Origin of the sequence: Flavobacterium macacae (genome assembly GCF_003865365.1) — a bacterium.
In the GTDB taxonomy this organism is placed as follows: Bacteria; Bacteroidota; Bacteroidia; order Flavobacteriales; family Flavobacteriaceae; genus Flavobacterium; species Flavobacterium macacae.
This window is the reverse complement of record NZ_RQVR01000001.1, coordinates 289,475-347,145: the sequence shown is the minus strand read 5'-3', so window position 1 is coordinate 347,145 and position 57,671 is coordinate 289,475. Positions and strand designations below refer to the sequence as shown.

Annotated in this window: 54 protein-coding genes and 1 tRNA gene (2 of these 55 running past the window's edge); 27 read left to right on the top strand and 28 right to left on the bottom strand. The window is 36.1% G+C overall.

The features are described from left to right. The 6 genes from EG849_RS01640 to EG849_RS01615 all read right to left on the bottom strand — a co-directional run. Nucleotides 1-913 carry the beginning of a TonB-dependent receptor plug domain-containing protein gene (locus EG849_RS01640; RefSeq protein ID WP_125011342.1) on the bottom strand. It extends 1,208 nt beyond the left edge of the window, so 913 of the gene's 2,121 nt are visible here — the first part of the coding sequence; the start codon lies at nucleotides 911-913; its stop codon lies beyond the left edge, outside the window. Nucleotides 914-1,164: 251 nt separating this feature from the next. Next, nucleotides 1,165-2,481: a Fe-S cluster assembly protein SufD gene (gene sufD, locus EG849_RS01635; RefSeq protein WP_125011341.1), complete on the bottom strand. Its 1,317-nt coding sequence runs from the start codon at nucleotides 2,479-2,481 to the stop codon at nucleotides 1,165-1,167. Between the two features lie 67 nt (nucleotides 2,482-2,548). Then, complete coding sequence (sufC, locus tag EG849_RS01630; protein WP_125011340.1) at nucleotides 2,549-3,295, bottom strand: Fe-S cluster assembly ATPase SufC; 747 nt, start codon at nucleotides 3,293-3,295, stop codon at nucleotides 2,549-2,551. 33 nt (nucleotides 3,296-3,328) lie between these two features. Beyond that, complete coding sequence (gene sufB / locus EG849_RS01625; RefSeq protein WP_125011339.1) at nucleotides 3,329-4,777, bottom strand: Fe-S cluster assembly protein SufB; 1,449 nt, start codon at nucleotides 4,775-4,777, stop codon at nucleotides 3,329-3,331. A 60-nt stretch (nucleotides 4,778-4,837) separates the two neighbouring features. After that, a complete protein-coding gene (locus EG849_RS01620) occupies nucleotides 4,838-5,167 on the bottom strand; it encodes a HesB/IscA family protein (protein WP_125011338.1) in 330 nt (109 codons plus the stop codon). A 167-nt stretch (nucleotides 5,168-5,334) separates the two neighbouring features. Continuing rightward, nucleotides 5,335-6,126 (bottom strand): glucose 1-dehydrogenase, encoded by a 792-nt coding sequence (locus EG849_RS01615; RefSeq protein WP_125011337.1) that lies wholly within the window; start codon nucleotides 6,124-6,126, stop codon nucleotides 5,335-5,337. A 188-nt stretch (nucleotides 6,127-6,314) separates the two neighbouring features. Here EG849_RS01615 and EG849_RS01610 point away from each other — a divergent pair, with 188 nt between their 5' ends. The 7 genes from EG849_RS01610 (at nucleotide 6,315) to EG849_RS01580 (ending at nucleotide 13,620) form a co-directional block, all read left to right on the top strand. After that, nucleotides 6,315-7,172 carry an MBL fold metallo-hydrolase gene (locus EG849_RS01610; RefSeq protein ID WP_125011336.1) on the top strand — a complete coding sequence of 286 codons (858 nt, stop codon included), beginning with the start codon at nucleotides 6,315-6,317 and terminating at the stop codon, nucleotides 7,170-7,172. 131 nt (nucleotides 7,173-7,303) lie between these two features. After that, the gene (locus EG849_RS01605) at nucleotides 7,304-8,902 is read left to right on the top strand and encodes a S8 family peptidase (RefSeq protein ID WP_125011335.1); all 1,599 of its coding nucleotides are present in this window, start codon (nucleotides 7,304-7,306) and stop codon (nucleotides 8,900-8,902) included. A gap of 64 nt (nucleotides 8,903-8,966) precedes the next feature. Then, nucleotides 8,967-10,868, top strand: a complete 1,902-nt coding sequence (locus tag EG849_RS01600; protein WP_125011334.1) for a M1 family metallopeptidase — start codon at nucleotides 8,967-8,969, stop codon at nucleotides 10,866-10,868. A gap of 383 nt (nucleotides 10,869-11,251) precedes the next feature. Next, a complete protein-coding gene (locus tag EG849_RS01595) occupies nucleotides 11,252-11,758 on the top strand; it encodes a M15 family metallopeptidase (RefSeq protein WP_125011333.1) in 507 nt (168 codons plus the stop codon). After that, on the top strand, nucleotides 11,739-12,206 hold the full coding sequence (locus tag EG849_RS01590; protein WP_125011332.1) for a hypothetical protein: 468 nt from the start codon (nucleotides 11,739-11,741) through the stop codon (nucleotides 12,204-12,206). Before EG849_RS01595 ends, EG849_RS01590 begins: the two co-directional genes overlap by 20 nt. Nucleotides 12,207-12,209: 3 nt before the next feature. Beyond that, nucleotides 12,210-12,530: a hypothetical protein gene (locus EG849_RS01585; protein WP_125011331.1), complete on the top strand. Its 321-nt coding sequence runs from the start codon at nucleotides 12,210-12,212 to the stop codon at nucleotides 12,528-12,530. A 52-nt stretch (nucleotides 12,531-12,582) separates the two neighbouring features. After that, nucleotides 12,583-13,620: a patatin-like phospholipase family protein gene (locus EG849_RS01580; RefSeq protein WP_125011330.1), complete on the top strand. Its 1,038-nt coding sequence runs from the start codon at nucleotides 12,583-12,585 to the stop codon at nucleotides 13,618-13,620. Nucleotides 13,621-13,684: 64 nt separating this feature from the next. Here the strand turns inward: EG849_RS01580 and EG849_RS01575 are convergent, their stop codons facing one another. Then, the gene (locus EG849_RS01575; RefSeq protein WP_125011329.1) at nucleotides 13,685-13,975 is read right to left on the bottom strand and encodes a hypothetical protein; all 291 of its coding nucleotides are present in this window, start codon (nucleotides 13,973-13,975) and stop codon (nucleotides 13,685-13,687) included. A gap of 376 nt (nucleotides 13,976-14,351) precedes the next feature. Between EG849_RS01575 and EG849_RS01570 the strand changes: the two genes are divergently transcribed. The 5 genes from EG849_RS01570 (at nucleotide 14,352) to EG849_RS01550 (ending at nucleotide 18,551) form a co-directional block, all read left to right on the top strand. Beyond that, nucleotides 14,352-14,759: a hypothetical protein gene (locus tag EG849_RS01570; protein WP_125011328.1), complete on the top strand. Its 408-nt coding sequence runs from the start codon at nucleotides 14,352-14,354 to the stop codon at nucleotides 14,757-14,759. A gap of 5 nt (nucleotides 14,760-14,764) precedes the next feature. Further along, nucleotides 14,765-15,163, top strand: a complete 399-nt coding sequence (gene rnpA / locus EG849_RS01565; RefSeq protein WP_262679031.1) for a ribonuclease P protein component — start codon at nucleotides 14,765-14,767, stop codon at nucleotides 15,161-15,163. A 66-nt stretch (nucleotides 15,164-15,229) separates the two neighbouring features. Continuing rightward, nucleotides 15,230-15,946, top strand: a complete 717-nt coding sequence (locus EG849_RS01560; RefSeq protein ID WP_158611907.1) for a DUF4349 domain-containing protein — start codon at nucleotides 15,230-15,232, stop codon at nucleotides 15,944-15,946. A 149-nt stretch (nucleotides 15,947-16,095) separates the two neighbouring features. Beyond that, nucleotides 16,096-17,733, top strand: a complete 1,638-nt coding sequence (locus EG849_RS01555; RefSeq protein ID WP_125011326.1) for a S41 family peptidase — start codon at nucleotides 16,096-16,098, stop codon at nucleotides 17,731-17,733. After that, nucleotides 17,733-18,551, top strand: a complete 819-nt coding sequence (locus EG849_RS01550) for an OmpA family protein (protein WP_125011325.1) — start codon at nucleotides 17,733-17,735, stop codon at nucleotides 18,549-18,551. The genes EG849_RS01555 and EG849_RS01550 overlap by 1 nt, the downstream gene beginning before the upstream one ends. Nucleotides 18,552-18,595: 44 nt before the next feature. Here the strand turns inward: EG849_RS01550 and EG849_RS01545 are convergent, their stop codons facing one another. The 4 genes from EG849_RS01545 to EG849_RS01530 all read right to left on the bottom strand — a co-directional run bounded on the left by EG849_RS01545 (nucleotide 18,596) and on the right by EG849_RS01530 (nucleotide 23,208). After that, nucleotides 18,596-19,039: a GNAT family N-acetyltransferase gene (locus EG849_RS01545; protein WP_125011324.1), complete on the bottom strand. Its 444-nt coding sequence runs from the start codon at nucleotides 19,037-19,039 to the stop codon at nucleotides 18,596-18,598. A 4-nt stretch (nucleotides 19,040-19,043) separates the two neighbouring features. Next, the gene (locus EG849_RS01540) at nucleotides 19,044-20,015 is read right to left on the bottom strand and encodes a DUF4837 family protein (protein WP_125011323.1); all 972 of its coding nucleotides are present in this window, start codon (nucleotides 20,013-20,015) and stop codon (nucleotides 19,044-19,046) included. Nucleotides 20,016-20,056: 41 nt separating this feature from the next. After that, nucleotides 20,057-21,916: a LysM peptidoglycan-binding domain-containing protein gene (locus EG849_RS01535; RefSeq protein WP_125011322.1), complete on the bottom strand. Its 1,860-nt coding sequence runs from the start codon at nucleotides 21,914-21,916 to the stop codon at nucleotides 20,057-20,059. 104 nt (nucleotides 21,917-22,020) lie between these two features. Next, on the bottom strand, nucleotides 22,021-23,208 hold the full coding sequence (locus tag EG849_RS01530) for a phosphoglycerate kinase (protein ID WP_125011321.1): 1,188 nt from the start codon (nucleotides 23,206-23,208) through the stop codon (nucleotides 22,021-22,023). 257 nt (nucleotides 23,209-23,465) lie between these two features. Here EG849_RS01530 and EG849_RS01525 point away from each other — a divergent pair, with 257 nt between their 5' ends. Continuing rightward, complete coding sequence (locus EG849_RS01525; protein WP_125011320.1) at nucleotides 23,466-24,614, top strand: DNA polymerase III subunit; 1,149 nt, start codon at nucleotides 23,466-23,468, stop codon at nucleotides 24,612-24,614. Between the two features lie 4 nt (nucleotides 24,615-24,618). Continuing rightward, nucleotides 24,619-25,002 (top strand): DoxX family membrane protein, encoded by a 384-nt coding sequence (locus EG849_RS01520; protein WP_125011319.1) that lies wholly within the window; start codon nucleotides 24,619-24,621, stop codon nucleotides 25,000-25,002. A 72-nt stretch (nucleotides 25,003-25,074) separates the two neighbouring features. On the opposite strand, the gene EG849_RS01515 is transcribed toward EG849_RS01520, so the two are convergent. From EG849_RS01515 to EG849_RS01480, 8 genes are all read right to left on the bottom strand, one after another. Next, nucleotides 25,075-27,351 (bottom strand): helix-turn-helix domain-containing protein, encoded by a 2,277-nt coding sequence (locus EG849_RS01515; RefSeq protein WP_125011318.1) that lies wholly within the window; start codon nucleotides 27,349-27,351, stop codon nucleotides 25,075-25,077. Nucleotides 27,352-27,707: 356 nt separating this feature from the next. Continuing rightward, nucleotides 27,708-28,292 carry an OmpH family outer membrane protein gene (locus tag EG849_RS01510; RefSeq protein WP_125011317.1) on the bottom strand — a complete coding sequence of 195 codons (585 nt, stop codon included), beginning with the start codon at nucleotides 28,290-28,292 and terminating at the stop codon, nucleotides 27,708-27,710. A gap of 234 nt (nucleotides 28,293-28,526) precedes the next feature. Further along, on the bottom strand, nucleotides 28,527-29,381 hold the full coding sequence (locus EG849_RS01505) for a class I SAM-dependent methyltransferase (protein ID WP_125011316.1): 855 nt from the start codon (nucleotides 29,379-29,381) through the stop codon (nucleotides 28,527-28,529). Continuing rightward, nucleotides 29,381-29,902, bottom strand: coding sequence for a hypothetical protein (locus EG849_RS01500; protein ID WP_125011315.1), 522 nt, complete (start codon nucleotides 29,900-29,902; stop codon nucleotides 29,381-29,383). The genes EG849_RS01505 and EG849_RS01500 overlap by 1 nt, the downstream gene beginning before the upstream one ends. Nucleotides 29,903-29,908: 6 nt before the next feature. Further along, complete coding sequence (locus tag EG849_RS01495) at nucleotides 29,909-30,184, bottom strand: hypothetical protein (protein ID WP_125011314.1); 276 nt, start codon at nucleotides 30,182-30,184, stop codon at nucleotides 29,909-29,911. A 239-nt stretch (nucleotides 30,185-30,423) separates the two neighbouring features. Further along, nucleotides 30,424-32,295, bottom strand: coding sequence for a tRNA uridine-5-carboxymethylaminomethyl(34) synthesis enzyme MnmG (gene mnmG, locus EG849_RS01490; protein ID WP_125011313.1), 1,872 nt, complete (start codon nucleotides 32,293-32,295; stop codon nucleotides 30,424-30,426). Nucleotides 32,296-32,390: 95 nt separating this feature from the next. Further along, nucleotides 32,391-32,810 (bottom strand): rRNA maturation RNase YbeY, encoded by a 420-nt coding sequence (gene ybeY, locus EG849_RS01485; protein WP_125011312.1) that lies wholly within the window; start codon nucleotides 32,808-32,810, stop codon nucleotides 32,391-32,393. Beyond that, entirely contained in the window at nucleotides 32,803-36,135 is a 3,333-nt protein-coding gene (locus EG849_RS01480) for a DUF4175 family protein (RefSeq protein ID WP_125011311.1), read from the bottom strand. The genes ybeY and EG849_RS01480 overlap by 8 nt, the downstream gene beginning before the upstream one ends. Nucleotides 36,136-36,309: 174 nt before the next feature. On the opposite strand from EG849_RS01480, the gene gltX reads away from it, so the two are divergent. Further along, nucleotides 36,310-37,818 (top strand): glutamate--tRNA ligase, encoded by a 1,509-nt coding sequence (gltX, locus tag EG849_RS01475; RefSeq protein ID WP_125011310.1) that lies wholly within the window; start codon nucleotides 36,310-36,312, stop codon nucleotides 37,816-37,818. 180 nt (nucleotides 37,819-37,998) lie between these two features. Then, nucleotides 37,999-39,006, top strand: a complete 1,008-nt coding sequence (locus tag EG849_RS01470; protein ID WP_125011366.1) for an SPFH domain-containing protein — start codon at nucleotides 37,999-38,001, stop codon at nucleotides 39,004-39,006. A 45-nt stretch (nucleotides 39,007-39,051) separates the two neighbouring features. Here EG849_RS01470 and EG849_RS01465 read toward each other — a convergent pair whose 3' ends face one another. From EG849_RS01465 to EG849_RS01450, 4 genes are all read right to left on the bottom strand, one after another. Then, complete coding sequence (locus EG849_RS01465) at nucleotides 39,052-39,297, bottom strand: DUF6327 family protein (RefSeq protein WP_125011309.1); 246 nt, start codon at nucleotides 39,295-39,297, stop codon at nucleotides 39,052-39,054. A gap of 11 nt (nucleotides 39,298-39,308) precedes the next feature. Then, a complete protein-coding gene (locus EG849_RS01460; protein ID WP_125011308.1) occupies nucleotides 39,309-39,662 on the bottom strand; it encodes a competence protein in 354 nt (117 codons plus the stop codon). An 11-nt stretch (nucleotides 39,663-39,673) separates the two neighbouring features. Next, nucleotides 39,674-40,003 carry a YtxH domain-containing protein gene (locus EG849_RS01455; RefSeq protein WP_125011307.1) on the bottom strand — a complete coding sequence of 110 codons (330 nt, stop codon included), beginning with the start codon at nucleotides 40,001-40,003 and terminating at the stop codon, nucleotides 39,674-39,676. Between the two features lie 495 nt (nucleotides 40,004-40,498). Further along, nucleotides 40,499-42,592, bottom strand: a complete 2,094-nt coding sequence (locus EG849_RS01450; RefSeq protein WP_125011306.1) for a glutamine--tRNA ligase/YqeY domain fusion protein — start codon at nucleotides 42,590-42,592, stop codon at nucleotides 40,499-40,501. A 107-nt stretch (nucleotides 42,593-42,699) separates the two neighbouring features. On the opposite strand from EG849_RS01450, the gene folB reads away from it, so the two are divergent. Continuing rightward, on the top strand, nucleotides 42,700-43,059 hold the full coding sequence (folB, locus tag EG849_RS01445; RefSeq protein WP_125011305.1) for a dihydroneopterin aldolase: 360 nt from the start codon (nucleotides 42,700-42,702) through the stop codon (nucleotides 43,057-43,059). An 83-nt stretch (nucleotides 43,060-43,142) separates the two neighbouring features. Beyond that, nucleotides 43,143-43,213 (top strand) — tRNA-Cys (locus tag EG849_RS15550). A 542-nt stretch (nucleotides 43,214-43,755) separates the two neighbouring features. Here the strand turns inward: EG849_RS15550 and EG849_RS01440 are convergent. From EG849_RS01440 to rnr, 3 genes are all read right to left on the bottom strand, one after another. Beyond that, nucleotides 43,756-44,439 carry a LysE family translocator gene (locus EG849_RS01440; RefSeq protein WP_125011304.1) on the bottom strand — a complete coding sequence of 228 codons (684 nt, stop codon included), beginning with the start codon at nucleotides 44,437-44,439 and terminating at the stop codon, nucleotides 43,756-43,758. 120 nt (nucleotides 44,440-44,559) lie between these two features. After that, the gene (locus tag EG849_RS01435; protein ID WP_125011303.1) at nucleotides 44,560-45,231 is read right to left on the bottom strand and encodes a head GIN domain-containing protein; all 672 of its coding nucleotides are present in this window, start codon (nucleotides 45,229-45,231) and stop codon (nucleotides 44,560-44,562) included. Between the two features lie 27 nt (nucleotides 45,232-45,258). Further along, nucleotides 45,259-47,445: a ribonuclease R gene (gene rnr / locus EG849_RS01430; RefSeq protein ID WP_125011302.1), complete on the bottom strand. Its 2,187-nt coding sequence runs from the start codon at nucleotides 47,443-47,445 to the stop codon at nucleotides 45,259-45,261. A gap of 142 nt (nucleotides 47,446-47,587) precedes the next feature. Between rnr and EG849_RS01425 the strand changes: the two genes are divergently transcribed. Both EG849_RS01425 and rpiB read left to right on the top strand, forming a co-directional pair. Further along, on the top strand, nucleotides 47,588-47,827 hold the full coding sequence (locus tag EG849_RS01425) for a putative signal transducing protein (RefSeq protein WP_125011301.1): 240 nt from the start codon (nucleotides 47,588-47,590) through the stop codon (nucleotides 47,825-47,827). A 639-nt stretch (nucleotides 47,828-48,466) separates the two neighbouring features. After that, complete coding sequence (gene rpiB, locus EG849_RS01420) at nucleotides 48,467-48,898, top strand: ribose 5-phosphate isomerase B (protein ID WP_125011300.1); 432 nt, start codon at nucleotides 48,467-48,469, stop codon at nucleotides 48,896-48,898. Nucleotides 48,899-49,011: 113 nt separating this feature from the next. Here rpiB and EG849_RS01415 read toward each other — a convergent pair whose 3' ends face one another. Next, the gene (locus EG849_RS01415) at nucleotides 49,012-49,275 is read right to left on the bottom strand and encodes a DUF1294 domain-containing protein (RefSeq protein ID WP_125011299.1); all 264 of its coding nucleotides are present in this window, start codon (nucleotides 49,273-49,275) and stop codon (nucleotides 49,012-49,014) included. A 57-nt stretch (nucleotides 49,276-49,332) separates the two neighbouring features. Here EG849_RS01415 and EG849_RS01410 point away from each other — a divergent pair, with 57 nt between their 5' ends. Next, the gene (locus EG849_RS01410) at nucleotides 49,333-51,456 is read left to right on the top strand and encodes a Tex family protein (protein ID WP_125011298.1); all 2,124 of its coding nucleotides are present in this window, start codon (nucleotides 49,333-49,335) and stop codon (nucleotides 51,454-51,456) included. A 10-nt stretch (nucleotides 51,457-51,466) separates the two neighbouring features. Beyond that, nucleotides 51,467-51,892: a DUF4348 domain-containing protein gene (locus EG849_RS01405; RefSeq protein WP_125011297.1), complete on the top strand. Its 426-nt coding sequence runs from the start codon at nucleotides 51,467-51,469 to the stop codon at nucleotides 51,890-51,892. A gap of 66 nt (nucleotides 51,893-51,958) precedes the next feature. Here the strand turns inward: EG849_RS01405 and EG849_RS01400 are convergent, their stop codons facing one another. Beyond that, on the bottom strand, nucleotides 51,959-52,138 hold the full coding sequence (locus EG849_RS01400) for a Sec-independent protein translocase subunit TatA/TatB (protein ID WP_125011296.1): 180 nt from the start codon (nucleotides 52,136-52,138) through the stop codon (nucleotides 51,959-51,961). A gap of 234 nt (nucleotides 52,139-52,372) precedes the next feature. On the opposite strand from EG849_RS01400, the gene EG849_RS01395 reads away from it, so the two are divergent. From EG849_RS01395 to EG849_RS01375, 5 genes are all read left to right on the top strand, one after another. Next, entirely contained in the window at nucleotides 52,373-53,242 is an 870-nt protein-coding gene (locus EG849_RS01395; RefSeq protein ID WP_125011295.1) for a M23 family metallopeptidase, read from the top strand. Between the two features lie 34 nt (nucleotides 53,243-53,276). Then, entirely contained in the window at nucleotides 53,277-54,758 is a 1,482-nt protein-coding gene (locus EG849_RS01390; protein ID WP_125011294.1) for a GH3 family domain-containing protein, read from the top strand. 6 nt (nucleotides 54,759-54,764) lie between these two features. Continuing rightward, nucleotides 54,765-55,670, top strand: coding sequence for a carboxypeptidase-like regulatory domain-containing protein (locus EG849_RS01385; RefSeq protein ID WP_125011293.1), 906 nt, complete (start codon nucleotides 54,765-54,767; stop codon nucleotides 55,668-55,670). Between the two features lie 77 nt (nucleotides 55,671-55,747). Then, on the top strand, nucleotides 55,748-57,442 hold the full coding sequence (locus EG849_RS01380; RefSeq protein ID WP_125011292.1) for a DUF6909 family protein: 1,695 nt from the start codon (nucleotides 55,748-55,750) through the stop codon (nucleotides 57,440-57,442). Between the two features lie 9 nt (nucleotides 57,443-57,451). Continuing rightward, nucleotides 57,452-57,671 carry the 5' portion of a hypothetical protein gene (locus EG849_RS01375; protein ID WP_125011291.1) on the top strand. Its footprint extends 764 nt past the window's final position, so only the first 220 of its 984 coding nucleotides appear in the window; the start codon lies at nucleotides 57,452-57,454; the stop codon falls past the right edge of the window.

Sequence of the window (57,671 nt, the reverse complement as noted above, 5' to 3'; positions counted from 1 at the left end):
TGTGGTAGAAACGGTTTGTCAAATATCTTTTATCGTCTGAAAATTTAAAAGCCCCTAAAGCAGTTGAGAATCCAGATTGAACTGTAGAATTGTAAAAATCAATGTTTTCGTCAAGGTATTCAAATTTGTAGTACGCTCGAAAATTGTGTTTCTTATAAGCAATGCTTGCTGTTGAATTTATTTGCTCTTTTGGCAACCAGCTATAACCTCTGCTGAAATCATTAACCGAATACTCTTTCCCTTTTTGATTGTTTAAAAACCCTTGAAAGTCATTTCTGTTTACACCAATCGATGCGTACCAATTGTCATTTATAGAGTGCGAAACGCGCCAACCTTGAATGTGTTTTCCTTCGTCAAAAGCAGCATATTCTTTTCCAACAGTTTCTTCTTGCGCAAAAGCGTTAATTTCCCACTTAAATTCAGAAGATTTTTTCGTAATAATATTTAAAATTCCACTAACTGCATTGGCACCGTGTGTAACCCCCATTGAACCTTCGATGATTTCGATTTGCTCAACTTCGTTTAAATTAATTTGCGATAAATCAACGTTATTTCCCATACCGCCTTCGTTTACTAAAGGTACGTTGTCGATTAGAATTTTAAAATATTGCGCATCTAAACCAAACATTGAAATTGTAGACCTACCCGTGTTTGAACTGGGGCGAACCGTGATATTTAAATATTGATTTAAAACATCACCAAGATTATTTGCCGCTAAATTTTGGATATCTAATCTGGAAATTACCCTAATATTATGGACTGATTTTCTTAAAGACTGTGGCTCAAATTGCCCAGTAATGACGACTTCTTGAATAGTAGTCGCTTTTGTAGTATCTATAACTTTTTCTTGTGAAAAAGCAGTAATTGAACAATGAAACGAAAAGAATATAACTGCCTTTGTGTGAATTCGCATTACCTATTTAAATTTAGATTAATTCTAAATTACAAAAGTAAGATGTGTTTTTGTTATACGCAAGTTATTTTTATTAATTCTAAATAAACTTAATAAATAGTATTATTAGGTAAATAGTTAAGTCTTGAAAAAAGGTTTTTAAAACGCGTTTAGATTTGGCTCAAGTCGCTTATATCTCTAGCATTCCATTTTAATTCAAATGAAAAAGGCTGCCAAAAATGGCAGCCTTTGTTTTATAAAACTGTAATTGTTTACAAATCAAACCCGATATTCACTCCGAGTTTCTGTGCGATAATTTTTGTAATTCTCGCTTTTAATGCAGGGATTTTTACGCTTTCAATAACTTCATTGGTAAAAGCATACATCAACAATGCTTTTGCTTCTTTTGCAGGAATACCGCGGGATTGCATATAAAACATAGCCTTTTCGTCCAATTGTCCGATGGTGCAGCCGTGCGAACATTTTACATCATCAGCAAAAATTTCCAATTGCGGTTTTGCATTTACGGCAGCTTTGTCGCTCAACAAAATATTGTTGTTCTGCTGGAAAGCATTCGTTTTTTGGGCTTCTTTTTCTACGTAAATCTTTCCGTTGAAAACACCTGTCGCCTTATCATCCAAAATCGTTTTATAATTCTGGTGGCTTTCGCAATTTGGCGTCGCGTGCTGTACCAAAGTATAATGGTCAACGTGCTGTTTTCCTTCGATAATTGTGATTCCTTTTAACGTAGAATCAATATGTTCGCCTTGGTGGTAAAAATTCAAGTTGTTGCGCGTCAGATTTCCTCCGAATGAGAACGTATGTACCGAAACGTTGCTTTGTTCTTTTTGGGCGATATACGTATTATCAATCAGTGAAGCTTCAAGATTGTCGTTTTGGATTTTATAAAAATCGATAATCGCTCTTTTTTGAGCAAAAATCTCGGTTACCGAATTCGTCAAAACGGGATTTTCATTCAACGATTGATGTCTTTCTATGATTTGAACGTGAGCATTTTCTCCAACGATAATCAAGTTTCTTGGTTGTACCAAAAGTGCCGATTCTGTTCCGGTAGAAAAATTGATGATCTCGATTGGCTTTTCAACAACTTTGCTTCTCGGGATATTGATATAAGCTCCTTCGAATGCAAAAGCGGTATTTAAAGAAGTCAACGTCTCTTCTTTATTGGCAATCTTATTGAAATATTCATCAATAACCATTTTGTATTTTGGCTTCGTCAATGCCGATGACATCAAGCAAACATCCAAACCGTCGTGTGTTGTTGACGACAAAAAGGAACTGAAAACACCATCCACAAAAACGACTTTATAGGTATCAACTTCGTGTAAATAATACTTTTTTACATCTGAATATTGAACCGTATTTTCGTTTTTAGGGAAAACACTGAAATCATTTTTCAAGATCGCGTTCAACGATGTATATTTCCAAGCTTCATCCTTTTTTGTCGGGAAGCCTTTGTTTTCAAAATTCTTAAATGCTTCTGTACGAACATCGTGCAAGTCGGAATCGACATCCACGCGTTCTTCAAAAGCCATAAAAGACGATATAAGTTTTTCTTTTAATTCCATTGTGTTTAGTTATGAGTTATAAGTTATGAGTTATGAGTTTTCGCAAACTACTAACTGTAACTGCTAACTAATTTTCGGCTTTAATCCAGTCGTAACCTTTTTCTTCCAGTTCGTAAGCCAATTCTTTTCCGCCTGATTTCACGATTTTTCCGTTATATAAAACGTGGACGAAATCAGGAACAATATAATCCAAAAGTCTTTGATAGTGCGTGATTACGATGATGGCGTTGTTTTCACTTTTCAACTTATTCACACCGTTTGCCACAATTCTCAAAGCATCGATATCCAAACCAGAATCGGTTTCATCAAGAATTGCCAATTTTGGTTCCAGCATCGCCAATTGAAAAATCTCGTTTCTCTTTTTCTCTCCCCCCGAAAAACCTTCGTTTAAGGAACGAGACAAGAATTTACGGTCGATTTCCAATAACTCAGATTTCTCACGGATTAATTTCAGCATTTCGTTGGCTGGCATTTCTTCCAGACCTTTTGCTTTTCTGCTTTCATTGATGGCCGTTTTCATAAAGTTCGTAACCGAAACTCCAGGAATTTCAACAGGATATTGAAACGAAAGAAAAACGCCTTTGTGCGCTCTTTCTTCCGGAGCCAAATCCGCTAAATCTTCGCCATCCAATTCCACAGAACCGTTTGTAACTTCATAATGTTCGTTTCCTGCGATTACTGCAGAAAGTGTACTTTTTCCAGAACCATTCGGTCCCATAATTGCGTGAACTTCGCCCGCTTTTACTTCAAGATTGATTCCTTTTAAGATATCCTTATCTTCAATTCCAGCGTGTAAATTTTTTATACTTAACATTGTAATTTTTGTGTTTTATAAAGTCTTTAAAGATTAACCTACCGAACCTTCAAGAGAAATTTCTAATAATTTTTGTGCTTCAACAGCAAATTCCATAGGAAGTTTATTCAAAACCTCTTTACTGAAACCGTTTACAATCAATGCAATCGCTTTTTCAGTTGGAATTCCTCTTTGGTTGCAATAGAAAACTTGGTCTTCGCCAATTTTACTGGTTGTTGCTTCGTGTTCTATTTTTGCCGAAGGATTTTTTGATTCGATATATGGAAAAGTATGTGCTCCGCAAATATTTCCCATCAACAACGAATCACACTGTGAAAAGTTTCTCGCGTTGTCGGCTCTTGAACTAATTTGAACCAATCCACGGTAGCTATTTTGCGATTTTCCAGCAGAAATTCCTTTCGAAATAATCGTTGATTTTGTATTTTTCCCCAAGTGAATCATCTTGGTTCCGGTATCGGCTTGTTGGAAATTGTTGGTTACCGCAATCGAATAAAATTCTCCAACCGAATTGTCTCCTTTTAAAATACAAGAAGGATATTTCCAAGTTACGGCAGAACCTGTTTCAACCTGTGTCCAAGAAATTTTTGCGTTTTTCTCACACAAACCTCGCTTTGTCACAAAGTTATAAACTCCGCCTTTTCCTTCTTTGTTTCCTGGGAACCAGTTTTGAACCGTTGAATATTTAATTTCAGCATCGTCCATTGCAATCAATTCCACAACCGCTGCGTGCAATTGGTTTTCATCACGCGATGGCGCCGTACAGCCTTCCAAATACGAAACATAACTTCCTTCGTCAGCAATAACAAGGGTTCTTTCAAACTGTCCTGTTCCTGCTTGGTTGATTCGGAAATACGTTGATAATTCCATCGGACAACGAACGCCTTTTGGAATATAACAGAAACTTCCGTCAGAGAAAACAGCTGAATTCAACGCTGCGTAGAAATTATCTTTCTGTGGCACGACTGTACCCAAATATTTTTTCACCAATTCTGGATGTTCTTTTATCGCTTCAGAAATCGGACAGAAAATAATTCCTTTTTCGGCCAAAGTCTTTTTGAAAGTCGTGGCAACTGAAACCGAATCGACCACAATATCCATTGCGACATTGTTCATCATTTTCTGCTCGTCGATAGAGATCCCAAGTTTTTTGTACATTTCCAAAAGATCTGGATCCACATCATCTAACGTTTTGTTTGGGTCCACTGATTTTGGTGCTGAATAATAAGCAATGGCTTGAAAATCAGGTTTTTTATAATGAACGTTGGCCCATTCTGGCTCGATCATTTCTTGCCAAGCGCGAAAGGCTTCGATTCTCCAATCTGTCATCCATTGTGGCTCGTCTTTCTTTTTTGAAATCGCGCGAACAATATCTTCGTTTAAGCCGATAGGAAACGTCTCCGATTCAATATCGGTATAAAATCCGTATTCGTATTCTTTATTTTCAAGCTCGATTTTTAAATCGTCTTCTGTGTATTTTGACATTTTTATTTTTTTAATTAACTTTTTCAGAGCTTAAAACTCTGAAAGAGTTAAATTGGAATTTTACAATGAAAATGATTCTCCACATCCGCAAGTTCTGCTTGCGTTTGGATTATTGAAAACAAAACCTTTTCCGTTCAAACCTCCTGAATATTCAAGAATGGTTCCGGCCAAGTACAAAAACGATTTCTTTTCTACGGCAATTTTCACATTATTGTCTTCAAAAACTTTATCGCTTTCGCCTAATTCTTTATCGAATTTAAGTTCATAAGACAATCCAGAACAACCGCCACTTTTTACGCCTACTCGAACGTAATCTATGGAAGCATCAAAACCGTCTTCTTCCATCATATTGACGATTTTTTTACTTGCTGAATCAGATACCTTTATCATAGTGTATTTAAATTTAGTCTAATTAATTTGCAAAGATACGCCTTATTTAGTTTTTTACATAATCGCTAACATTATTATAACGGATAAGTGCATAGAATTTGTTTATAACCAAAAACGGATGACAGTTTTTACTATCATCCGTTTCAAAATCAACTGCTTAAACTATTTTATGAATTCCCATAAAGGTTGGATTCCCCGCCATCGATGGCAATCGTTTGGCCGTTTACATATTGGCATTCTTCGCTTAATAAAAAGGCAACCAAATTTCCAACATTTTCTGGATCACCCAATTTTCTCGTAGGATTTCTTTGTGCATATTCTTTTTCAGCTGCTTTTGGATCAGCTGGATTTACTTGTTTAAAAGCTTCGGCAACCATTGGCGTTAAAATAGCTCCGGGAGCAATAGCGTTGGTATAAATTCCGTCTCTTCCATATTCAATTGCTGCGTTTTTTGTCATTCCTGAAACCGCATGTTTGCTGGCAACATAAGGCATTTGATTGACAACGCCTCGAATTCCTCCAACCGAAGCTACGTTTACGATTTTTCCGCCACCGTTTTTCTGCATCACCGGAATCACATGTTTTAAACCGTAATAAACTCCCATTAAATTGATGTCGATTACTTTTTTAAATACGTTTACATCATAATCCACCAAAGGTGCCTGTTTTCCTTCGATACCAGCATTGTTGTAAAATCCGTCGATAGTTCCAAATTCTGAAACTGTTTTTGCAACATAATTTTTTACCGCTTCTTCATCTGAAACATCCGCAACTATCGTTAAAATTTTTGCTTCTGGAGCAATCGCTTGGATTTCTTTTTTAGCTTTTTCTAAAGCCTCTTCGTTATAATCTACTATTGAAAGATTGGCTCCTTTTTGTGCCAGAACTTTACTCGTTGCAAGCCCCAAGCCCATTCCAGCTCCTGTAATAACTATTGTTTTTCCTTTGAAAGTACTCATTTTTTGTGATTTTTATTTTCTTAAAATTACGAAGAAATAAAACTTTCTCTTTTAACTAATCGTTAATTAACAACACTTTATACTCAATATGAGGCAATAATTTTTTGGTACTTTCAGGATAAATTTTGGCTCGATTTTCGGCTGAAATTCTAATGTACTATATTTACGCTAATTTAAAAATTCAAAAAATGAAATTATATCCAATTGAATCCGGGAATTTTAAATTGGACGGTGGCGCTATGTTTGGCGTGGTGCCAAAAACCATTTGGAACAAAACCAATCCGGCTGACGAAAACAACCTTATCGATATTGCGACAAGATGTCTTTTAATCGAAGATGGAAATCGCTTGATTTTAATCGATACCGGGATGGGCGACAAACAATCTGAGAAATTTTTTGGGTATTATTCGCTTTGGGGAAACCATTCCATTGACAAATCATTAAAAAAATATGGTTTTCACCGAGATGATATTACTGATGTTTTCATGACGCATTTGCATTTTGACCATTGTGGCGGCAGCGTGATCTGGAACAAAGACAAAACAGGTTATGAAGTTGCCTTTAAGAATGCAAAATTCTGGAGCAACGACAGCCATTGGGATTGGGCTGTACAACCAAATGCAAGAGAGAAGGCTTCTTTTTTGGCCGAAAATATTCTGCCGATGCAAGAAAGCGGGCAATTAAATTTTATAAAAAGACCCGAAGGCGATTTGCTTAAAAATTCTGAATTGGGTTTTGATATTTTCTTCGCCGATGGACATACCGAAAAAATGATGATTCCGAAGATTCAATACCAAGGCAAAACTATTTGTTTTATGGCGGACTTATTGCCCACAGCCGGACATTTGCCGTTGCCTTATGTGATGGGTTATGACACGCGTCCGCTGTTGACAATGCCTGAAAAAGCAAAATTTTTGACAGAAGCGGCTGAAAACAATTATTATCTGTGGTTGGAACACGATGCGCACAATCAGATTATCACAGTAGAAAATACCGAAAAAGGCGTTCGAGTGAAGGAAGTTTTTTCTTGTGAGGAAATTCTGTAAACTGCTGCTTTAATTTATATTTTGCAACACCTTTATCAGGCTTTACTCTAAAATAAAGTTAATTATTGATAAGTTTGTAACAAAGAGATGCTATTTTTGACCAATTAAAAGAAATTAAAATTAACTTAAAGATGAATATAATTAAAACCTCGTCGCTTACGCTTTTATCTGCTTTGGTACTAGCTAGTTGTGGAGCTTCAAAAACGGCAATGGCCCCAATTGCAAACATTGAAACGATTGCTTTAAAAAATGGTCCGATTAAAGAGGATGACTTAAAAAGATGGAGTCATTTAGACATTCTTAAGGATACAATTCCAGGAATGAGTGTGGATAAAGCTTATGCTGAGCTTATTAAAAACAAAAAAGGAACAAAAGTGATTGTGGGTGTTGTTGACTCAGGAGTGGACATTGAGCACGAAGATTTAAAAGCGGTAATCTGGACCAATACTAAAGAAATTCCTGGAAACGGAATTGATGATGATAACAACGGATACGTTGACGATATCCACGGGTGGAACTTTTTAGGTGACATCAATGGGGAAAATCTTGAGATGACCAGAATCGTAAAGAAAGGAAATGACGGATCTGATACGTATAAAAGAGCAAAAGCTGAATTTGATAAAGAAGTACAAGAAGCAATGGCTGCAAAACAGCAGTATGACTTTTTATACAATGCTGATAAAGCGATCAGAGCTGAATTAAAAAAAGAGAATTACTCCGTTGAAGATTTGAAAGCTTTAAAATCAACAAATCCTCAGATAACGCAAGTACAACCAAGATTTGTTCAAATTTTAACGGCTACGCCAAAAGATAAATTTGACGAGCAAATCAAAGAAGCAAAACAGCATTTCGACAACCAATTGGAATACAACTTAAACCTTGAATTCGATGGAAGAAAAATTGTTGGAGACAATCCTGATGATATTACAGACACAAAATATGGTAACAATGATGTTGTAGGGCCTGTGAAAGACGGAGCGTTGCATGGAACACACGTTGCTGGAATTATTGCTCAAGTAAGAGGAAATGATTTAGGTGGTGACGGTGTTGCAAATAACGTTCAAATCATGGCAGTTAGAGCTGTGCCAGATGGAGATGAGTATGATAAAGATATCGCACTTGGAATTCGTTATGCAGTGGATAACGGCGCAAAAATAATTAATGGAAGTTTTGGAAAAGGATATTCTCCACAAAAAGAATGGGTTTATGAAGCTTTAAAATATGCTGCTGAAAAAGATGTTTTAGTAGTTCTTGCAGCAGGTAACGAGTCAACAGATTTAGATACTGCAGAACGTTTCCCGAATGACAGGATTGGTTCTGAAGAAATCTCAAATAATGTTATCAAGATTGGAGCTTTAGGTCCAAAATATGGTACTGATTTATTAGCGCCATTCTCAAACTACGGAACACAAGATGTGGACGTTTTTGCTCCTGGAGTTCAGATTTATGCAACTATTCCAGACAATCAATATAAATATCTGCAAGGAACATCGATGGCTTCGCCAAACGTTGCCGGTGTTGCCGCTTTGATCCGTTCATATTACCCAAGCTTAACGGCGCCACAAGTAAAACAAATTTTGATGGATTCAGGTGTTCCCACAAATATTGAAGTGGTTGTTGCTGGTGAAAAAGGAAACAAACGTCCGTTTTCAAAAGCATCAAAATCAGGAAAAATGGTTAATGCTTACAATGCATTAATTATGGCTGAACAGATGGCTAAAAAGAAATAATTTGAATAAAATACTATAAATGGGAGGGGTTTTCCCCTTCCATTTTTTATTTATATATAATTCTATGAAACAAATTTCCCTCCTCGCCATGATCCTTTTTGCAGGAAATGCAATGGCACAAAATGGTTATTGGCAGCAACACGTTGATTATAAAATGGACGTGGCAATGGATGTAAAAGCCTACCAATATAAAGGAACTCAAGAATTGGTTTACACCAATAATTCTCCTGATACCTTAAAAAAAGTGTTTTTTCATTTGTATAACAATGCTTTTCAGCCAGGAAGCGATATGGATGCGAGATTGCAATCTATTGTGGATCCTGACAAAAGAATGGTCAAAAGCTTCAAGCCAGAACAAAACAAAAAGCCAGAAAGCAGGATAAGCATTTTAAAACCAAACCAAATTGGTTATCTAAACGTAACAAATTTCATGCAAGACGGCATGGCTGCAACAACAGCGGTTTCCGGAACCATTTTAGAGGTGAAATTGGCAAAACCATTGGCTCCAAAGGGAAAGACGAAATTTAATTTAGATTTTGACGGACAAGTTCCCGAACAAATTCGCCGTTCAGGAAGAAATAGTGCCGAAGGCGTTGCGCTTTCAATGACACAATGGTATCCAAAAATGGCCGAATATGATTTTGAAGGATGGCACGCCGATCCCTACATCGGAAGAGAATTTCACGGAGTTTGGGGAAATTTTGATGTAAAGATTACCATTGACAAAAAATATATTTTAGGAGGTTCTGGATATCTTCAGAATAATAATGAAATCGGATACGGCTACCAAGATGCGGGCGTGGAAGTGAAAATTCCAAGTAAGCAAAAAACGCTGACCTGGCATTTTAACGCTCCAAACGTTCATGATTTTTCTTGGGCTGCAGATCCAGAGTATATCCACGATGTTTACAAAGGGCCAAACAATGTAGATTTGCATTTCTTGTACAAAGACAATAAAAAAATCAAAGAAAATTGGAAGAAGATGCAACCAAAAACGGCTGAGCTGTTGGCTTTTTTCAATGAAAATATTGGAGAATACCCATACAAGCAATACTCAGTGATTCAAGGTGGCGACGGTGGCATGGAGTATGCAATGTGTACTTTAATCACGGGCGAAAGATCTTACGGAAGCCTTGTGGGAGTTACCGCCCATGAAATGGCACACTCTTGGTTCCAGCATATTTTGGCAACAAACGAATTGAAGCACGGATGGATGGATGAAGGTTTTACCTCTTACATTTCTGATTTGGCTATGGCAAAAGTATTGCCGAACAAAGAAGAAAAAAATCCTTTTGAAAGCGCTTACAGCAATTATTTCTATTTGGTCCAATCGGGTAAAGAGCAACCCTTGTCAACTCATGCCGACCGTTTTGAAGTAAATATGGCCTACAGTATTTCCTCTTACAGCAAAGGAGAAATTTTCTTAACGCAATTGGGTTATATTATTGGGCAAGAGAACTTGAAAAAAACATTGAAAAAATTTTACAATGATTTCAAATTCAAGCACCCAACGCCAAATGATTTCAAAAGAACAGCAGAAAAAGTTTCAGGAATGAACCTTGACTGGTATTTGGTCGACTGGACACAAACCACAAACACCATTGACTACGGCGTAAAAGAAGTAAGAGACCAAGGCGCTAAAACCGAAGTGGTTTTAGAAAGACTTGGTAAAATGCCAATGCCTGTTGATGTCATGATTACCTACAATGACGGGTCAAAAGAACTGTATTATGCGCCATTGCGAATGATGCATGGCGAGAAAGAAAATGAATATCCTGGCGTAAAAAGAAGTATTGCCAAGGGATGGGATTGGGCGTACCCGACCTTTAAATTTACGGTAGAAAGACCGCTGGGCCAAATCAGCAAAATTGAAATTGACCCAGAAAATTGGATGGCAGATACCAATAAAGACAATAATGTGTATCCAAAACCGGTTCCGGAAAATGGCGCAAAAGTGAAAAACTAAAAACTAGTTTTAAAACCAAAAAAGGCGAACAGTGATGTTCGCCTTTTTTGTTACTGATACTCGATTGGATTTAAAATCAAAATTGAGGTTGATCATTGAGGTGATATTATGAATGCCTCCCTATAATTTTTAAAAAAACTGATTGTTTAAAAGCTACTTTCGAGTAGCTTTTTTTTACACACCCCCCTGATTTTGTGAAATACGACATTGTAAATATATGATTATAAGAATTTTGAAAAAGGAATCTTAAAAATTACTACTTTTAAAATAGTTAACCATAATTTTTTCAAATCATTTAGAATTATCTCAATAGTGTAGGAGAATATTCTTTAAATAAGAAAGTTTTTTACGGTTTCAACAGTCTTGAATATAATGAAATTTACATGGATAAACCTACCAAACAAAGAATCGCAAATTTACATCCTTCTGTCAGAGATGAAGTTACTCTCATCATTGAAGAATGTGACAAAGCATTATCCGGAAAAGCAAAAATCAGAATCACAGAAGGCTTGCGAACAATAGAAGAACAAAATCTATTATATGCAAAAGGAAGAACGTTGGCTGGAAAAAAAGTGACCAATGCCAAAGGCGGACAATCCATCCATAATTATGGTTTTGCGGTTGATATGTGTTTGATTATCGATGAAAAAGAAGCGTCTTGGGATACCAAAAAAGACTGGGACAATGACAAGATTGCCGATTGGTATGAATGTGTAAAGATTTTTGCCAAAAACGGTTGGGAATGGGGCGGAAATTGGAAAACCTTCAAGGATATGCCCCACTTCGAAAAAAGATATCTGAACAGCTGGCAAAAGCTTTCAAAACTCAAAAAAGACAAAAACGGATACGTAATTTTAAACGAAATAAAAGATGAAAAAACTACTAAATAAATACGTTCCCCTATTTTTTCTGTTTGCAACCACAGTATCCTGTGAATCCACACGAACCGCAATTTTTGACCAATATTCTTATCAAAGAACGACAGAGTTAAAAGTGGAAACCTCAAAATTGATGGAAAAAGCCACAACACCTTATTCAAAAAATGCTGTTGAAATTGACGCACTTTTGCTCAACATCGAGAAGCTTTCAGAATATGAAAAAAACAAGCCAGAAAATGAGATCACTTTTGCAATGTGGACGGTTTTATCTGATCAAGAAAAAAATCTTTTAGGCGGTTTTTTCAAACGCTGGAAAGAAAAAGAAACACTTTCGCCAGCCTTTGTAACTGAGTCAAAAAAGCAAGTTTTAGAAGCACTCGATTTGTTGATTCAATACGAAATCAAGAAAGACAAAGATTCAAAAGACAGCTTGATCGATTTAATTAATCTAAACAAATAAGTTATGGATATCGAGAAATTATTGCAAGAATTAAGAAAAAATCTTATCGCAGTTTTAGGCGAAAAGTACAAAGAATTTAAGCCAGAAATTCAAAAAGATGTGAACGATTTCTTAGATAAATCACGAGAAAAATTAGAACGTTGGTCTTTGCTTTTAGTCGCAGGATCCTTAACCGAAGAGGAATTTGCGTGGTTGTTAAAAAGCCAGCAAGATTTGGTGACCTTAAAATCGTTGCAAGGCGCCGGATTATCAAAAATCAAGTTGAATAATTTAAAAAATACACTTTTTAAAACCGTACTTCAAACCGTACTTTTAAGCATTTAATAAACAAGAATGATAAAGATTCCCAAATCTTAAATCAAAAATCGAAAAGGCAATGGCCAAAAAAATTAGAATATTAAGCCTCGATGGCGGTGGAATCAGGGGGATTATCACTTGCGTCATCTTGAAATATATTGAAGAACAGCTTCAAAAATTAGACAATCCGACGGCAAAAATTGGGGATTATTTTGACTTGATTGCCGGCACCAGCACGGGCGGTATTTTGGCTTCCATATTGCTTTTTCCTGACAATAATAAAAAGGCAAAATTCTCGGTAGAAACCGCGTTGGATTTATACGCCAAAAGAGGCGAATCAATTTTTAATGTCACATTTTGGCAACGCGTCATCAATCCGTTTGGGCTTTTCAATGAGAAGATTTCACAGCGCACGTTAGAAAAACAATTGGGCGAAGTTTTCGGAAACTTGCAAATAAAAGATTTTATCAAGCCAAGTTTAATTACATCGTATGATATTTTTCATCGCAGGGCCAAGTTTTTCACGAGCCACGAAGCCACTTCTGATTTAGAAAATTTCTTGGTAAAAGATGTTTGTAGAGCCACTTCTGCTGCGCCCACTTATTTTGAACCGGCACTAATAAAATCGCTTTACGGCCAAGAATTTACGCTGATCGACGGAGGCGTGTATGCCAACAATCCCGCCTTATGCGCTTACGCCGAAGCGCGAAAAATTGAGTTCTCAAAAGTTTTAAATAATCCAGCGAAGCCTGATTTTCCTTCCATTAGCGATATGATTATTGTTTCGGTTGGAACTGGAGAGGTTTTAAAGCCTTATACTTTTAAGCAATTTGAAAACGCCGGAAAAGTAAAATGGATCCAGCCTTTGGTCGATATTTTGCTTTCCGCGAATGTGGAAACTACGGATTATCACGTAAAAAAAATATATGAAACGTTGGGGCCTCGAAATGCAAAAAACTACCATCGCTTGATGCCACATTTAAAAAATGCTTCTTCTGAAATGGACGATGTTTCTGAAAAAAATATTTATGAATTAATTCAAGCGGGCTTGGCTTACATCGACCAAAACCGAAAAGAGCTCAATGACATTGCAAGAAAATTAATTAAAAATGCATAAAAAAAGCCTTTAGATTTCTCTAAAGGCTTTCCTTTGGTTTGTTTGGTTGGTTAGGTTTGGACTATTATTGTTTTGTAACAGTAGTCGTTGTTTTTGTTGCTTGCACGGCTGGTTGTCCTGGCGTTGCAACTTGACTTGGTGTTGCTGGTTTAGTAGTTGTTTTTGTCTCTACTTTTTTGTCTCCGTTTGCTTCAACTTTTGCCTCTGTCGTTTTTGTAACTTGAGTTTGAGTCGCTGGATTTACAGTTGTCGTAGTTGTTGTTTCTTTCGTTGCTTTCGTCGCTTTTTTTGGTGTTTCTTGTGCAAATGTTACAACTCCTGTTAACATTAATGCGCTTAAGATTAAATTTTTCATAGCAATATTTTTTTGTATTAATTTCTTTTCCAGTTAACTAAAGCAATAGCAGTGCCATTAAAATAAAAGGACGTTGGTATGAAATGGTTTACCATCTAAAAAAGAGAAGAACCACAGTAGAATAAGTGCTTGGCAATGTATCTGAAGTAAATTCTATACGAATCAATGTATAAAGGATAAATTCAAAATATGGGGAATTATGTGGATAGTAGTGTGGAAGTTTTATTAAAATTACGAGGAATAATTACTTTAATGCCAATTTTTGCGTTCTAATCTTGGCATAATTTTTACTAGTACTGATTTTAAGGAGCTTTAGAGCTGTCTCAATCGTGCAATAAAAATATATTTGTAACTTTACAACTTTATAAATTTTAATATGAAAGCATTAAAAACATTGGCTTTGCTGTTTTTTATTTTCTTAGGAACGCAACAAACTTTTGCGCAAAAATACCGTTTTAAGACCTCAAGCTATAGCGTGATGGAAAAAGGCGCCAAAGGAAAATGGGGAAAATGGTCTGACTTTAAAGACACGAACCTGATTATAACTTTAGACGGAGATAAAAACCGAATCGTGGTCAATTCGCAACAAACGCAATTGTACAACATTGAAGTTTATGGAACCACGATTGAAAATGAAACTGACAAAACGATGACTTTTAATTGCGTAGATAATGCCGGAGACCGTTGTATTATTGAAGTAATTACAAGAAAAAATCAAGACGATCGCATTCAGTTTTATATCAATTATCCTGATTTGAAGATTGTTTACAATATTTATCCGTAATTATTTTGGCTGAAAAAAAAATACATACCTATCCAAAAACGGAGAAATTAAAAAGCAAAACCACGATTGACCTGATGTTTCGCGAAGGAAAATCAGTATCCAAATATCCGTTGCGGTTGGTGTATGCCAAAAGCACTTTTGGAGAAAATCCAGAGTTTAAAATGGGCGTTTCGGTTTCCAAAAAATATTTCAAAAAAGCCGTGGATCGCAATTATTTCAAAAGAGTTTTGCGAGAAACCTATCGCTTGAACAAACAAGTTTTACGAGAAAATCTGATAGAACCGTATTCGTTTATGCTTTTGTACCAAACCAAAGACCGACTTTCTTACGAAGAAATAAACCAAAAAACGATCGAACTTTTTGAGAAGTTTCACCTTCAAATAAAGCCTAAAGAGGAACAATAGTTTGTATTTAAATCTGTTATACTAAAAATGAAAGAAATTTCGTTAGAAGTTAAAACAGACTTACTTATGAAAAAAATCCTCCCCTTTTTAGTTTTAGTTTTTTTCTTTTCTTGTAAAGAATTTCCAGAACAAGAAAATGAAGAAGTAGTTCACATGTCTTTGAAGGCTCCAATGGAAATAGTTGAGGCATCTTCAGAAGAAGCATTACCAAGGCCTGAAAGTCCAAAGTATCATGATTCTGGAGTTTATGACCCAAATACAGAAGTGGCAATTGAGCAAAAAATCATTAAAAACGCGACTTTAAGATTTGAAACTTCTGATTTAGAGAAAACCAGAACGCAAATCCAAAAAGCGATTTTTGAAAACAAAACCAGCATTCAGCGCGAAAATGAAGGAAAAGAAGGTTCTTCGATTTTTAAAAGAATAACAATTAGAGTTCCTAATCAGAATTTTGAAAAACTTATATCCTCAATCGGAAAAGGAGTTTCTTATTTTGATGAAAAAGAAATTTCTTCTCAAGATGTTACGGCCGAATTTATTGATACTGAAGCGCGTTTAAAAACCAAGAGAACACTTGAAGCATGTTATCTCGAACTATTGAATAAAGCCGGAAAGGTTTCTGAAATGTTAGAAATCGAACAAAAACTTTCTGAAATTAGGGAGGAAATTGAATCAAAAGAAGGACAGTTGAAATACATGCAACGCCAGGTTTCAATGAGTTCGGTATATGTAGAATTTTACAAAATAAATCCTTCGGAAAGTGGCGTGACACAATCCTTTTGAAGCAAAATGGGAAATGCTTTGGAAAGAGGATTTCTCGGGCTTTCAAGTTTATTCTTATGGTTCTTAGAAGTTTGGCCTTTTATTATTATTTTAGTGGCCTTGTTTTTCCTAATCCGTAGAAGATTAAAAAGAAAAAAAGCATAAAAAATATGTACGCATTTTTAAAAAAGAGATATATTCTTCCGGTTGTTGCTGGCGGATTATTTTATGTCGGAGCCAGTTTCAAAGATGATTTTTTTGAGATTGCCAAGCAAATTGAAATCTTCACGACGATGTTTAAAACCGTGAATATGAACTATGTCGACGAAACAAATCCGGGCGATCTGATGGACAAAGCCATTAAGAATATGCTGATGGAATTGGATCCGTACACCGTTTATTTTAACGAGCAAGACGTGGTCAAATTCAAAATCAACAGTACTGGCGAATACACCGGAATTGGCGCTATGATTTCTAGAAAAGGAGGCAAATTGATCATCACCGAGCCGTATAAAAATTATCCTGCTGACAAAGCGGGGTTAAAAGCGGGCGATGAAATCATCCAGATTGGCGACATTATGCTTTCAGATTTCAAAGAAGACGCGTCGACGCTTTTGAAAGGAGCAAAAAATGCAAAAATCGACATCAAGTACATCCGTCAAGGAAAAACCAATACCACGACTTTGACTTTGGAAGAAGTAGATGTGAAAGCGGTTCCGTTTTTCTCAAAAGTAGATGATAAAACCGGATACATTGTGCTCTCTCAGTTCAATGCTAAAGCATCGTCTGAAACCAAAACGGCGCTGGAAAAATTAAAAAGCGAAGGGGCTGAAAGAATTATTTTAGATTTAAGGGGAAATCCGGGTGGACTTTTAGGCGAAGCCGTAAATATCTGCAACCTTTTTGTGCCTGCTGGAGAATCAATTGTTACCACAAAATCGCATATTGCAAAACATAATAATACCTATCGAACTACAAAAACGCCTGTAGATACTGAAATTCCGCTGGTTATTTTGGTTGACGGAAAAAGTGCTTCGGCTTCAGAAATTGTAGCAGGTGCTTTGCAAGATTTAGATCGCGCCGTGGTGGTTGGTGCCAGAAGTTTTGGAAAAGGTTTGGTACAGCGTCCAATTGATTTGACCTATGGAACGCAAGTGAAAGTCACGATTTCACGTTATTACACGCCTTCAGGAAGATGCATCCAGGCTTTGGATTACTTGCATAAAGACAAAGACGGAAAAGCCGTCAGGACCGACGCCAAGAATTACAACGCTTTTAAAACTCGAAAAGGAAGAACGGTTTATGACGGAGGCGGAATTCAGCCAGATGTAGAATTGTCTGAAGCAAAATTGAGCGCCATCACAGAATCACTACTTAAAAACGACGGAATTTTTAACTACGTTACTAAATATTATTACAAAAATCCTTCGCTAGGCGACAAGATCCCAACGATTACAGATACCGATTATGCCGATTTCAAGAAATTTTTGAAAGACGAAAAATTCTCTTTTGATACCGAAACGGAAGTGGCCTTGGCCAAAACTTTAGAAGCCGCCAAAAAAGAAAAGATCGATGAAGATATAAAAGGTGAAGTACAGCAATTGCTGACTGCTTTACAAAAAAGTGACGATACGCAATTGAACAAACACCAAGCTGAAATTAAAGACCTGATTTTAGATGAAATCATCCGAAGATACCAGTATAAAGAAGGCTTGTACCAATATTACACTAAAAACAATTCTGAAATAAAAAAGGCTGTGGCACTTTTGGCAAATCCTTCAGAATATAATAAAATTCTGTTGAAATAATGTTCCGATTGATAAAAATACTGCCCCTTTTTATTTTCGGAATGCTTTCGGCTCAAGAAGAAGTCGTGCATTCTGTTTATTTTGAGACTGCAAAATTTGGCATTTCTGATGCAAAAGTGGAAGAAATCACAAAGTTCGTTACTGAAGTTGATTCTGCCAGAATTGAATCGATCAGCATTTATGGGTATTGCGATGACCGTGGGAAAGAAGACTATAACTTTAAATTGTCGAACAATCGCGCCGATGCCGTGAAAGATAAAATCGTGGAAAGCGGTGTAAAAAGTAAAATCATTGTGACCATTGAAGGCCGTGGAAGGGTTTTGATTGAAGACGATATTGACAATCTATCGGAGGTTCGCTCTAAAAATCGCCGTGTGGATATTGTGATGAACTTCAAAGAAATTCCGATTGAAAAGTTAGAACTTCCGGGAGTTTACAGCGATGTTCGCAAGACGCACGTTATTGGCGACCGCATTTATTTAGAAAAAATTCTGTTCGAAAAAGGGAGCAGCAAGCTGACCTTAAAATCCAAAATCGAATTGGACCGAATGGCAAGGGCGCTGCACCGTTATAAAAATTTAGAATTCGAAATTCAAGGACACGTTTGCTGCACGCCGCCGTTCCATAAAGAAGCGATTGACAAGCATACCAAAAAACGAAAATTGTCTGTAAATAGAGCTGAAGCCGTTTATAAATACCTGGTTTTCAAAAAAATTGATAAAAAGAGAATGACTTTTAAAGGATATGGAAATACCCAGCCGATGGGAAATGGAGCCGATTTAGACCGAAGGGTGGAATTGGTCATTACCAAAATTTAAAGCAAAAAGAAATCCGCAAGTCAAATCGATTTGCGGGTTTCTTTTTATTTTTTCATCTCAATATGCGGAATGCCATCTTCCAGATATTCTTCGCTGGTTTGCTTAAAGCCGTGGCTTTCATAAAATTTCTTTAAATACAATTGTGCTGAAATCGTAATTTGGCTTTCCCCATAATTAACACGGATGGATTCAATTGCCTCGCGGATTAAATCGTGTCCCCATCTTTTATCACGAAAAGTTTCCTTTACAATCACTCTCCCGATTGAGGCTTGGTCAAAATAATCTCCTGATTTGAACAAACGGCAATAAGCCACGGTTTGCCCATCCAATTCGCCAATAACGTGCAGGGCTTTCTCGTCCTTGCCGTCGATATCTTGATAGACGCAATTCTGCTCAACCACAAAGACCTCACTACGCAATTGTAACACTAAATATAGCTCAGGTAAAGATAGCGCCTCAAAAGGCTTAATTTTAAATATTAATGGCATTTAATTATTTTAAGAATGTGATAGTTTTGATAATGGAACTTAATTCGTGCATAATATCACGCTGTGGTGCCGAGGGAGCATAACAAAATCCTTCGATAACGATGATTCGTTTGTTTTTGTCATCAATAATGGAATAATTGATAAAAGGCCCGGCCATCGTGTCGTTCTTCAATTCCCAGTTTCCTTTGGTTTGGTAGCCCTTTTTCCCGCCAAGCATAATATTCTGAAGGTAGGGAGAAAAGGAATCTTCGGTCACCATCTGAGAATTTTCAGTCGTTCCGCGGATGTACAGTCCTCCAATAGAATCACGCATCCTAACAATATGCGTGATGGCATGATCGTCGTGCTTGATGCAGTGCAGTGGAATTTCATAAATCAAAATACTTGAATTGCCACTTTGGATTTCTTTTTTCAGCCAAACAAACTTGTCTTTTTCAAGCACTTTTTTAAATGTCTTCGGAACGGAAAGCGTAATCTTGAATTTGTTTTCAATAAATTTTGTGTCTAAAACTGATTTTTGTATTGCCTTTTGGCTTTCTTCTGTTTCGGTTTGTTTTATCAAAGCAATAATATTGGGCGCATTTTTTTCTAAATGGCCCAATATTATTGCCGTTGTATTTCCAGAAATGCGCACCAGATTTTGAGGCACCGCATATTGGTTCTCAGTAATATCAAACAAATTTTTAGATTCTTTTTTGATGTAAATGACGTTTCTGCTCTTTGCCATTTGGCCTTCAAAAGCTTGAACCGGATATTGGTTTATGGTAAAAAGCGGTTCTTCAACCGAAAGTCCGTCAACGGGCGTTGCGAATTTTTTTCGGATGGAGTCCCCTATTTCACCAATCCAAAGTTTATCATCAATAAAAACAGAAATAGAATTACGATCCCCGAGAGAGATTTTCTCAGAAACATCGTCTTCTTTTTGATTGCAGGAAAAGGATATAATTGCTAAAAATAAGAGCAAAAGCTTTTTCATCAGTAGATTTTTTCAAATGGAAAAGCTAAAACCCAAGGAGATTATCCTTGGATTTTAAGCTTCATTCCAGGTTTGATATTTTCATTGCTAATATCATTCCATTCTTTGATATTTTCAACAGTAACCCCTGATTTTTTAGCAATGCTGAAAAGCGAGTCGCCTTTTTTCACTAGGTATTGCCTAACGCTTGACGCAGTTGCAATTTGCTGTTCTGCCTTTTCAGCCTTAGTTTCGATTGGAGCATTTTCGCCCCTAATCAATTTTAATTTGCTTCCAAAAAGAACTTTTGATTCCTCAAGGTTGTTCCATTCTTTAATTTGTTCCACCGTTACGCCATATTTTTTAGCGATGGTTCCCAAATTATCTCCTTTTTCAACTATATAATATTCTGAATCTTTTGGAGTGTCGTTTTCTGGAATTATAAATTCTTTCTTTGCCGTTTTTTCGTTAGAAGCAATTGCAGTTTCAGGAGCTTCTTTTTTGATTACTTTTGGAGCTTTCTTTACAACAGTTGTTGCAACTCTTTCGCTCGTTACAATTTTCAATTTAGAGCCCAGCATCACATTGTTATTTCTTAAGCCATTCCACTTTTTAACTTCAGCTATGGAAACACCATATTTTAAAGAAATTTCGCCAATGTTATCACCTTTTTTAACCGTATGGTATTTTGTTTTCGAAACTAATCTGCTTCCATTTACCACTTCTTTTTCATCTGAAGAAGCAATGGCTGTTTGTGTAGGTGCCGTAACGGTTGTTTTTCTTGTAAAGTAAGGCCTTTCTCTTTTGTCATCTTCAATTTGAGCATACGCATAAATCTTATCTTCATTTGAAGTATACATTGCCACTTTGTCCATTGGCAGTCTCAAATAGTAGTTTTCTCCTTTTACATTTGGAACTACGTCTAATTTATAAGCTGGATTTAAAAGCTTGATTTGAGATTCAGGAATATCTAACAAATCAGAAATTTGTTTGAAAGTCATTTCTCTTTTTACCGCAACGGTATCCGTAGCAACATAACTGATAGCTGCTCTTCTTGGCTCAATACCATGTTCTTTATGATATTCATAAATGTACATTGTGGCCAAGAAAGCTGGTACGTAACCTGCCGTTTCCTTTGGAAGATGTTTTCTGATATTCCAATAATTTTGCTGACCGCCTGAGCGTCTGATTGCTTTTGAAACATTTCCTGGACCCGCGTTGTAAGAAGCCAAAACCAAGTCCCAGTCACCAAAAATTTTGTACATATTTGACAAATATTGGCATGCGGCTTCCGTTGCTTTCAACGGATCGCTTCTTTCGTCAACATAAGAAGAAACATCTAATTTGTATTGTTTTCCAGTGGCAAACATAAACTGCCAAAGTCCCGTGGCGCCTACTCTAGATTTTGCGTGCGGATTCAAAGCAGATTCCACAACTGCCAGATATTTTATTTCTAAAGGAACATCATATTTTGCAAGAGCCGCTTCAAACATTGGAAAGTAATATTCTGAAATGGCCATCAATCTTTCATACGATTTCTTTCTGTTTTTCAGATATGATTTGATAATGTTTTCCAATCCTTCGTTGTATTCAATATTGAAAGGCGATTTGGCATCCATTTCTTTCAATCTAGCTTTCAGCAAGTCAGTTGACAAGTCATAATCCACTTTTACATCAGGATCCACATTGACCAAATCATTTTGCATTTCTGCATAAAGCTCTTGATTTGTCAGCTCTTTCATCCATTCTTGATCCACGCAGTTGGCAATTTCGTGATGTACGAAAGTACTTTTTATAGAATCTAAAACAGATAATTTTGGGGTAACTTGTGCTGTTGGGTTTTCTTGCGGCAGACTATCCTGGGCAAGAACATTTAAGGAAAAAAAAGGTACTAAAAGAAGTGCTATTTTTGTTTTATTCATAATCGAAAATTAATAACTAATTATATTTCAAATAATTATGCGTATTTGCAAACTTAACGGTTTATAACTTAGTTTTAAAAGTTTTAGTATATAAATTTTGTATTTTAACGTAAAATAGCATCGATTCCTGGCAATGATTTGCCTTCTAACATTTCAAGCATTGCCCCGCCACCAGTGGAAACATAGCTCATTTTATCTTCCAATCCGAATTGTTTTACCGCTGCAACAGAATCACCTCCTCCAACAAGTGAAAAAGCGCCTTTTTCGGTAGCTTCTGCAATAAATTCTCCAAGAGCGATCGTTCCTTTTGCGAAATTTTCCATCTCAAAAACACCCAACGGACCGTTCCATAAAATGGTTTTGGATTCTAAAATTACTTTCTTGAAACGCTCTAAAGATTCCGGGCCTGCATCAAGACCTTGCCATCCATCATGAATTTCGTTTACGTTAACGATTTGTGTTTCGGCATCATTTGAAAAAGCATTGGCAGCAATAACATCTACCGGAATGTGAATTTGAACATTTTTTGCTTTTGCTTTTTCAAGAATTTCCAAAGCCAAGTCCATTTTATCGTCTTCACAAATTGAATTTCCAATTTTTCCGCCTTGCGCTTTGATGAATGTAAAGGTCATGCCGCCGCCGATGATCAAGTGATCCACTTTGTCTAAAATATTTTCAATAACCGTGATTTTTGAAGAAACTTTTGAACCTCCTAAAACTGCCGTTACCGGTTTTTCAGAATCCTTCAAAACTTTATTCAAGCTTTCAATTTCTTTAGCTAAAAGTGTACCGAAGCATTTGTCATTTGGGAAAAACTGGGCAATAATGGTTGTTGAAGCGTGTGCTCTGTGTGCTGTTCCAAAAGCGTCATTTACATAAACGTCACCAAGTGAAGCTAATTTTTTTGCAAAATCAACATCGCCCGCTTCTTCTTCCGCATAAAAACGAAGGTTTTCTAAAAGCAAAATTTCGCCTGGCTGTAAGTTCTTCGCCGCTTCTTCAGCAACAGAACCAATGCAATCTTCTGCGAATTTCACTTCTTTTCCAAGAACTTCAGAAGTCTTGGTCAAAATATGTTTCAATGAATATTTCTCTTCTTTCCCTTTCGGCCTTCCAAGGTGTGACATTAAAATCACGCTACCGCCGTCAGCAAGAATTTTATCAATGGTTGGCTTTGCCGCTTCAATTCGGGTTGCATCCGTTACTTTGAAATTTTCGTCTAATGGCACGTTAAAATCTACTCTGATTAATGCTTTTTTAGTGTTGAAATTGAAGTCGTTCAAAGTTTTCATTGGGTCTATTTTTTTATGTTTTACTATTTTGTGGAAGGACAAATATAGTTTTTTTCAGCTAAAGTAATAATCATAATTCGTTGGAATTCGACTGTCTATAATTACGAAAACGATTGAGTCATGAAAAATTTATAATCCTTTTATGAATTAATCTCTGAAATAGCGTCCTACAATTATGGTATCTCTATTTTTAGTTCAATCTTAAAGCGATACGTTGTCTTTTGCAACTCAAATACTTTTTATCCTATATTTGTCCCATGCAATTTTCAGAAATATTAGGACAGGATCATATTAAAAGCCACCTTACAAAAAGTGCTGATCTAGGCAGAATTCCGCATGCACAATTGTTTGTCGGGCCAGAAGGTTCGGGAACATTGGCCATGGCACTCGCCTATTCTCAATATGTGTTGTGTAAAAATTTTGGAGGAGAAAACTCGGGCGAAAATGAAGCCTGCAACATCAAATTCAAGAATATTTCGCACCCTGATTTGCATTTTATTTATCCAACCGTTTCTACCGAAGATGTAAAAACCAAACCAAAAAGCCTTGATTTCTTGGCCGATTGGCGCGAATTTATTTTGAAAAATACTTACGGAGGCTTATTCGATTGGTACAAACAGCTGGGCGTTCAAAACAAACAAGGATTGATTCGCGTGGAAGATGCGCAGGAGGTTTTAAAATCTTTGGCACTGAAATCTTTTGAAGGCGGTTATAAGATTATGATCGTTTGGATGGCTGACAAGATGAATATCGAAGCATCAAACAAGCTTTTGAAAATCCTCGAAGAACCGCCAGAAAAAACACTTTTCATCTTGATTTCTGACGACGAAGAATCGATTATCCAAACGATTCGTTCGCGTTGCCAAGTCTTGCATTTCAACGGAATTCCAGAAGAAATTATAGCAGAAGCTTTGGTCTCCCGTGAAAATATGGATCCTCGCGAAGCCAAAAAATTAGCCCATCAATCACAGGGAAATTTCAGCAAGGCCTTGCATTTACTGTATGAAGACAGCGAAGAACAGCCGTTTGAAGAATGGTTTGTTCTTTGGGTCCGCGCTGCGTTTCGTGCCAAGGGAAATGCGTCGGCAATCAATGATTTAATTGCTTGGAGCGAACAGATTGCTGGTTTGGGACGTGAAGCGCAAAAGAAATTTTTGCATTTTTGTATCGAAATGTTCCGCCAGGCGTTATTGCTTAACTATCAATCTTCAAGCTTGGTGTATATGGAACCAAAAGTGGAAAAGTTCAAGCTCGAAAATTTTGCGCCATTTGTCAACGGAAACAACATCCAAGATATATTCAAAGAACTTTCAGAAGCCGTTTACCACATTGAAAGAAACGGAAACGCAAAGATTATACTTACCGATTTATCCATTAAATTAACCCGATTAATTCACAAAAAATAACAGTATGAACAATCCTGCAACACTTTTAATTTTGGTATTTTTAGCGCTAACTTTTTTACAATCAGGTTATGACAAAATCATCGATTGGCAAGGAAACGTGGGCTGGCTGAAAGGACACTTCGAAAAAACGTTTATCAAAAATCAAGTTCCGGCGTCACTGATGCTGATTCTGGTTCTAGAAATTATCGCTGGCGTTTTATGTATTTCTGGATTTATACAATTGCTTTTAAACGGTTCAAATCTTTTGGCTTTTTACGGATTAATCCTATCGTGCATCACGCTTTTGTTTTTGCTTTTCGGACAAAGAATCGCTAAAGATTATGACGGCGCCAGAACGATCGTGATTTATTTTATTCCTGCCGTTTTAGGATTGTATTTTATGCAGTAAATTTTACTTTTTAAAAATAAGAAACCGGACGTATTTCAGTTGAATTACGTCTGGTTTTCTCTTTATGGAAATTTAAACTTTTAAACTCGCTTTGTAAAATTTCAATTCGTCCCAAGTAAATTGATCTCCGTATTTTTCTTTCAAAGGTGTCAGCGATTCTTCTTCATAACCTTTGAAAATCAACGCAATTTCTCTAATTCTTTCGTCTGGTAAAACATCGGCAATACTGACTTTTTCTGCTTCAATCAATTTGGCGATATGTCCGGCGATGGTTTGATTCGTCAGCTTTCTGATTTCGGCAATTTCTTTGATCGTATTTTTGTCTAGCCAAAGTTCATAGGTTTCTTCCACCGTTGATTTCTTGGGTTCTTTCTTTTCTTTTTTCTTCGGAAGATAGCGTTCTGTCTCGTACTCTTCTTCGACCAAAGTGGCATTTGTCTTTTTAAATTCGGCTTTGATAAACTCTAACTTCTTGAATTTATAAGATTTAATTTCTTGAGAATCTAAATTTTCTTTGCAGATTTCTTTATCCGAAGCCACGATTTCGATTAGCAATTTGGCCTTCATCAGTCGCAAAATAGCTTTGGTATGCATTTCTTCCAAAGCATACAATTCCTGGAAAAACTGCTTTGCTTTTTTCACGCGCTTTACTTCTTCCAATTTCCAGAGGATTTCAAATTCCATTCCGTCCATTGGTTTTAAGAAATAATCGTAAGCCGCGTTAATTCGTTCCAAAATAAATTGGATATTAAATTCTTCAGCATAAAACAAACTGTCAAGCTGGCGCATAAATTTTGAAGCCGGTTCAACTAACTTTTCAATGATTTCCGCTTGGCGTTTGGCCCAAATTCGATGTTTTGATTTTTCTGATTTCTCCGCATCTTCGTTGTAGCTGTATTGGTGGTTGCGCCATTCTTGAGATAAGTTTGCCCAATCGAAGCTGTTTCTCAAATAGTTATGGATAAATCGCTGGGTTTCTTTTTGCAATGACTGTGACAGCAAGTCTTCCGAAGCTTTGTTATTCGAATAAGTCATCACATCTTGATCGTTAGAAATGCCATTCATTTGCAACGGAGAAAGCAAAATAAGCCCGTTTAACGAACGAAGTCTAGAAAGAGCGACGTACGCCTGCCCCGGCATAAAAACCTGCGAAACATCAATCGCCGCTTTGTCAAAAGTCAAACCTTGGCTTTTGTGGACGGTTATCGCCCACGCCAATTTCAGCGGATAATGCGTAAAAGTTCCTAAATTTTCTTCTTCAACTTCTTTTGTATTTGGATCAATGAAATACCTAATGTTCTTCCATTCATAACGTTCGACTTCAATAGTTTTGTTTTCTTCTGGAAAGTTTACCAAAATTTCGCGTTCAGAAAGCGACTTGATGATGCCCATTTTTCCGTTGAAATAATTTTTTTCGGGAGAAATGTCATTTTTGACAAACATCACCTGTGCTCCTATTTTCAATTGCAGCGAGTGTTCCACGGGAAAAATTTTCTCCGGAAAATCGCCCACAATTTCAGGCTGGTACGTAACTAATTTCCCATCCAAATCTTGCAAAGCTTGCGCATTCATCGAATCTGCTTTGTGATTGTGGGTTGTCAATGTGATGTAACCTTTGTTTTTCTTTAGGTCGAAATCTGGTTTTACAAATTCGTTCAGGCTTTTGATGTCTTCGGCATCGATTCTGTTGTTGCGCAGATTGTTAAGGATATTGATAAAACGATCATCCGTCTGGCGGAATATTTTTGAAAGTTCGATGTAAAGTGGCGGATATTGCTGGATGACGTGCGAATGAAAAAAGAATTTTCCGTTGTAATATTTTCGCAACGTGTCCCATTCTTCATTGCGAATGACGGGTGGCAACTGCAATAAATCGCCGATGAATAAAACCTGCACGCCACCAAAAGGCTGGTCGTTTTTTTTACGTATGCTTCTCATTGTGAAATCGATAGCGTCAAGAAGATCGGCGCGAAGCATGCTGACTTCGTCAATGATCAGCAATTCCATATTTTGAATGACTGCTTTTTTAATGGCATTCATTCTGAAATGGCGGACTAACGTGCTTTTTGTTTCGAATTTTACGGTGTCTGAAAATTGTGCTTCGCTCTGAAAATCAGGAATAAATCCGGCAAAAGGAAGCTGGAACATCGAGTGGACGGTGACGCCGCCGGCATTCAACGCGGCGATGCCTGTGGGTGCGACCACAACGGTGTTTTTGTGTGTGGATTGTATGATTTCACGCAGTAAAGTGGTTTTACCGGTTCCTGCTTTTCCGGTTAGAAAAATGGAACGCTGGGTTTGGTTGATGAACTTTAAGGTGTAAGAGGCTGCTTGTGAAATTTCTTGCATTTGGCTTTTATTTTTTCGCAAGTTAGAAAAATTTGAAACATTAAAGAATTAAGGTTCTTTAAGTTTTACACAAAAATAGGGAATGTAAAATGTTTGGATTGCTCGGCTTGCGGTACTTTAAACGCTACGTCAGCAAAAGGTTTTTTTAAGATTTGAGGGTATGGGCAAACTGCGCCAATAGCCACGATTGAAGCGGAAAGCCCGCAATTTAAAAATCTATTTATTGCTGGCGCAAAACAGCGACCAACGGAAGCTCGTTTTGTGGCTTGCAAAAAAAGATTTTTAAATGAGGACTTATAGTGAAAAGCGGGATTGGCTTCAAAAAAAAATGCCTTCACTTGGAAGGCATTCGATTATTATTTTTTAGCTTCTTCTTTCGGTTTAGCTTCTTCTTTTTCTTCTGTTTTGACAGGAGCTTTGTACTTGTCGTTTAATTCTTTTACGATTTTTTCAGTGATGTCTAAACCGTCTTTTGCGTAAAGAACTGTTGCGGCGTCGCCTGTTCCATAAATGTAAGTGTACCCGTTTTTCTTACCGTATTCTTTGATGTAATTTCTAACTTTAGTTACGATAGAATCTCTTTCAATTGCGCCTTCTTGTTGCAATTGTTGTCCCATTGCTTGTTGTGCGTATTGCAACTGCTGTTCTTTTTTCTGCAATTCAGCTCCTTTTCTTTGTGCCCATTCCTGGCCGTTTGCTTGTGCATTTCTTTGGAAATTTTGAGCTTCTTCTTGGAATTTTTTGATTTCTAATTCTAATTCTCTTCCTATTACTTCGCCTTTGTCTTTAAATTTCGCTTGAAGGTCTTTTGATTCTGTGTATTCGTCCATTAATTTAACGGTGTCAACATACGCAGTTTTTTCAGTTGCTGAAGTTGCTTCTTGTTTGTTGCAAGAAATTAATGTAATTGCGATTGCAAACGCTACTATAGATTTTTTCATTCTAAAATTCTTTGATTTTTAATTTGGCTCAAAAATAGGAAAAATAATTTATAAATGGAGAAAGTGTTAATTTTCGGCCTTTTTTTAATATATAAAGTTTACTTATCGAATCAAAAATTAGCATAAGCTAAAGCTATTAAAACCGGATTCAAATAAAGCGTTTTAAAGAACGTTTTAAAAATATCCATGTCTTTTTACATTTGATTCAATAATATTTAAATAGCGTAGTTTATTTTAATTTTTAGCGTTTTTCAGCACATAAATATGAGAAGAATGCTCTAAACTCTTCTTTGCTTTTAAGTTTGACTTTAATCCGATTGAAAAAGCTTTAATGTAATTCATTTTTCCGGTTTTGTATTTTTCAGAAAGCAGGCTTACATAAAAAGAGTCAAATTTCATCGGAAGCACTTTTTGCAATTCTAAGTTTTCAGCTAAAAATAATTTCTGGATTGCCGTTTTTGAAAAATGCCAAAGGTGTCTTGGTACGTCATACGCCGCCCAAAATTCTTGGTAATAATCAGCATCAAACGATTTGAAATTGGGAACCGCTATAATTATTGAACCATTCGGTTTCAGCAATCGTTTTAAATCTTTTATTTGATTCTCTAAATTAGGAACGTGTTCTAAAACATGCCACATCGTAATCACATCAAAAGAATGATCTTCAAATTCAGAAAGATTAGATTTCAGCTCCACTCCTTTTTGATGCGCAATGGCTTTTGCTTTTTCACTTGGTTCAATTCCGACGGCATTCCAGCCATTTTGTTTTGCAACTAAAAGAAAATCTCCGGTACCGGCACCGATATCAAGCAAATTTCCTTTCGATTTTTGCAAGTCATTAATTAATAAAAGTTTATTTTTTAAAGCAATATTTTTAATAAAATGATACGCTTTTTCAAATACAGAACGCTTTCCGTCGGTATGTGAAATATAATCTTCGCTTTCATAATAACTACCCAGAGTATTTTTATCTGGTTGCGGAGACGTAATTAACATGTCTAAATTTCCATCATAGAGCAATTCAAAAGTTTCTTTTGAAACGGAATTGTCTTTAACGGTAAGAAAATTTGTGAGGTTTTTTGAAATCATTATTTAATCTTGATGTATTCGTCTTTTAAGTTTTTTAAGTAAACCGTTACTACATTTTGGAGCATCGATTTGTCTGAAAGGCAATCTTCATTGAATTCATTAATCACTGAAATGGCAATAAATTTGGATTGTCCGCCTACAATATTTGTTAAATTTTCTTGATTAACGGCTGCGAAATTTGAATATCCAAAGTATTTATCGAATTCTGAATTTTCATAAATGATCAATTTGTATTTGCTTCCATTGATTGTAATCCAGAATTCTCTTGATAGTAAATTATTCAGTTTGAATTTTAGAGCTAAAAATTGTTCAAACGGAAGATTGGTTACGTTATTTTCGAATATGAAAGCATTCAAAGGTTTTGTACCTATAATTTCTTTACCGTTTTCTGAAATGTAATAATCGTCAATCTGGTAGCCTGTTCTTGAGACAGCGCAACTTCCAAAAACAAAAGAAATAAAATAAATCAAGAAGATCCCTTTGACCATACGGTTTTGAACAAAACGTTTCACGTGAAACATATTTAATTATTTAGAGTATTCAAGTTTCAATTCTTTTAAATAATTGACAACCAAATTTTGATAAATCGAGTTATTTTTCAGACAGTCGTTTCCAACTCTATCCATAACAGAAATGGAAATATATGATTTTTGGTTCCCTTCTTTTAAAATTTCTTTTTCTGAATTTTTAAAAATGTAATCTTCAAAAGAAATCATTTTTTCAGTTTCCGTCTTATCCAAAACAGAAATGACGAATTTTTCACCTTGGATTTTTACCGTAAAATTTCGATTTTCATTCTGCATATTAAGCTTTATCTTAAGGAAGTTTTGGAAAGAGTTTTTCACTCTTTTATCCTCAAACATAAAAATCGCAAGACTTTCCTTCTTAAGTTCTTTTGAGGCTGTAGCATTTAAAATATGATAATCCGCTATACTAGAGATTGACTTAACTGGAAAACAAGATATAGAAACAAAAATTATCAAAAGAATCGAGAAGATCCCTTTGATAATGCGCTGTTGAATCATTCGTTCCACGTGAAACATTATCTTCCCATGTGAATTAGTAATACCGAAATATCACTTGGAGAAACCCCGCTAATTCGGGACGCTTGAGACAAAGTTACCGGACAAATCTTTTTAAACTTCTCTTTTGCTTCATGTGACAATGATTTTATTTTATCATAATCAAAAGAATCTGGGATTTTTACATCTTCCAACCGCGTCAATTTATCCGCGTTGTTTCGTTCTTTTTCGATGTAGCCAGAATATTTAACTTGAATTTCGGCTTGTTCTAGAACCTCCTGATCATAGTTGTTTTCTTCTACGTATTTAGCCACTTTATCAAACTTCATCATATCGTTCAGGTCAATTTGCGGACGAGAAAACACCTTGAACATTTTATCAGGCTGGTTGATTGCTGCAGAACCTTTCTCTTCTAAAATCGGATTTGTTTCTGCAACTGTAACACTTGTTTCTTTGAAAAAAGAAACCATAGATTCAGAATCTTTAAGCTTTTTTTCCATTCGGCGCAAACGCGCTTCTGAAGCAAGGCCAATTTCGTGCGACATAGGTGTTAGCCTAAAATCTGCATTATCTTGCCTTAAAAGTGTTCTGTATTCCGCTCGAGACGTAAACATTCTGTATGGCTCTTCTGTGCCTTTTGTAATTAAATCATCAATTAAAACGCCAATATAAGCCTCATCTCTTTTTAAAATTAATGGCTCTTTTTCGTGCACTTTTAAATGCGCATTGATTCCGGCCATTAAACCTTGAGAAGCCGCTTCTTCATAACCTGTCGTTCCGTTAATTTGTCCAGCGAAGTACAAACCTTCCACAAGTTTAGTTTCTAACGTATGTTTTAATTGTGTTGGTGGGAAATAATCGTATTCAATAGCATAACCAGGACGGAAGAATTTGACTTTTTCAAAACCAACAACAGAACGAAGCGCTTTAAACTGAACTTCTTCAGGAAGCGAAGTTGAGAATCCATTAACATACACTTCGCATGTATTCCATCCTTCTGGCTCCACAAACAATTGGTGTCTGTCTTTGTCTGCAAAACGGTTGATTTTATCTTCAATCGATGGACAATATCTTGGTCCGAGCGACTGAATCCTTCCATTAAACATTGGCGAACGATCAAAACCTTCACGCAACAAATCGTGCACTTGCAGCGACGTGTAGGTCATGTGACATGACTTTTGGACAGACAAAGGTTTGGTGATATCAGAATATGAAAACTTACTTGGATTTACATCTCCGGGCTGTTCTTCCATTTTTGAATAATCCAAGGAACGGCCATCCACACGCGGGGGCGTTCCTGTTTTCATTCTTCCAGCAATAAATCCAGCACGAACTAGATCTTCTGTAATTCCGTACGCCGCACTTTCTCCAGCTCTACCTCCGCCGAATTGTTTTTCTCCAATATGGATCAATCCATTCAAGAAAGTTCCATTGGTCAAGACAACTGATTTCGACCTGATTTCAACGCCAAGCGAAGTTCTGATTCCTGCGATTTTTCCGTTTTCAATAATCAATCCTTTAACCATTTCTTGGTAAAAATCAAGATTCGGAGTTCCTTCCAGCATCATTCTCCACTCTTCTGCAAAACGCATTCTGTCGCTTTGAACACGGGGTGACCACATGGCAGGTCCTTTTGATTTGTTGAGCATCTTGAACTGGATTGCCGTCCTGTCAGAAACAATTCCGGAGTAACCGCCCAAAGCGTCAATCTCCCGCACAATCTGTCCTTTTGCAATTCCACCCATCGCAGGATTGCAAGACATTTGCGCGATGTTCTGTAAACTCATTGTCACCAATAAAGTTTTAGAACCTAAATTCGCCGCTGCCGCGGCGGCTTCTGAGCCAGCGTGGCCGGCTCCAACAACAATTACATCGTATGTATCTTGAAACATTTTATTTTCCTTTCAACTTCTGAATAAACAGAAATTTAATTTTGTTCCACGTGGAACGTTAATCGAAATTTGTACTTTTAAAAAAGAACTTTAAGCTATTGTTTCACGTGGAACATTGCCATTTTCTCTTCTTCCTTTTGACGCATTTTAAGCTCGTCATCTTCTGATTTATCTTTGTAACCTGCATAATGAAGAATACCATGAACCAACACTCTTTTCAATTCTTCATCAAAAGTTACTTCATAATCTTTAGCGTTATCAGCAACCCTTTCTACAGAAACAAAAATATCTCCGTGCAACTCATTCCCTATTGAATAATCAAAACTTATGATATCTGTTAAGGTGTCGTGGTCTAAATATTCAACGTTAATCTTGTGAAGATATTCATCGTCACAAAATACATAATTGATATCCCCTTCCTTTTTTGACTCTGATAAAATCACTTGTGAAAGCCAATTTGAAATGGCGGTTTCGTCTGATAATTCAAAGTCGGTTTCGTAATTAAAACTAATCATCTTTTCTAAAATATTCTTGAACCTTCTGGTTATAATTCGGGCGCAAAGGTAGTGTTTGTCTGTTTAATATTTCTATGCTGTTTAAATATTGCTTTAATGCAGGCGAAACAGCATTCGTTTGATTATTAAAATCCTTTTTATTTGTTTGCGATTGGCGTTTGTTTTCTTCGCCTTGTTCTTGAATGGCATTATCTAATTTCAATAATTCGTGCTTTAAATTCAGCATCTTTTGAAGCGTTTCATTTTTAAAACCCTTGTTCAGCAAATCCTTTTCAATCTGTTTCATTTGGTTCAAAGCGTTCTGACCGTTGCCACCCATTCCTTCTTTTTCTAACGCTTTTTGCAATGCTTCGCGAAGACGAACTTGTTCTTTGTAAATTTCTAAAACTTTGCCAGCATCACCTTCTCCATCTTCACCGCCTTCTCCTTGTTGGCCTCCGCCTTTTCCGTCTTTTGGCTTTCCATCTTTACCAGATTTTCCGTCTTTTCCTTCGCCTTCTTTTTCTCCTGGTTTGTCGCCTTTCTTCATTCCGTCTTTCATCTTCTCTCCAAGACCTTGTTGCTTTTGGATAATATCGGGCAGTTGCATTCCTTGGCCTTGGCCTGGTTTTGGTTTGCCTGAACCCATTCCTTGCATTTGCATCTGCATCTGCATACCGTTCAGAATCTCGCTCAAAAAGTCTGCCAATTTATTCGAAGAAGCAACCGCATATTGCTGGTGCGAAACTCCTTTTGACACTTGGGCTTCTGCTAAAGTTTCTAACGATTTGTCAATATTGTAATGCACGTTTCCAATTTCTGTTGTAATGTTTTCTCCCAATTTTGGATTACGCAATGACATCGCAAACAGACTGTCGTCAACGTGCTTGAATTGTAACTTCAAATCTTGCTGTAACTTCAAGTTTTTATTGAATGAAAGCGAACCTTTTTTAATTCCTCTAAACTGTTTCAGTAAGTCTTCTTGAGAAAAAGAATACGCCAATAAATTGTCCAGAATTTGGCGAAGCATTTTCACATCTTCTTCGAGTTGTTCCATCTCGCCTCCTTCCATCGCTTCCATCATTGCACCGCTCATTTTCTTCATTTTTTGAGAAGCGCTTTTCTGTTTCGGCTTAGCTTTATCTTTTTTGTCCTTCTGTAATTCGTCAGAAGCTTTCTTTAAATCTTCGTCAATACTTTTCTCGGTTTGTTCGTCTTTCGGAATATCCATTGGAGCTTTCAATTCTTTATTGTCTTTCTCTAATTGGTCTAATTCCTCATGAATCTTATCAAACTCTTTGTTGATTTCATTTTGCTTTTCTGTGGAATTTTCCTTTTCATTTTCAGCCAACTTATCTTGCTTTTCAGAAAGCTTGTCTAATTTATCGGCTAATTGTTCCGCTTTCTTTTCTACGTAATATTTCTTCGTAAGTTCTACTAATTGTTCCAAATTCTTAGTTTGGTTTTTAGAACTTTGCTTGAACTTATCAATCTTTTCAAAAAGTTCTTCTTCTTTCAATTTCTCTGAAAGCTTTTTTAATTCGTCCAAAAGCTTTTCATTTTTTTCAATTTCTTTTTCTGCTTTCTGCAAGCGATCTTTCAATTCTTCCTTAAATTCATCTTTTTTATCGGTCTTGAATTTATCTAAATTGTCTTCCATTTTTTTAGAAAACTCCTTCATCATTTGCTCCTGCTGTTTTTGTCTTTGGATAAAATTATTGACTTTTTGCTGGTCTTTAAATTCAAGGTTGGTCTTCTCTTTTCCTAACTTTTGAAGCTTGTCAATTTCTGACAATTGCTTGTCTTTGTTTTTTATGGAATTTTCTAAACTCTTGATGTTGTCATTTTGCTGTTGCAAATTCTGTTCTTCCTTTTCTTCCACAGTTGCCATTCTATCTGCAAAAACAGAAGACTTTGTTGATTTGAAATTATGCAACGCATCGTTGTCAAAAACCTCAAAATAATATTCATAAGAAACGCCTTCTTCAATCGGAAGATTTCCGGGAAAAGAAAATATGAATTGATCAAAAACATCCTTTTTCACAGGCAAAGCCATTTTCTTGGCTTCATTATTTTTGTTCTTTGGATAAAAAACAATTTGCAATTTTGACAAACCGTTATCATCAGAAACTTGTCCGACAACAACGTTTTGATTCAACTTCAAACTATCTGGAGCGTTGTTCACAGCAATCGTCGGGAACTGATCTTTGATAATTGAAATCTGGTAATTCAGTTTTTCATAATGTTTGACATTCGCATTTGAAGTCAAAATTTCGTATTCTGTGTTCTGATTGATGCTTTTTGAGATTTTAAATGTATTTTCATCCGAAGAAAAAGGCGTAATTATTTTTAAATCAGACCATTCCACCGATTTAGTTGCCAAAGTGGTGACTTTCCAAGTGACTTTTGTGCCTTCGGGAACAATTGCGTTTCCAGAACCTTGAATTGTTTCTGATTTTTTATTCAAATACGAAGGAAAATTCAAAACCATTTCAAAATTGGCAATCGTCGGAACTGCGACAACGGCCAATTCAAAATCTTTTGTGGTGACTTCATTTGATTCAATATGGAAGTTTACATTTTTAGTCGGCTTCGAAAATTTGTATTCAAAAACTCCTGGCTTTGTGCTTTCCATAAAATAACTTTCGCCATCGATAAAAATCAACGCGTTTTCAGGAACCACTTTTCCTTGTGATTTTACTTGCAACACAAAATCATTTCCTTGTTCGGTTTGCAACGACGGATTTGTCACGACAAAAGCAAACGGAGCCGGTGGCGAAAAACGTTCGTTGTAGCGCACTACTCTATTGAAACTTTGGGTAATCACATCGCTGTTTCCAGAAATCATAAAAAAGGCAAAAAACAAAATCGGGATAATTGCCCACGGAAGGTATTTTACATTTCCTTTAAAATTAATGGCGTTGCCAAAAGGAATCGGGTTTAAGGTTTGTGCTTTTTGATCAATCGAAGCCAACAATAATTCAGATTGATTGGTATCGTTTGATAATTGCAGAAAATTCTTCAACTTGTCGTTTACTTCTGAAAAATGGTTTCCGATGATATTCGAAGCTTCTTCGTAATTGATTCCTTTTTGAAGCTTGAACAATTTGAACAAAGGAAATAAGATAAATCGGAACAAAAGGAATAGTTCCACGATGATAAATGTCCAAAATAAAATGGTTCTTCCCATTGGTTTCAGCCAAAGGAAATATTCCAAGAACAGCGTAAAAAGCAAGTACAGCAATCCTAAACCTATGAAGAAAATTAATCCTTTGAGGAGTTCATTGGTGTAAAACTTCTTGATGAAAGCTTCTAATTTGTCGTATATCAATGCTTTATTTTCCAAAATTATGCGTGGTTTCTTTATAACCGTTAAAAGTAGTAATTATTGTTTCAGTATCCAAGAGCTGATTTTGAAGAGAATAGACGAAAGAAGAAGGATAAAAGACGTGATCTGAAAAACTATTTTCTCTTGTCTCTTGCTTCTTACTTTGTATCTTTGCATCAAAATTTATATAAAATGTCTAAACCAATTCGCGTTCGTTTTGCACCAAGTCCGACTGGACCTTTGCATATTGGTGGCGTAAGAACTGCCCTATTCAATTATCTATTTGCTAAAAAGCACGGCGGTGTTTTTTATCTTCGTATTGAAGATACTGACCAAAATCGTTTTGTTCCTGGCGCTGAAGAATATATTTTAGAAGCCTTGGAATGGTTGGGAATTTCTCCGGATGAGACCGTTGGAAAGAATGAAAAATTTGGTCCTTACCGTCAAAGCGAGAGAAAAGAATTGTATAAAGAATATGCTGACCAGTTGATCAATTCGGGTTGGGCGTATTATGCATTTGATTCTGCAGAAGATTTGGATAAATTGCGCAAAAGCGACGAAGAAAACGGAAAAACATTTATTTACAATCACAGCAATCGCGAGCAATTGGATAACTCTTTAACGAATTCTGCTGAAAAAACGGCACAAAGAATTTTAGCTGGAGAAGACTACGTAATTCGTTTTAAAACTCCGGTTGATGAAATTTTGCAATTAAAAGATATCATTCGTGGCGACGTGAAATTTGATACGAATCTTTTAGACGATAAAGTTTTGTATAAAAGCGACGGAATGCCGACCTATCACTTGGCGAACATTGTGGATGATCATTTGATGGAAACATCGCACGTGATTCGTGGTGAAGAATGGCTTCCATCAATGCCATTGCACGTTTTGTTGTACAGAGCTTTTAATTGGGAAGCGCCAGAATTTGCACATCTGCCACTGATTTTAAAACCTGTTGGGAACGGAAAATTATCGAAAAGAGACGGAGACAAACTTGGATTTCCTGTATTTCCTTTAGAATGGAAAACTGCTGAAGGCGTTTCTTCTGGATATAGAGAAAAAGGATTTTTGCCAGAAGCGGTTATCAACTTCTTGGCATTATTAGGTTGGAGTTCAGGAACCGATCAAGAATTGTTTACGCTTGACGAATTGGTAAACGTTTTCGATTTAGGAAGAGTTAACAAAGCCGGAGCAAAATTCGACCCCGAGAAAAATAAATGGTTCAATAACCAATATTTCCAGAGAGCTGACAACGAAGTTTTGGCTAAGGAACTTTCACATACGTTATTAGAAAAAGGAATCAACCGACCAATTGAAACGGTTACAGAAATTGTTCGTTTGGTAAAAGAACGTGCGACATTTGCTTCTGAGCTTTGGGATTTGTCTGATTTCTTTTTTATGGCGCCAACATCTTATGATGAAAAAGCGACCAAAAACTGGAAACCAGAAACGGCTGAATTGATGACAAAACTGATTGACGTTTTAGAAAACACTGTAGATTTTTCTACCGAAAATGTGGAAAACACGGTTAAAACTTGGATGACAGAAAATGAAATCGGGATGGGAAAAATTATGCAACCGCTTCGATTGAGTTTGGTCGGATCATTGAAAGGCCCTCACCTATATGACATTATCAGCATCATCGGAAAAGATGAAACGATTGCCAGAATCAATAAAGCGATTGAAACTTTGAAATAAAAACATTTTTGTCATTTTACGAAAAAAGTATTCTTAGGAAAGAAAAACATACGAAGATTCCTCTTTCGTCAGAATGACAAGATTTTAGAAATATATTACCAAGCCTTTCTTTTGAGAGGCTTTTTTTATATCTTAACCGAATTAACTTTTAAACACTCTGTTATGGACTTAAACATTCCTATGTATCTCTTTTTATTCTTTGTCTTATTTATCTTCTTATCCTCCTTCTTTACGGTAAAACAACAAACATCTGCCATCGTGGAACGTTTCGGGAAGTTTCAAAGCATCCGTCATTCTGGTTTGCAATTGAAAATTCCGGTTGTGGATAAAATCGCAGGAAAAATCAATTTGAAAATTCAACAGCTCGATGTCATCATTGAAACAAAAACCAAAGAAAACGTGTTTGTGAAAATGAAGGTTTCTGTTCAGTTTAAAGTAATTCAAGATAAAGTTTACGAAGCTTTTTACAAATTAGAATATCCGCACGACCAAATCACTTCTTATGTTTTTGACGTTGTAAGAGCAGAAGTTCCGAAGTTGAAATTAGACGACGTTTTTGAAAGAAAAGACGATATTGCCATTGCGGTTAAACGTGAATTGAACGAAGCCATGACCACTTATGGATACGATATCATCAATACGCTGATTACAGACATCGATCCAGATATTCAAGTAAAAAATGCGATGAACCGAATCAACGCTGCCGACAGAGAAAAATCTGCAGCAGAATATGAAGCTGAAGCGGGACGAATCAGAATCGTTGCCAAAGCCAAAGCCGAAGCAGAAAGTAAAAGATTGCAAGGTCAAGGTATCGCCGATCAAAGACGTGAAATTGCAAGAGGGTTGGTAGAAAGCGTTGACATCTTAAACCAAGTGGGAATTAATTCTCAAGAAGCTTCTGCCCTAATCGTCGTGACACAACATTACGATACATTGCAGGCGATTGGTGCTGACGCGAATTCTAACCTTATCCTGTTGCCAAATTCGCCACAAGCCGGCAGCGACATGCTAAACAATATGGTTGCGTCGTTTACCGCTTCTAATCAAGTGGGAGAATCAATGAAACGCCACCAAAAGAAAAAAGATTCAAATGAAGAAGTAAAACGAAGCATGACTGATTTTAACCAATCAGAAGAATCTAAATCAAGAGATGATTTTGATCCAGAAGATTATGATTCAACTAAATAAAAAAAGAGGCCCTGAAAAGCCTCTTTTTTGTTTTATATTACTTATTTACATCCGAAAAATCTTTTTCGTCAGATAAGCAATTCCCACATTTTTCAACGGACCAGATAGAGCTCCAATAACATTCAGAGCCATTCCTGGAACTGTCCCAACAATATTTTTGGCTGTGAAACTGTCTTTGGTTTCCATGAAACTCAATTGCATTTTTTCAAAAGCCAAATCTTTTTCAACTTTAAGAATTTCTAGTTCTTTATTGATTTCTTCATAAGAAGCATATGTTTTTGTAATTTCCATAAACTTATTTTTTAATATTTCTTAAAAAGCATCTTAGAAAAAGTTCTTAAAATTGGACCTTCAACGATCTTATCTTGAACATAATACACCAAGATTGCCAGCACAAAATAAATGCCTCCAACAATCAAAAATCCATATGCAAAGTTGTCAAGACCGTATCCAATCGCCAACGCCAACGCAATCGAAAAAAATAGGGTTACAATCACCAGCATAATGCCCAATAAAAATAATTTGAGCATCAATGTGGTTGATTTCATTGCAATCTTAAAGCCATAAAGTTTATAATATGCAATATTTGCATCAATATATTCCTTTGCCCTGTCTTGCAATTCGTCGGTATTTTCTTTTATTTTTTCAAATGCCATAAAGCTTGGATTTATTTTTTGTCAGTTGCAGCTTGAGCCTGAGCTTTCAAATCTGTCAATTTTTTTTCTAATGCCGCAATCACATCTTCTTTGGTATCTTGTGCGTTTGCCACTAAATCATCAAACCCAGTTTCTAAATCCACTTTGGCTTTTGCAAATTTACCTTTTACCTGTTCAGACAATTTATCAAACTTATGCTGTAATTCATCTTTTTGGCTGTCAAAACCGTCTTTGATTTTCTTTCTTGTTTTCTCCCCTTTTTCTGGCGCGAATAAAATTCCTACTGCAGCTCCAATTGCAGCTCCTGCTAAAACTCCGATAATTGCATTTCCTTTAGACATAACTATTTGTTTTTTTTGGTTAATAATTTAAAGTTACATTTAATTTTAACAGTTTGATGTTAATGAGCAGTTAAAGTATTTTTTAGGAATTTATTAGGAACCAAACATTTTTTCACTTTCTTAAATACTTTCCCTGCTGCGTGAATTATCTTTTTTCGAAAATGAAAAAAGGATAATTTCAAGCATCAGGGTTAGAACTCAAGCTTTCGGCTTCTTTTAAACAATTACCCACAGTGTCAACCCAAAAACGCAAATAAACCGATTTAAGAAAACTTATTTACAATCAGCATAAATTGACCTTCAAAAATTTAAAAACTGGCTTAAAATCAATTTATGAAAGCCAATTTAAATTACAAAAAACTATATAATTTCCTACTTCAATAGAATTTTACAATAATAGAAAAAGCTCCCGATAAAAGGAGCTTTTCATATATAAAATCTATACTCTAATTTTAGAATCCAGCTTTGCGAAATTTCCGAAAAAACTTTTAAAATTTATAAAGTATTCAAAACTTCCAAAACCGATTCACTTTTCTCAGAATTTCTCAAATCTGCCAATTGTGTTGAAAATGCATCAAAATTAACTTCATCCTTTTTTAAATTCTGAATCACTTCAAAACGCACAAACGGCGATTCGCTTTTCAACGACATTGAATATAATTTATGCAACGTTTCCACTTCAATATCTGCCGTTTTCAAGACTGAAAATTTCAAAAGAAAATTTGAAAACAACAATGAACTCTTATTATTATTGATATTTTTCTTCAACGTATTTTGCAACAAGCTAAAATTAGAAACGTTTTCAAGCCCCTCGCCTATTGATTTTTCAACCGCATTTCGTTCTTCATCCGTTCCAACTTTAAAATATTTGTTGATTTCTTTCAACGAATTATTGATAACGTTTTCTTCTTTCTTGCCTTTTTCTTCCCAAGCATCTTTCAAAGCCACCGTTCTGTTGAAAACCAATTTTTCTGCCGTAGAATCCTTGTCTACAGTAAAATAACCCAATCGTTGAAACTGGAATTTATCCTCGTTTTGAACTTCTTTTAAGCTTGGTTCCAAATACCCTTTGATCACTTGCAAAGAATTCGGATTCACAAATTCTAAGAAATCTTTTCCTTTGTGTGTGTCAGGCGATTCATCAGTAAAAAGTCTGTCATACAAACGAATTTCAGCTTCAATCGCGTGTGCAATCGAAACCCAGTGCAACGTTCCAGACACTTTTCTTTGGCTTGCTTCCGTCCCGCTTCCGCTTAAAGAATCGGTATCATACGTTACGTGAATTTCAGTAATAGTTCCGTCTGCATCTTTTACAACACTTTCTCCTTTAATGATGTACGCATTTTTTAAACGCACTTCTTTACCTAAAGTCAATCTGAAAAACTTAGCCGGAGCTTCTTCTAAAAAGTCTTCTCTTTCAATATAAATTTCTCTTGAAAGTGGCACTTTTCTGAAACCTGCATTGTCATCTTCCTGGTTGTTTTCAGCATCAAGCCACTCTTCTTTTTCTTCCGGAAAATTAGTAATGACAACCTTAACCGGATCCAAAACAGCCATCACTCTTGGCGCCGTTTTGTTCAAATCTTCGCGAATGCAAAATTCTAAAACCGAAACATCAATCAAGTTATCACGTTTGGCAATCCCAATGGTATTTGCAAAATTTCGCAAAGAATTAGCCGTATAACCGCGTCTTCTCAATCCAGAAATAGTTGACATTCTGGGATCATCCCAACCGTTAACGTGCTTTTCTTTAACCAATTGCTGTAATTTTCTCTTGCTTACAACCGTATGCGAAAGGTTGCGTCTTGCAAATTCTCTTTGTTTCGGGCGCACTTTATTATCATCATAAATTTGGTCTAAAAACCAATCGTATAATTCTCTGTGAGGCAAAAATTCAAGCGTACAGAATGAATGTGAAATGCCTTCCAAATAATCGCTTTCACCGTGAGCCCAGTCATACATCGGATAGATTTTCCAATCGCTTCCGGTTCTGTGGTGGTCTTTATGTAAAATGCGGTACATAATTGGGTCGCGCATCAACATATTGGTTGATTTCATATCAATTTTGGCACGCAGAATATGAGTTCCTTCTGGGAATTCTCCGTTTTTCATTCTTTCGAATAAATCCAAGTTTTCTTCAACAGAACGGTTTCTGAAAGGAGAATCAGTTCCTGGCATTGTCGGCGTTCCTTTTTGTTCGGCCATTGCTTCCGAAGTCTGGCTGTCTACATAAGCTTTATCTTTTTTGATAAATTCAACCGCCCAATCATATAATTGCTGGAAATAATCAGAAGCATAACATTCGCTTTCCCACTGATATCCAAGCCATTCTACATCGCGTTTAATAGCGTCCACAAATTCCTGCTCTTCTTTTTCAGGATTTGTATCGTCAAAACGAAGGTTCACAGGGGCTTGATAATCAATTCCCAAACCAAAATTAAGAGCAATAGAACTGGCATGTCCGATGTGCAAATAACCGTTTGGTTCAGGCGGAAAACGAAAACGTAATTTCTGTTGAGACATGCCATTTTTGATATCTTCTTCAATGATTTGCTCAATAAAATTTAATGATTTTTCTTCTGATGCCATAGTTTTTATTAATTTTAGCAAATATAAAAAAAAGGTTCAAGGTTTATGGTTTTAAGTTGTGAACTATCAATAAACTTTAAGTGCTGAACTTTAAACTTTAAAAGAAAATGGGAATTATAAAATTAAAAAACATCCGCACTTTTTCGTATCATGGATGTTTGGTCGAAGAAGGAAAAATTGGTTCTGACTATTCTGTAGATCTAGAAATCAAAACGGATATGCGCAAATCAATGGAAACCGATGAACTTGAAGACACCGTCGATTATGTCCATTTGAATAAAATTGTAGAAGAAGAAATGGCCATTCGTTCCAAATTATTAGAACACGTGGCGCATCGAATTGTACAGCGCGTTTTTAAAGAAATTGCTTCCGTTTCTACAATTAGCGTTGCGGTTTCAAAATTAAATCCTCCGATTGGTGGCGATGTGGAATCCGTAACCATTGTTATTGAGGAATATAGAACTTAGATTTGTTATTTTACACATAAATTCTGACTTTAAATTCGGTTTTTAAAATAATTTTTCTACATTTGCCGTCCAATACAATAATTGGCGTCGTGGCCGAGCGGCTAGGCTGGGCTCTGCAAAAGCTCCTACTCCGGTTCGAATCCGGACGATGCCTCGGAAAGAGATACAGAAATGTGTCTCTTTTTTTTATGCCTCATTTTTTAGTAAAAATGAATAAAAGATAAAGTTCGAATCCACACGATCACTCATAAAGAGATACAGAAATGTGTATCTTTCTTTTGCCTCATTTTTAGAAAAAATAATTACAGTTAAGGTTACAATCCAGACGATGCCTTAGAAACCTTAAAGGAAACTTGGGTGACTATTTACACCTCATTTTTAATAGTAATCCAATGGTTTAAGGAACAATGAAACACAAAGTTATTCTGCTGAAGGAAGCTAGGATATTAAAATAACAGCTTCGTGTGAATCATAAAAATTTATCTAGAAAAATTTTATTTTTTAATACATTTTTATCGACAAAGCTTGTTAGAGTTTAAAAGAAGCCTAAAAGCATGAAAATAGCCCTGATGTTCGCAACTCTCCTTTTGTGCCAGTGTTCGGCATAAAAGATAGGCGAAACAGCAAGAAATACATTTAAAGGATGCGTCAGTTTGGCTCAAAAAAAAATCCCAACTTTTCAGTCAGGATTTTGATTTATTTTTGGTGTTCTATTTTGTTGATTACTCCCTTTACGAATTTTTGATCGCTTGGAAAAAATCCTTGTGACATAATTATCAATCCGAATAGCACTAAAAGTATGCTGGTTATTTTCTTTATTTTCAAGATGTTTTTTGGAGTCATTTTGCTTTTTAGCCTTTTAGCTAAGAACATTTTGGCAAGATCCACTAAAATGTACGTTCCGATAACCGATCCAAAAAAGACTAAAAGCCGTGAGGTTTGAAGGTCTAATTGTGGTCCGAAGGTGATTATGATCAAAAGCCAAAATCCGAGAACGCCGACGTTAATGAAATTAAGAAGAAATCCTTTGATGAAAAGGCTTCCGTAGTTTTTTTTGATGAGTTCCACCTCGGGATCGACTTTTTCTGAAGTGCTTGCTTTTTTGAGTTTTATGAAAGAAATAACGCCGTAAGTTGCCATTATCAATCCTCCAAAAATAAAAAGTGCCGGTTCATCTTTGATGCTGTTGATCAATCTGTAACTGCTGAAATAAGCGATGCAAATGAAAACAATATCGGCAATGACAACGCCTAAATCAAAGACCAAAGCCGCCCGGATTCCTTTGACAGCAGCAGTTTCTAAGAGTATAAAAAAAACTGGCCCAATCATAAAGCATAAAAAAATACCGAGTGGAATGCCAGTTAAAATGTCTTGAATCATCAAAAAGGATTGTAAGTTTTTAAAGTCTTTTTTAAACCTTGCAAATTAGCAATTTCAGGCAATTTACAAAGAAATAATACAAAGGTAATTCAAAATTTACAATCCTTTTTTAAATTCTAGTTAATGAATCGTGATATTTCCACCGATTACATTTTTCTTATTTACTTGTTTCGGACTTCCATAAACGTGGATATTTCCGCCAGCCCTGGTTTTTGCTTCCACAAACTCTGATGCGTTTACTTCGGCTTCACCGCCAGCGTTTACAGTAATCTGCGTTTGCTTGGTTTTTAAATCTTTTGCTTTTACAATTCCTCCTGAATTGCTAATTGCAACAACATTTGTAGCAGAACCATTTAATTTTAAAATTCCTCCAGAAGACGTTTTAGCATCTAATTTTTGAACGTCTAAGTTGATTTTAACCTCTGCTCCTTCTTTTGAGCTTACTTCAAAAGCAACGGCTTTAAAAGTGGCCTCACTGGAAACATAAGATCCTTCGCTGGCCGTGATTTCGTGAATTTCATTTTTGAAATATAATTTTGCCGTGATATCATCGCCGGTTAAAAGTTTTCCGAATTTCATCCTGATTTTAAGCTCGCCGTTTTTATTGACAATTTCAACATCGTCTTTTTTAGCTCCTGTGATTTCAATTTTATTTTCGGTACCCTGGATCATTTGCAATGAAATTCTGTCGAATACTTTTACTTCATCAAAATCGCCCAAACTGACTGATTTATCTTGTGCAAAATTCATTTGCGAAAGCATTAAAAATGCTACTAAAACTATCTTTTTCATCTTCTTTTTGTTTTAATATTTTTTTTTTTAATCGTTTTTACGCAAATAAGTAAAATCCAATTGTTTTTTAACCAAATCTGCGCTTTTTACTTTTACATACACTTCATCGCCTAATTGCAAAATATTTTTTGAAACTTCTCCCACCAAAGCATATTGCTTGTCGTCAAACGTGTAATAATCATCACGGATTTCACGGATTCTACACATTCCTTCACATTTATTGGAAACAATTTCTACGTAAATTCCCCATTCGGTTACACCAGAAATCACACCTAAAAACTCTTCGTCTTTGTGATCCTGCATGTATTTCACCTGCATGTATTTGATACTATCGCGTTCTGCATTGGTCGCTAAAACCTCCATGTTTGACGAATGCTGGCACATTTCTTCGTAGGTTTCTTCATCTGCTGATTTTCCGCCGTCAAGATACTGCTGTAACAAACGATGTGCCATCACATCAGGATAACGACGGATTGGCGACGTAAAATGTGAATAATAATCAAAAGCCAAACCGTAATGTCCAATGTTCTCCGTCGAATATTTAGCTTTGCTCATGGTTCGGATTGTCAACGTATCCACCAAGTTTTGCTCTTTTTTTCCGTTTACGTCTAATAATAATTGATTCAGCGATTGCGAAACGTCTTTCTTTGATTTCAGGTTTAATTTATAACCGAATTTTGAGATAACCGTCTGCAAATTAAATAATTTGGTTTCGTCTGGTTCATCGTGAATTCTATAAACAAAAGTCTTTTTCGGTTTTTGTTTTCCAATAAATTCCGAAACTTTTCTGTTAGCCAAAAGCATAAATTCTTCAATCAAATGATTCGCATCTTTTGAAACCTTAAAATAAACGCCAACCGGTTCGGCTTGTTCGTTCAGGTTAAATTTCACTTCCACCTTGTCAAACGAAATCGCTCCGTCTTTCATTCTCCTATTGCGAAGAATTTTAGCCAAATCGTCTAATTTAAGCGTCGCTGTTTGAATTTGAGCTGGAACTTGATATTGGCTTCCCGTTAATGAAATTTCAGCCGGAATAACGTCTCCTTTTGTTTCAATAATGTGTTGTGCTTCTTCATAAGAAAATCGTTGGTCAGAATAAGTCACGGTTCTTCCGAACCAAGAATTAACCAATTGTGCATTTTCTGTCAATTCAAATACGGCAGAAAATGTATATTTTTCTTCGTGCGGACGTAACGAACAGGCAAAATTTGACAACACTTCAGGCAACATCGGCACTACTCTATCAACCAAATAAACGGATGTAGCACGCTGGTAGGCTTCTTTATCTAATATGGTTCCTTCTTCCAAATAATACGAAACATCGGCAATATGGACGCCAATTTCATAGTTTCCGTTTTCTAATATTTGGAACGAAAGCGCATCATCAAAATCTTTTGCGTCTTTTGGATCTATCGTGAAAGTCAAGACATCACGCATATCGCGACGTTTTTTGATTTCACTTTCTTGGATTGAAGTATCAATTTTTTGTGCAAAAGCTTCGACTTCAATCGGAAAATCATACGGGAGGCCATATTCTGCCAAAATCGCATGGATTTCGGTATTGTGTTCTCCTGGCTTTCCTAAAACTTTTATCACGGCTCCAAATGGACTGTCGGCTTTTTTCGGCCAATCTTCAATGTGGACTAAAACGACATCGCCGTTTTCAGCTTCGCCGATTTTATCTTTTGGAATGAAAATATCGGTGTACATTTTTGGATTTGCAGTGGAAACAAAGGCAAAATTCTTCTGGATGTCAATAACCCCAACAAAATCTGTTTTATTTCTTTCAACGATTTCCACCACTTCGCCTTCCGGTTTTTTGCCTCTTCTTCGGTTATAAACATAGACTTTCACTTTGTCTTTGTCTAAGGCTTTGTTCAAGTTGTTTGTGGGGATAAAAACGTCTTCTTCAAAATCATCTGATACAAAATAAGCGGTTTTTCTGCTTGTCATATCGATGGTTCCTTCGTAATAGTCTTGGCTCGTTGTCACAACCAAATATTTTCCTGGTTCTATTTCAACAATCTTCTTTTGTGAAGCCAAAAGTTTTAGGTCCCTGATAATTTCATTTCTGCTTTTTGTATCGTCAAGTTCTAGCTTTACTCCTATTTGCTTATAATTGAATGCTTTATTGGCATCTTGTGATAAAATTTTTAAAATCTGTGCTGTAAAATCTTTTACTTTTTTTACAGGCTTGCGAGGTTTCTTACTCATAATTCGTTTCTAATAATGCTGAAAATTACGAATAACATTTCAGATTTTTTTCAAATGTTAAAATTTTTAATCTAAATATAACTTTTTGGTACTTTACTTGAGAATATGATTTCTTGCTTATCTTTATGAAAATCAATCACTAATGGAAAAATTCATTACCGTTGCCATTTTTAACTACCCTCACGAAATCACCATCTTGAAGCATCGGCTAGAACAAGAGGAAATCCAATTCTTTTTTGAGAACGAAACCATGATGAACATCGTTCCCATGTATTCGCAGGCTTTGGGAGGAATCAAATTAAAAGTCCATCCAGAAGATGAAGCGATGGCAAGAGAAATCTTGAACGAATTGAATGGGAATGAAAATTTGAAAATCGTTTGAACTTTTGAAAGTTGTCAACATTTATTTAAAACAACAAAAAGAAAAAGAAATTTAAAATTAATTTTTAATGGGTATTATAGCTTGTTAATAGTGGCTATAACTTTAATTTTTTTTGTGAGTAATTGAAGTTATGGATTGTTATACCGAGTTATCAACATAGGTTGATAGAATTAATTAGCTCATTTTGAGCCAACATTAAGACATTGTTAACAACGGTTGATAATCGTTTTTATTTTTAAATTGTAGATAACTTCATTTGTTAATTACTGTTAACAAGATTGGATTGTATGCTGATAAGTTTTCTAAAAATACATCAAACTAAACTTGCATTTTAAATAGCAGTTTTGGATTACTGTTTTTAATCGAATAAACAAGAAATAGTTCTAATATTCTATCTGAACTTATCAACAATCTATGTTAATTTGCAATCAACTCAAAGTCAGAGAATTGTAAAACGCTATTAACAATGTAAATATTTAACAATTTCATTACCATTTCGTTACTGTTTATCAGGCTATTACGAATGTTGATAACTACAACTATTTGATTATCAAATGATGCAACTTCTGTCGTTTTTATTTTGGTAAATGGATGCCGTTACGGTAAATTTGCACTTAAACAACCTAATATAAAACAACTATGAAAATTTCCATCGGAAACGACCACGCAGGACCAGATTACAAAAAAGCAATTGTGGAAATGCTAAAAGCAAAAGGCCACGAAGTTACAAACTATGGAACAGATTCTGTGGATAGTGTCGATTATCCAGATTTTGGACATCCGGTTGCAACGGATGTTGAAAATGGAAAGGCTCAATTTGGGATCGTAATCTGCGGTAGCGGTAACGGAATCAATATGACGGTTAACAAACACCAAGGAATTCGTTCGGCATTATGCTGGACAAAAGAAATTGCAGGTTTAGCAAGACAACATAATGATGCAAATATTATCAGTATTCCAGCACGATATACTTCAATAAATCAAGCGGTGGAAATGGTTGAAACGTTCTTAAATACTGATTTTGAAGGTGGAAGACACCAAAATCGTGTGGATAAGATTGCTTGTCAATAACTAATTTTAAAATATAGTTTAACCGCAAATTCGTATATTTTTATGTGAATTTGCGGTTTTTTTATTAGGTTCCCGAAGGTTTGGGATTGTGAAAAACTTAATATGCCTTTACGTTAAAATTTATAATAAGCATACAAAGCCAATACCTGCAAACCCACAATCAAAAAAAACTTCAAAAGATAACTTCTCTTCGAGGTTTTATGCCTAAAAAGTAACATTGCAAGAGAAGAACCAACAGTTCCGCCAATAGCAACAAAGCTTAATAACGTTTTTTCAGAAATTCTTCTTTTATTTTTAATTGCAAGCCGTTTGTCATAACCTGTGATTATGAAAGAAATGCAATTTAGAGCAATAAAAAAGTAGAATAAAAGGTCCATTTGGCTGAAATGAGCAGTAAAGATATTATTTTCGCAATAGCTTTTTAAAATATAGTTATGACCAATCTCGAATACATTTCAAAACAAGTTACCACGCTAAGCAAAAACATCGAAAACACACTGCAACTTTTGAATGAAGATTGCACGATTCCGTTTATTTCGCGCTATCGAAAAGACAAAACCGGCAATTTAGACGAGGTTGTTATTGAACAGATTGCGAAGCTTGACAAAGAATTTGAAACCATTTCTAAACGAAAAGAAGCGATTTTAAAATCAATTACAGAGCAAAATGCCCTGACTTCAGAACTAGAGAAAAAAATCAGGCAAAGCTATGATTTGAATGAATTAGAGGATTTTTACCTTCCGTTTAAAAAGAAGAAAAAAACAAGAGCTGATGTTGCCCGAGAAAATGGTTTGGAGCCGTTGGCCAAAATTATTATGGCCCAAAACAATGACGATATTGACTTTTTAGCTTCCAAATATCTGAATAAAAATGTGGCAAATGAAGACGATGCTTTGCAAGGAGCTCGCGATATCATTGCCGAATGGATTAATGAAAATAGTTACATTCGAAAAAATCTACGCAGAATTTACCAAAGAAAAGCTTCAGTTACGACTAAAGTTGTAAAAGCCAAAAAAGACGATGAGAAAGCCAAAAAATTTGAGCAGTATTTTGATTGGTCAGAGAATTTGCAACGCGCGCCTTCACACCGATTATTGGCAATGCTTCGTTCTGAAAATGAGGGTTTCATCAAGTTAAAAGTAGAAATTGATCCCGACGAAGCCATCGAAATGATTTCAGAATCGGTTATTAAAAATAAAAAAGAAACTGCAATTCAGCTTAAAAAAGCGATTGAAGACAGTTATAAAAGACTTTTGGCTCCGGCGATTTCAAACGAAACATTGCAGGAAGCAAAAGCAAAAGCAGATACCACGGCGATTCAGGTTTTTGCCGGAAATTTGGGCCAGTTGTTATTGGCGCCACCATTGGGTGAAAAACGAATTTTAGCGATTGATCCAGGGTTCAGAAGCGGTTGCAAAATCGTTTGCTTGGACGAAAACGGAAATCTGCTTTACAACGAAACCATTTTTCCGCACGCGCCACAAAACGAAACCACGATTGCGATGAAAAAAATCCGTTCGATGGTGAATGCCTATAAAATTGACGCGATTTCCATCGGAAACGGAACGGCTTCCCGTGAAACCGAATTTTTTATAAAGAAGATTGCTTTTGATAAACCCTTGCAAGTTTTTGTTGTTAGCGAAGCTGGCGCGTCCATTTATTCGGCTTCAAAGATTGCTAGAGATGAATTTCCAACCTATGACGTAACGGTTCGTGGCGCGGTTTCGATCGGAAGACGGCTTTCTGATCCGTTGGCAGAATTGGTAAAAATCGATGCAAAATCCATAGGGGTCGGCCAATACCAGCACGATGTGGACCAAACGAAATTAAAGGAAGAATTGGATTCTGTAGTGGTTCGCTGCGTGAATTCTGTCGGAATCAATATTAATACGGCAAGCAAATCGCTTTTGAGTTATGTATCTGGAATCGGGGAGAAGATGGCCGAAAACATTGTCAATTACCGTTCAGAAAATGGTGCTTTTGAAGAAAGAAAACAATTGAAAAAAGTGCCACGTTTGGGAGAAAAAGCATTTCAGCAAGCCGCGGCTTTTATTAGAATTTCGAATGGAAAAAATCCGTTGGACAATTCAGCAGTGCATCCGGAAGCTTATGGAATCGTGGAAAAAATGGCGAAGGATTTGAAAATTTCTGTTAATGATTTGATTGCCAATAAAGAAAAAATAGCACAAATTCCGGTAGAAAAGTATGTGACCGAAAACATCGGATTGCTTGGTTTGAAAGACATTATTAAAGAATTAGAAAAACCAGGATTAGATCCAAGAAAAGCGGCGAAGGTTTTTGAATTTGACCCAAATGTAAAAACAATTGGCAACTTAAAAACTGGAATGGTTTTGCCAGGAATCGTGAATAATATCACCAATTTCGGCTGTTTTGTCGATATCGGAATCAAAGAAAGTGGCTTGGTTCACATTTCGCAATTGAAGGAAGGATTTGTTTCTGATGTGAATGAAGTCGTGAAGATGCACCAACAAGTTCAAGTGAAAGTGGTTGAAGTGGATGAAAGCAGAAAGCGTGTGCAGTTGACTATGATTTTATAAAATATTCATTATGAATAAATTAAATTTAATATTTTGCTTTGGAAGCTTATTTTTAATTGGCTGTATCACTGAAAATAAAAAAATACAGACTCAAAAAGATATAGTTTTAAAGGAAGAAAACTTCGAAATATTTCTTGAAAAATTTAATAAAGATTCTATTTTTCAAATGAGCAGGATTGATTTTCCAATGAGAGTACAAGAACTTGATTATGAAAATGATTTAGAACTTATTGAAAAAACAATTCAAAAAAAGGATTATAAAAAGTTAGATTTTACAATTCAAAAGAACGTTGAATATTCTCAAAAAACAATTTTAAAAGGGGATGAAGCAGTTATTGAAATCCGCGGAATTAATAACGGAATTTATTCTGATATCATTTTTAAAAAACAAGCAGGAAAATGGAAGTTGAAAACCCTGATAGATTCTTCAACATAAAAAAAGCCTCAAAGATCTTAAAATCCTTGAGGCTTTCAACAAAAGCTTTTGAATAGAAAAGCTTTGTTAGATCTTTTCTTCTTCTTTTTTAGAAGCAGCAGGTTGATTCTCGTCTTTCGCTGCATTTTTGAATTCTTTAATACCAGAACCCAATCCTTTCATTAATTCTGGAATTTTTTTACCTCCAAAAAGTAATAAGATGATAGCTACGATTACAAGTATTTCTGTTAAGCCTAATTTTCCCATGATGTTTAAAATTATTGCTCGCGCAATGTTTAGAAATATTTTACAAAGATAAAAAAGAAATACGTACCACTTAATAATAATACGTTAAAAACGTTGTCTCTTCTAAATCAATTTACGAAAAAAAAAGGAGTTTGGTTTAAAATTATAATAAACAGTTAATAAATTGGTTAGAAATGCTATAAATGTAACCTAAAAACAGGCAAATTCTTATATTTGTAAAATACAGAAACACCAATGTCAGCAAAGAGACAAAAGCGCGAAATTTTAAAGAAAAAATTATTGACAAAAAACCGTTTGGTTATTTTGAACGAGGAAACTTTTGATGAAATATTTTCGCTGAAATTGAACCTATTAAATGTTTTTATAGCACTGACTGGCGGCAGTATTTTTTTAATCGCCATCACCACCTATATTATTGCTTTCACACCCTTGAGAGAATATATCCCGGGTTATGCTTCTTCAAAATTAAAGAGGGAAGCCACAGAATTGGCCTTAAAATCTGATTCTTTAGAAAAAGCAATAAAGGTAAATAATGCGTACATCGAATCGATAAAAAAAGTGCTGGCAGGAGATGTTGAGGTGGCCCAATTAAACATGGATTCCATTAAAGCAGGGCAACTTTTAGCCGAAGACGAAGTTGATTTTGCTCCAACGAAAGAAGATCTGAAATTGAGAGAACAAGTGGCTCAAGAAGACAAGTACAATCTATTTAATAAGGCCGGGGCCAAAGTAAATTTGGTGCTTTTTTCGCCGGTAACCGGACATATTACCGACAAATACGATCCAAAGACCAAGCATTTTGCAGTCGATATTGCCGTTCCAAAAAACACGCCGATAAAATCAGTAGCAAACGGAACCGTGATTTTTGCCGATTGGACGCCTACAAACGGCTATGTCATTATCATTCGCCATGGCGACGGTATTATTAGCGTTTACAAACACGTGGATTCAGTGACAAAATCACAAGGCGACGTCGTGAGAACCGGAGAGGTTGTCGCAACAGCCGGATCAACCGGAAAAGAATCTACCGGAATCCATCTTCATTTTGAATTGTGGAAAGATGGTTTTGCCATTGATCCGACAAATTTTATAGATTTTGAATAAGCAAAAATCATAAATCATAAATCACAAATTTATAATGTCAATAAAAGCTTTTTTAGCCAAACAGTTTGCCAAAATAATCTACAATAAAACCCAAAAATGGGCCAATAATCCTATAGAAACTCAAGAAAAAGTATTCAAAAGCTTGATTCAAGAGGCGTCCTTGACGCAATTTGGTAAAGACCACAATTTTCACCAAATCAAATCATTTTCTGATTTTGCCAAAAACGTTCCCGTTCGTGATTATGAAGGTTTGAAACCCTATGTGGATAAAGTCGTGAAGGGCCAAGAAAATGTACTTTGGAAAGGAAAACCGCTTTATTTTGCCAAAACTTCTGGAACCACTTCGGGTGCCAAGTACATTCCGCTGACCAAAGAGTCCATGCCTTTTCACGTTGAGGCGGCGCGAAATGCCATTCTTCATTACATCCATGAAACCGGAAAAGCTGATTTTGTTTCTGGAAAAATGATTTTCTTGCAGGGAAGTCCAGTTATGGAAGAAAAAAACGGCATCCAATTTGGAAGACTGTCTGGAATCGTAGCGCATTTTGTTCCGAAATATTTACAGCAAAACCGAATGCCAAGCTGGGAAACCAATTGCATTGAAGATTGGGAAACCAAGGTGAATGCGATCGTAGAAGAAACTTTTGATAAAAATATGGCTGTCATCTCGGGAATTCCGTCGTGGGTTCAGATGTATTTTGAAAAGCTAAAACAAAAAGGAGGGAAGCCGGTCGGCGAGATCTTTAAAAACTTCAATTTGTTCATTTACGGAGGCGTCAATTTTGAGCCGTATCGCGCCAAATTTGAAAATTTAATCGGAAGAAAAGTAGATTCAATTGAATTGTTTCCAGCTTCTGAAGGATTTTTTGCCTACCAAGATTCCCAAAGAGAAAAAGGAATGCTCTTGCTTTTAAACTCGGGAATTTTCTACGAATTTATCAAAGCAGATGAATTTTTCAATGAAAATGCGCGAAGATACACGATTGGCGAAGTGCAATTGGGCATCAATTATGTCTTGATTATTTCCACAAACGCCGGACTTTGGGGTTACAACATCGGCGACACGGTTCAATTCACGTCGTTGAAACCGTATCGCGTTATTGTTTCGGGGCGCATCAAGCACTATATTTCGGCTTTTGGCGAACATGTCATTGGCAAGGAAGTGGAAGAAGCGCTGAAGGAAGCGATGGAAAACACAACTGTTCGCGTGAACGAATTTACAGTGGCGCCACAAATTGCTCCAAAAGACGGCTTGCCGTATCACGAGTGGTTCATAGAATTTGAAAACGAACCTGAAAATATGGAAGATTTTATCTTGAAAATAGACAGCGCGATGCGAAAACAAAACATTTATTATGATGATTTAATCGTAGGAAATGTGTTGCGAAAGCTTGTGGTTACTAAAGTTTCACAAGACGGTTTCCAAAATTATATGAAATCCATCGGAAAATTAGGCGGACAAAATAAGATTGCGAGATTGAGCAATGACAGGAGTATTGCGGATAAATTAGTTTAAAAAAAGATGATAGAAAAAAGAAAAAAGAAGCAAGAAACAAGATATTTGGTGTTGTTTTTTTTGATAGGATGTGTAAGTTTTGCCCAAACAAGAGGCGTTGTGAAAGACAGTATTTCGGGAAATCCGATTCCTTACGTGAGTGTTTGGGTGGAGAATGAGGCCATCGGGACGACTTCTGAAGAAAATGGCGAATTTGTGATTAACGTTTCAGATAAAAACAAAAACCTGGTTTTTTCAGCATTGGGATTTAAGAAGAAAACCGTGAAGGCTTCTGAATCAAAATCAGTTGCTTTGTCAATGGATGCTGTTGAAATTGGCGAAATTTTGATTTCAAATAATCGAAAAGAGAAAACGCAGATCGAAATTGGAAAAACTAAAAACCGCGTTGCCGAAGCTTTTGACAACGGGCCAAAAATGGACGCCAAATTTTTCCCGTATTTGCCAGAATACAAAAAAACAAATTGGATTAAAAAAGCCTCCATAACGGTTGACAGCAAAATTGAAGACGCTATCATCCGAATTCAGTTGTATGGGGTTGACGCAAACGGTTTTCCTTCAGAGGAACTATTGGATAAAAATTACATCGTCACTATCAAAAAAGGAATCACAAAACAAGAAGTTGATTTGACGGATTTTAATCTTGAAATGCCGGAAACTGGCGTTTTTGTGGTCTTTGAAAGACTGCTGATCCAGAAAAATAAAATTACCAGAACCATCACCGATTATAATTCCAATACCACCAAGACCAAAATCAGCTTTGCGCCTCAGGTTTTATACAATGCGGTTGAAAAAGAATATCTGTATAGTTTTTCTGGCGGTAAATGGATCAGGCAGACAAAGGAAGAATTGAATCCGTATGGAAAGGGAAAAATGATTTATGAGCCTTCGATTAATTTAATTTTAACCAATTAAGTGACGAAATGCTAATGATTCGATTAAAAATAGTTAAAAATAAAAAATCTATATTTGCGGGTTAGAAAATAATAAGAATGAAAGAGACTAAAAATATATCAAGATCAAGAGCCCAAGAATCTTCTGCGGCAATTGAAAAATTATACATCACGATGCGCCACCTGTTTAATAGAGGATTCTATAAGCCGATGGGCGTTTCGGGAGAAACATTAAGAGAAGCATTATTGCAGTTGCGTCCAGAAATTTATGGTACGATTGCGGAAGAAAAAGTAGAATTAAGCGGATTATTGTATGTAATTGAAAGGCTTCCGGTGGGAATTGAAGAATGCCGTTTTATCAATCTGACGTCAGATGAAGGTTATTCAAAATCACATTTCACACCGATCGTTCCTCCAAAAAGAAAGCGTAACTGCTACCGAATCGACGATGAGCAAATGAACGTGGAAATCACAAGAGGCCGTTCAGACATCTACGATATTTTGACGCATTTGACTTTTATTTTCATTGAATCGCACAAAATTAAAGACCGTGTTCTTTTAGACGAAAACACGAAAGAATTTACGCGCGACTGGGAAAAATTGGCCGAAATCGTGAAGCAAGAAGAAACACTTCCGTTAATTGAAAGAGAAATTGCTATTTCGCACGCTTCCAATATTTTGGGGCGTTCTTTTGAAGAAATCTTGGATATTTATGAAGGTTTTGGAAATAAAGAAAACCCAGACCGTTTCTTGCACGTGGTGTATTGGTTAGGAAAACTGGCGATTGAAGAAGTGATTTTCAATAACAAGAGAACCATTACTTTCAGTCCCATTTTGCGTGAGCGCTTGGGCCACCATATCCACGGAGAAATTTGGGCAAACAATATCAAGGAAGTTTTAAGACAAAATGAATTGTTAGATCGACCGATTCACGTTATCAGCGCGAACATGCACAGTGTGATGAACTCGATTTTTGCAACTCATACGCTGAAAACAAAATTCAAGGACAAGTCTGATTTCTTTATTTTTGAAGAATTAAGCAAGCCTGGAGCCAATGACGTGAGAGATAAAGTGGAAGAAGCAGCGTTAAAATATGGAATGATTTCTGTTCCTGATGCGGCTTCTGGAACCAATATTGACGTACAGGTTTTTGATACCGCTAAAATTGATTGGGCAAAATCAGCCTTTCCGAACGCAAAGATTGGCCAACAGCCGCCGGTAATTATCGTGATGGATTATGCCTTTGGCGAACAAGCCTACGAAACAATCGATGAATTATTGAAACCGTATAAATTTGAGAAAAACAAGTATTTCTTGAATGTTGAATCGGTTTCGATTATGGGAAAAGCAGGAATTTTGGAAGGCGGAAAAGGCGATATCATGATTCCGTCGGCGCACATCAATGAAGGAACGGGCGATAATTATCCGTTTGAAAATGAATTGACTGCAGAAATGTTTGAAGGAAACGATATTCCGGTTTATGCAGGACCGATGGTTTCGGTTTTGGGAACTTCGCTTCAGAATAAAGATCTTTTGAAATTCTTCCACGAGTCTACTTGGGGCGTAATTGGTCTTGAAATGGAAGGATCTTATTACCAAAAAGCGATTCAGTCGGCTTCAAAAATCAGAAAAAGCATCAATCCCGACGTGAAGGTGCGATATGCGTATTATGCCTCTGATAATCCATTGGAAACGGGAAGTACCTTGGCTTCTGGCGGATTGGGAACAACGGGTGTAAAACCTACTTATTTGATTACCATTAAAATATTGGAACAAATCTTTAACGTAAAATAATAGCTTTTTATGAGTTCAATTACTCCAAATACTAATGATCAAGAAATTGATTTGGGTCAAGTTTCAAAAAAAATAGGACAGGCCTATGAAGGCTTTTTAAGCTGGATTTTTAGAGGATTTCTGTTTGTGAAACGAAATTTAGTTATTTTGATCGTGCTTTTTATTATTGGAGCTGGACTTGGATATTATTTAGATAAAAACACGAAGGTTTATGATCATGAGGTGATTG

Excerpts from the sequence above, each read along its gene's own strand:
- EG849_RS01505 (WP_125011316.1), bottom strand. The coding sequence starts at position 29,381 with ATGATTTCAAAAAACCTCACAAATTTTCTTACCGTTAAAGACAATTCC.
- rnr (WP_125011302.1), bottom strand. The coding sequence starts at position 47,445 with ATGAGTAAGAAACCTCGCAAGCCTGTAAAAAAAGTAAAAGATTTTACA.
- EG849_RS01525 (WP_125011320.1), top strand. The coding sequence starts at position 23,466 with ATGCAATTTTCAGAAATATTAGGACAGGATCATATTAAAAGCCACCTT.
- EG849_RS01605 (WP_125011335.1), top strand. The coding sequence starts at position 7,304 with ATGAATATAATTAAAACCTCGTCGCTTACGCTTTTATCTGCTTTGGTA.
- EG849_RS01385 (WP_125011293.1), top strand. The coding sequence starts at position 54,765 with ATGATAGAAAAAAGAAAAAAGAAGCAAGAAACAAGATATTTGGTGTTG.
- sufB (WP_125011339.1), bottom strand. The coding sequence starts at position 4,777 with ATGTCAAAATACACAGAAGACGATTTAAAAATCGAGCTTGAAAATAAA.
- EG849_RS01455 (WP_125011307.1), bottom strand. The coding sequence starts at position 40,003 with ATGTCTAAAGGAAATGCAATTATCGGAGTTTTAGCAGGAGCTGCAATT.
- EG849_RS01575 (WP_125011329.1), bottom strand. The coding sequence starts at position 13,975 with ATGAAAAATTTAATCTTAAGCGCATTAATGTTAACAGGAGTTGTAACA.
- EG849_RS01530 (WP_125011321.1), bottom strand. The coding sequence starts at position 23,208 with ATGAAAACTTTGAACGACTTCAATTTCAACACTAAAAAAGCATTAATC.
- mnmG (WP_125011313.1), bottom strand. The coding sequence starts at position 32,295 with ATGTTTCAAGATACATACGATGTAATTGTTGTTGGAGCCGGCCACGCT.
- sufC (WP_125011340.1), bottom strand. The coding sequence starts at position 3,295 with ATGTTAAGTATAAAAAATTTACACGCTGGAATTGAAGATAAGGATATC.
- EG849_RS01390 (WP_125011294.1), top strand. The coding sequence starts at position 53,277 with ATGTCAATAAAAGCTTTTTTAGCCAAACAGTTTGCCAAAATAATCTAC.
- EG849_RS01570 (WP_125011328.1), top strand. The coding sequence starts at position 14,352 with ATGAAAGCATTAAAAACATTGGCTTTGCTGTTTTTTATTTTCTTAGGA.
- EG849_RS01535 (WP_125011322.1), bottom strand. The coding sequence starts at position 21,916 with ATGAATAAAACAAAAATAGCACTTCTTTTAGTACCTTTTTTTTCCTTA.
- EG849_RS01595 (WP_125011333.1), top strand. The coding sequence starts at position 11,252 with ATGGATAAACCTACCAAACAAAGAATCGCAAATTTACATCCTTCTGTC.
- EG849_RS01380 (WP_125011292.1), top strand. The coding sequence starts at position 55,748 with ATGAAAGAGACTAAAAATATATCAAGATCAAGAGCCCAAGAATCTTCT.
- EG849_RS01450 (WP_125011306.1), bottom strand. The coding sequence starts at position 42,592 with ATGGCATCAGAAGAAAAATCATTAAATTTTATTGAGCAAATCATTGAA.
- EG849_RS01435 (WP_125011303.1), bottom strand. The coding sequence starts at position 45,231 with ATGAAAAAGATAGTTTTAGTAGCATTTTTAATGCTTTCGCAAATGAAT.
- EG849_RS01550 (WP_125011325.1), top strand. The coding sequence starts at position 17,733 with ATGTTCCGATTGATAAAAATACTGCCCCTTTTTATTTTCGGAATGCTT.
- EG849_RS01460 (WP_125011308.1), bottom strand. The coding sequence starts at position 39,662 with ATGGCATTTGAAAAAATAAAAGAAAATACCGACGAATTGCAAGACAGG.
- EG849_RS01555 (WP_125011326.1), top strand. The coding sequence starts at position 16,096 with ATGTACGCATTTTTAAAAAAGAGATATATTCTTCCGGTTGTTGCTGGC.
- EG849_RS01615 (WP_125011337.1), bottom strand. The coding sequence starts at position 6,126 with ATGAGTACTTTCAAAGGAAAAACAATAGTTATTACAGGAGCTGGAATG.
- EG849_RS01515 (WP_125011318.1), bottom strand. The coding sequence starts at position 27,351 with ATGCAAGAAATTTCACAAGCAGCCTCTTACACCTTAAAGTTCATCAAC.
- EG849_RS01405 (WP_125011297.1), top strand. The coding sequence starts at position 51,467 with ATGAATAAATTAAATTTAATATTTTGCTTTGGAAGCTTATTTTTAATT.
- EG849_RS01500 (WP_125011315.1), bottom strand. The coding sequence starts at position 29,902 with ATGTTTCACGTGAAACGTTTTGTTCAAAACCGTATGGTCAAAGGGATC.
- EG849_RS01400 (WP_125011296.1), bottom strand. The coding sequence starts at position 52,138 with ATGGGAAAATTAGGCTTAACAGAAATACTTGTAATCGTAGCTATCATC.
- rpiB (WP_125011300.1), top strand. The coding sequence starts at position 48,467 with ATGAAAATTTCCATCGGAAACGACCACGCAGGACCAGATTACAAAAAA.
- EG849_RS01470 (WP_125011366.1), top strand. The coding sequence starts at position 37,999 with ATGTATCTCTTTTTATTCTTTGTCTTATTTATCTTCTTATCCTCCTTC.
- sufD (WP_125011341.1), bottom strand. The coding sequence starts at position 2,481 with ATGGAATTAAAAGAAAAACTTATATCGTCTTTTATGGCTTTTGAAGAA.
- EG849_RS01585 (WP_125011331.1), top strand. The coding sequence starts at position 12,210 with ATGGATATCGAGAAATTATTGCAAGAATTAAGAAAAAATCTTATCGCA.
- EG849_RS01600 (WP_125011334.1), top strand. The coding sequence starts at position 8,967 with ATGAAACAAATTTCCCTCCTCGCCATGATCCTTTTTGCAGGAAATGCA.
- gltX (WP_125011310.1), top strand. The coding sequence starts at position 36,310 with ATGTCTAAACCAATTCGCGTTCGTTTTGCACCAAGTCCGACTGGACCT.
- EG849_RS01520 (WP_125011319.1), top strand. The coding sequence starts at position 24,619 with ATGAACAATCCTGCAACACTTTTAATTTTGGTATTTTTAGCGCTAACT.
- EG849_RS01410 (WP_125011298.1), top strand. The coding sequence starts at position 49,333 with ATGACCAATCTCGAATACATTTCAAAACAAGTTACCACGCTAAGCAAA.
- EG849_RS01395 (WP_125011295.1), top strand. The coding sequence starts at position 52,373 with ATGTCAGCAAAGAGACAAAAGCGCGAAATTTTAAAGAAAAAATTATTG.
- EG849_RS01580 (WP_125011330.1), top strand. The coding sequence starts at position 12,583 with ATGGCCAAAAAAATTAGAATATTAAGCCTCGATGGCGGTGGAATCAGG.
- ybeY (WP_125011312.1), bottom strand. The coding sequence starts at position 32,810 with ATGATTAGTTTTAATTACGAAACCGACTTTGAATTATCAGACGAAACC.
- EG849_RS01590 (WP_125011332.1), top strand. The coding sequence starts at position 11,739 with ATGAAAAAACTACTAAATAAATACGTTCCCCTATTTTTTCTGTTTGCA.
- folB (WP_125011305.1), top strand. The coding sequence starts at position 42,700 with ATGGGAATTATAAAATTAAAAAACATCCGCACTTTTTCGTATCATGGA.
- EG849_RS01620 (WP_125011338.1), bottom strand. The coding sequence starts at position 5,167 with ATGATAAAGGTATCTGATTCAGCAAGTAAAAAAATCGTCAATATGATG.
- EG849_RS01510 (WP_125011317.1), bottom strand. The coding sequence starts at position 28,292 with ATGAAAAAATCTATAGTAGCGTTTGCAATCGCAATTACATTAATTTCT.
- EG849_RS01610 (WP_125011336.1), top strand. The coding sequence starts at position 6,315 with ATGAAATTATATCCAATTGAATCCGGGAATTTTAAATTGGACGGTGGC.
- EG849_RS01465 (WP_125011309.1), bottom strand. The coding sequence starts at position 39,297 with ATGGAAATTACAAAAACATATGCTTCTTATGAAGAAATCAATAAAGAA.
- EG849_RS01560 (WP_158611907.1), top strand. The coding sequence starts at position 15,230 with ATGAAAAAAATCCTCCCCTTTTTAGTTTTAGTTTTTTTCTTTTCTTGT.
- EG849_RS01425 (WP_125011301.1), top strand. The coding sequence starts at position 47,588 with ATGGAAAAATTCATTACCGTTGCCATTTTTAACTACCCTCACGAAATC.
- EG849_RS01495 (WP_125011314.1), bottom strand. The coding sequence starts at position 30,184 with ATGCAGAATGAAAATCGAAATTTTACGGTAAAAATCCAAGGTGAAAAA.
- EG849_RS01415 (WP_125011299.1), bottom strand. The coding sequence starts at position 49,275 with ATGGACCTTTTATTCTACTTTTTTATTGCTCTAAATTGCATTTCTTTC.
- EG849_RS01440 (WP_125011304.1), bottom strand. The coding sequence starts at position 44,439 with ATGATTCAAGACATTTTAACTGGCATTCCACTCGGTATTTTTTTATGC.
- EG849_RS01540 (WP_125011323.1), bottom strand. The coding sequence starts at position 20,015 with ATGAAAAAGCTTTTGCTCTTATTTTTAGCAATTATATCCTTTTCCTGC.
- EG849_RS01545 (WP_125011324.1), bottom strand. The coding sequence starts at position 19,039 with ATGCCATTAATATTTAAAATTAAGCCTTTTGAGGCGCTATCTTTACCT.